Below are 46,659 nucleotides of genomic sequence, written 5' to 3' on the forward strand. Positions count from 1 at the left end.
ACCCCTTGATTATTATATAAATCTGAACTTGTTTTGTAATAATATATAGCATTTTTATAGTCTTTTTGTGCGTATGCAATTTGTCCTAAATAAAAATTACATTGTGCAGGTTTATGTTTTGCATTTGCTAATTCTTCAAAAATTTTTGCGGAATTTTCATAATCTTTACTATTATATAAACTTATAGCATTTGCCATTTTTTGAGCTGGAGTTTCATTTTTAGCTGCAACCTCATTTGCTACTACTTGCTGAGTTGTAGATTTTACAGCTTTATTCTCGCCCAAGCTACTAACTAAATTTGTTAATTCACTTAAAGCCTTTTTTAACTGATTAATGCTGTTTTTTTGATTTTTTAATTCTTGTTTTATTTCAGAAATATCTTTATCATAAATATCAAGTTTTTCTTTTGAAAACTTTTCTACTTCTAATAATTTACCTTCAAAATTATAAGTTTTGTTATTCAAATCATCAACTACACTTTGAATACCTTCAATTCTTTCTAAAGCCTTATTTGTTTTAAAATCAACACCAGTATAATCTTTACTAAGAGTTTCAACCTTTTTTTTGTTCTCTAATAAAACTTTTTCATTTTCTGTTAGCCCATAAGGCTCTTTAATATTTATATTACCTGCATTAAAGGCTGAAGTTTCTGCGTAAATAATAGGGGCTAAAGCCCCTATAAAAAGTATTTGTTTTAGCATAAATTAAAACTGAACTTTTGTTTCTGCTCTACGATTTTGAGCATCGCATTCTTTTGTTTTATCATTACATACTGGGTTGTTTTCGCCATAGCTTTTAATTGTAATTCTTGAGCTGCTAACTCCTTGAGATTCTAAACCATCTTTAACAGCTTTAGCTCTTTTTAAACCTAAAGCTTGGTTATATTCTTCACTACCCCACTCGTCGCAGTTACCTTCAACAACAATATTTAAATCTTTACCATCTTGATTTAATAAACTTGCGTTATTTGATACTACGCCATACATATCTGAACGAATATCGTATTTATCAAAGTCAAAATATACTTTACCTAAAGAATTATTAATTCTTTCTAGTTTAGTATTAATATCTTCCTTAACATCTACATTCATATCTGGAGCAACCTCCACTTTTTTTGGAGCCTCAACTGTAGCCTTTTGACTACAACCAACAACTAAAGCTGCTAAAGCAACTGCATAAGCTAATTTTTTCATTTTTTTCCTTTCATAAAAAGTAATTGAAATTATAATTTCCAAAACTAAAAATTTATTTAATTACCAATCCAAAGTTGAAATTTTACCAACTTTTAGTGGGAAATGATACACTTTATTCTCATCAAGTCTTAAAATTCCTAAAGAACTTTGCATTCCTAATAATTTTATAAACATAATTGTCTTACCATCGCTACTAAAATTAGGGAAAATATTTCTACCATTTAATGTCAATTGTCTTACATATTGCGAATCAGTTGCCATAACATATAAGTTAAAATCTCCTGATTTTTCACGACTTGAATAAACTATATAATTATTATAAACACTAAAGGCAGAATTGTTTTTACCATGATAAACTAATTGAGTTGCATTAGTTTTATCAAGACCTTGTAAATATAAATTAGGATAAGAACTTCTATCGCTAACAAAAGCAAAACTATCACTACCTACAAATCTTGCACTAACATCTATTCCTTTATACATAGTAAGTCTTTTTGTATTTTTAGTATTTAAATCTAATAAAAATATTTCTGGTTGATCTTCTGTTGTTTTAGTAATTAATGCTTTAGTTCCATCTTTGCTAATATCACTAAGTGCTAACATACCAGAACCTTGAGTAATTAAAGTTTTTTGATTATTCAATAAATTATATTTATATATACTCAAAATATCTTTATTATAATCTGTATAATAAAATTCATTTTGATTGCTATTTGCCCATTTTGCAAATAAATTTAACCCACCTTGCATAATAATTTTTTGATAATTTAAAGTGTAATCTGCAATAAGAATTTGACTTTGCTTAGCAGCTATTTTTCTAGTAATTAAAATCTTTTTATTCATCCAGTCTAAATCTGCTAATTTTAAGTCCTTAAACATTTGTGAAATTGCTTTGTGAGATAAAAACACATAAGCACTTTTTGGATAAGTAAAAGTATTGTTATACTTAATTTCATTATTCATACCCTTAAGAGTTATGCTTAACTCATAATTATTTCCTACAGGATTTAAATTATAATTTAATTCATAATTTGCATTATTTTCATTAGTAATTTCAAATTTAGAACTTACTAAAACATCATTTTTAATTACCTTATCAAAATCAAAATTAACCAAACTACTTGTAGTTATTCTAATCTTAGGCAACACCTCTTGCTCGCTAACCACATCCATAATAATATCAGCAGTTAAGCATACTAAACTAAAACATAATAAAAATATCTTTTTCATTTTATCTCCTTGATACTTAATATAACCGAAAGCCTTAAACTACCACTATAATCTTGTTGATTTGGTGGAATTCCTAAATTTTTGTTTTGTTGATTAATAGTTTGTATAAAAATTCTTGCCTTTTGTCTTAAAGCAGAGCTTTCATTAAAACCATTATCTTTGATTTTTATTATACCATTTTTTGATATTGTAAAAGCTACTTCAAAAATTTCCTTATCATTAATATCTGAACTATTAGCAGTTACTAAACTCCAAACATTTTTCAAATACGCATTCACTCTACCAAAATATTCATCATAAATTCCAGAAACCTTAGCCGATGTTTGTGTAGTCTCTGAATTATTATTTGACTTAATTGTTGTATTAGCTAATTGTGATTGTATTTTTTTTAAAGCATCTAATTGTGATTGATTTAATTTATTTTCTTCTTGCTTAGTTTCCTTTTTTGGATTTTTTCTTTCACTTTTGCTAACTTTTAAATCCCCAAACAAACTACTTAAATCACTATCACTATCTTTACTATCAGTTTGTTGTTCTACTTTTTCATTTTGTTCAATTACTTTATTTTGATTATCTTTTGTAGCATTATCATTGCTTGTATTTTCTGGACTTTTATTTATTTTTTTTGCTACTTCTTTAGTATAGTCTTGTTTAACCTCGGCTGGAGTTTCAACATTATCTTCTACGAACAATATATCCACTTCACTATTGCCATATTTAATAACTTCTTCATTTTTAGCAAAAATATTTATTAGCAAAATAAATATTAATATAGTAAGCACATATATTAAACAAGATAATAAAAAAGCTTTTGATTTACTCATTTTGTTTGAAGTGAAATTTTTACAAATCCTGCTTTTGAAAAAGTTGATAATACTTGCATTAGCTTATCGTAACTTATATCTTTATCTCCAGATATATAAACTATTTTATCTTTATCAAATTGATTTTTAATTAAACTAAAATTATCAAAAAAAGCAATATAAGGATATTTTTTCTTATTTAAAACTACTTCATCTTTTGTAATGCTTACGAAAATATCATCTTTTTTTGCTTTGCTAACACTTGATTTTGAGCCATTTGGTAAATTAATATTTTCATCATATTTTAAATTAGGAATTACTAGCATTAAAATTACCAATAACACTAACATAACATCAACTAAAGGAGTTATGTTTAACTCTGGGTCTTCGTGTAAAAAATCATTTTTCATCGCTAATAATCTTTATTTGACTCTCTAAAATATTTAAACATTCAAATACTTTTCGTTTCACAATTAAATGAAATGTATAAGCTAAAATAGCAGAAATAATCCCACTAGCAGTAGCTATTAAAGCATGACCAATTGGAGAAGCGATTTGAGTAATATCACCATTTCCATTTAAAGATATTAAAGTAAAGTATATTGAAACAACGGTTCCAAACAATCCTATAAAAGGCGAAGTAGTAGCAATAATACTAAGCCAAGTAAGGCCTTCGCTAAGATTTTTAGAAGCTTCATTATAATAAATCTCTAATTTTTTCATAGAACCTTCACAAGGTTTAAAATAAGCCTCAAAAGATAAATCTTGATTTTTTAATAACCTATCTAAAGTTCTTAATTCTTCTTGATAAAATTTAGAAATATTGCTTAAGCGATATAAAAAAATCGCTAAAGCAATAATAGAATAAAAACCTAAAATCCCAACTGCTAATAAAGTAGCTAAGTCAAAATCCGAAATCAAATTCATTTAGAATCCAGTCTTCCTAAAGTTGCGGCAAGGGTTGCTGAATTTGCACCTGCTGATTTTAATAATTCTTTAGCTTCTTCTAACTTTTTTTTGCTTATTGAATTATCATTACCACCTAGATAAACAGCACCTTGAGCTAAAATAACAACACTATTTTCATCAACTTTTACATGGCCTGAATCAATAGCTATAAGCTCCTTTGAACCATCATAATTTTCCACACTAATTACACCAGCTTGAAGCAAAGAAATTACAGAAGCGTGGTTTGGCAAAACACCAAACTCACCTTCACTTCCTGGCACTAACACTGATTTAACTTCTGAATTAAAGATTTCTCCGTGTGGAGTAACTATTTCTAAAGTTAATTTATCCATATTAAGCCTTTAATTTTTCTGCTTTCTTAATAGCCTCTTCAATATTTCCTACCATATAAAATGCGTTTTCAGGTAAGTCATCATATTTACCTTCTAATATACCTTTAAATCCAGCTATAGTTTCTTCAAGGCTAATGTATTTTCCAGGACTACCTGTGAAAACTTCAGCTACGAAGAATGGTTGTGATAGGAATTTCTCAATTTTTCTAGCTCTTTCAACAACTAATTTATCTTCTTCGCTAAGTTCATCCATACCTAAAATAGCTATGATATCTTGTAAATCTTTATATTTTTGAAGCACACTTTGAACTCCACGAGCTACCTTATAATGCTCTTCACCAATAATTTGCGGGTCAAGCATTCTTGAAGTTGAATCAAGTGGATCAACCGCAGGATAAATTCCTTTTTCAGCAATACTTCTATTTAAAACCGTTGTAGCATCTAGGTGAGCAAAAACGGTTGCAGGCGCTGGGTCTGTTAAGTCATCAGCAGGAACATAAACAGCTTGAACTGAAGTAATTGAACCTTTTTTAGTTGATGTAATTCTTTCTTGGAATTTACCCATTTCACTTGCTAAAGTTGGCTGATAACCAACAGCTGAAGGAATACGACCAAGTAAAGCTGACATTTCTGAACCTGATTGAGAAAATCTAAAGATATTATCAATAAACATTAAAACATCAAGTCCCATTTCATCTCTAAAATATTCAGCCATTGTAAGACCTGTTAAAGCAATACGATTTCTTGCCCCTGGTGGTTCATTCATTTGACCATAGCATAAAGCAACTTTATCTAAAACATTGCTTTCTTTCATTTCATTATAAAGGTCATTTCCTTCACGAGTTCTCTCACCAACACCAGCAAATACTGAATAACCACTATGTTTAAACGCAACATTGTGAATTAATTCCATAATAATAACTGTTTTACCAACACCAGCACCACCAAATAATCCTACTTTACCACCTTTTGCATAAGGAGCAAGTAAATCAACTACTTTAATACCAGTTTCAAATATTTCACTTTTTGTGCTTTGGTCTTCAAATTTAGGTGGTTCTCTATGAATAGCCCATTTTGTTTCATAATTTTCTGGAGCACCTTCATCAATTAAATCTCCAACCACATTGAAAATTCTTCCTAAAACTTTTTCCCCAACAGGAACACTAATTGGAGCACCTAAGCTAACAGCTTTAGTTCCTCTTACTAAACCATCAGTCATATCCATAGCAATAGTTCTTACACGGCCATCACCTAAATGTGCTGCTACTTCTAATATTAAACGAATTTGCTTACCTTCAACCTCATAATTTACTTCAATAGCTTCATTGATTTGTGGTAAATAATCGCTAAATTCAACATCTACAACAGGTCCTAATACCTGAGATATAAATCCTTGCATATATTCTCCTATTCTTTCATTGATTCAACACCACTGATAATTTCAATTAATTCAGTAGTTATGCTTTCTTGTCTTGCTTTATTATAAGCTAAATTAAGTTCTTTAACCCTTGCTTTAGCATTATTAGTTGCGTTATCCATTGCTTGCATTCTAGCACTATGTTCAGCTGCTAAACTATCTATCAATGAATAAAACATACTATATTCTATATATCTTTTTAATAATTCTTCTAAAACTTCCTTTTCTTCAGGTTCAATTTCTAATAAAGAATTTGAATTAGTAATTTCAGAATTACTTGAATCTACAGGTAATAAATTACACACTGATAATTCTTGAGAAATCATATTTTTATAGCCATTATGAACTAATATTATCTTATCAGTTAATGCTTTTTCATAATCACTAATAGCTAAATTAATAATTTCTCTAGCTTTTTCATAATCAGGTGAAGAACTAACGCCTGTATATTTATCTAGTATTTCAATTTTTTGAAAATTAAAAAACTCAATACCAACTTTTCCTATAGCTCTTAATCTAGTTTTAATACCTTTTTCTTTATTTTCTTTAATAATTTTACTAACTTCTTTTAAAGTTTTTATATTAAAACCACCGCACAAACCTTTGTCCGAAGTAATAAATACAACATCCACAATCTTAATCTCATGCTTACCAAAAAATCTACTATCTTTAGCCATATCAAATTGATTTAGCTTAAACGAAATTTCTTGCATAACCTCTTGCAATTTACTTGCATATACTTTAGACTTCTTAGCAAGCTCTTCTGCTTTTTTTAATTTAGCAGTAGACACTAATTTCATAGCATTAGTAGTCTTTTGAGTATTATGAACGCTCTTTATTTTTCTTTTTATCTCTTTTAAATTCGCCATTACAAAACCTACGCTTGTGTTGCTTTAAACTCATTTAATAAATTTTTAATTTTATCTTCTAAATCACTATCTAAAGCTTTTTTAACTCTAATTTGCTCAAAAATCTCAGGAGACTTTGTTTCAATATAAGCATATAAATCATTTTCAAATTTAGTAATCTTATCTACAGCAATATCATCTAAAAATCCTCTAGTACCTGCATAAATTAGAACTATTTGCTTTTCAATAGCTAATGGGCTATATGGAGGTTGTTTTAATACTTCAACCATTCTTTGACCACGCTCTAATTGTTTTCTTGAACTCTCATCTAAATCACTTGCAAATTGTGCAAATGCTTGCAATTCACGATATTGCGCAAGGTCTAATCTTAATGTTCCTGATACTTGTTTTGTAGCTTTAATTTGAGCAGAACCACCTACCCTAGATACTGATAAACCTACGTTAATAGCAGGACGAATACCTGAGTTAAATAAATCTGTTTCTAAGAATATTTGTCCATCTGTAATTGAAATAACATTAGTTGGAATATATGCTGAAACATCTCCTGCTTGAGTTTCAATAATAGGTAAAGCTGTTAACGAACCTGCACCTAAAGCATCACTTAATTTTGAAGCTCTTTCTAATAATCTTGAGTGTAGATAGAATACATCGCCTGGATAAGCTTCACGACCTGGAGGACGGCGTAAAATCAAGCTCATTTCACGATAAGCTACTGCGTGCTTACTTAAATCATCATATACTATTAAGGCATGTTTGCTATTGTCTCTAAAGTACTCACCCATTGTAACGCCTGTATAAGGAGCAAGGTATTGAAGAGCCGCTGAATCACTCGCAGTTGCACTTACTACTATTGTATAATCCATAGCTCCGTGCTCTTCAAGTTTTTTAACAACTTGCGCAACAGTGCTTTGTTTTTGTCCAATAGCTACATAAATACATACAACATTTTGACCTTTTTGATTAATTATGGTATCTACTGCTACGGTTGTTTTACCTGTTTGTCTATCTCCAATGATTAATTCTCTTTGACCGCGACCAATTGGAACAAGGGCATCAATTGCTTTAATACCTGTTTGTAATGGCTCATGAACGCTTTTTCTAGCCATAATACCTTTAGCTTTTTCTTCAACAAATGCAGTTTTTGTAGTATTTATAACACCTTTTGCGTCGATTGGCTCTCCTAAAGCATTAACAACACGACCAATTAATTCTTCACCAACTGGAACTTTTAATAATTGTTTTAATCTTTTAACAGAGCTACCTTCTTTAATATTTGAAAAACTTCCTAAAACTACAACACCAACACTATTTTCTTCAAGGTTTAATGCCATACCTTTTTCGCCATTTTCAAATTCAACCATTTCTCCTGCCATAACATTTTTTAATCCAAAAACATTAGCAACACCATCAGCTATTGAAATAACTTTACCAGTTTCTTCAATTTCTAAATTTAAATTAAAATTCTCAATTCTTTCTTTAATAATTGAGCTAATTTCATTTGCGTTAAAACTCACTGTTACTCCTCTTAAATTGCTTTCATTATATGCTGTTTGATTTTATCTTTTAATGAAGTTTCTGATACTATTATTTCATATCCTAAGTCTTCAATATAAATCTTTATTTCATTTTTATCATGAATTATATTTTTTAGTTTTATTTCTTTTTTAAAATAATTTGATAATTCTTTTTCGTGCTTTAATATATCATTATCACTAATTTTTTCTTTAGAATAAATATCAGCATAATAAATATTATTTTCTAAAGCTAATTTTTTAACTAATCCATCATAAACAACTGGAACTTTATCAAGTTTATTATTTACTCCTAATACCTTTAAAAAATTAATAATTTCTTTTTTATTTGTATTAGATAAACTCACTAAAAACTCTATCTTTTTATCTAAGCTAATGCCAACTGCATTTATTATCACTAATGTTTTTTTATCTTTAAAGGCTTCTTTTAAAATCTCAAAACAAGATATAAATTCTTCCCTATCTTTTCTTTGCATTATTATATTTACATACTTTTCCATTAGCTAACTTTCCTTGAAACAATATCTAATAAATCAGATTGTTTTAAATTAACATTAGTATTTAAAAGCTCTTCTATAAGTTCTTTGACAACTTCTTCTTTAGCCTTTTTCTCTTCAAATATTTTTTGCTCTTCATAAGATTTTTTCATATTTTCTATCTCATTATTAGCATCTTTTAAAATATTTTCATTTAATTTTATAGCTTGTTCTTTAGCTAATTCTATTAGCTTATCAGCCTCGTTATTAGCTATCTCTATTTTTTTAATTGCTTCTTCTTTATTTTTTTTAGCCTCATCTAAGCTTTTTTCTATTGATACTAATCTATTTTTAATATTATCAATTCTATCACAATATATCTTTTTAATTGTTTTAGCAAGTAATAAATACATCATAACAGCAAAAATTACAAAATTTATAGTTCTATAGAAAATATCTGTATCACTAGCCAACAAATAAGTAGGTAATAAAATCCATATTAATCTGTTCATAAAGCAACCTTAAATTTTTTCTATACTTGCTCTTAAAGCATTTTCACACTGAAACAAATCAGCTTTCAACTCATTTTTAAACTGAATTTTTTTTGCTTCAAGTTCAGTTAAAAATTTCTGATAGTCTAAATCAAGACTAGCCTTTTTTTCTGCTATAGCTTTGCTTGCTTGCTCTTTTGCTACGGCAACTTGCTCGCTTTTGATGGCTTGAGCTTTAGCTCTTGCATCAGCATAAATCTTAGCAATTAATGTTTCATTATTACTAGCGTCTGTGTTATTTTGCTGAATTCTAGCTTCATCTTCTTTTATACCATCATCTCTATTTTTCATAAAGGTTAGTAATGGTTTGTATAAGATGTAATCTAAAATCCAAAGCAATATTAAAAACAACATAGCTGTTAATAACATCATTTTAAGATCTAAGTCATCAAACATACATTCTCCTTATTTTGATAAAACTTTATATTAACATAAAAAAATCAAATAATATTTAAATTATAAGTTTTTTATAGCATTTTCAACAAAATTTTTAGTATTTTCTTGATTTAAATTAAATATAAGTTTGCCATTTTGTATTTTAAAATCTATTTTAAATTCTTTTAATTTTTTTAACAAACTATCATCAATTATGTTATTTGTATTTTTACCCTTGAGTTTATTTGCTAGTTTTTCACAATCTCTAACATTTAATTTTTGACCAATAATTGTATTTACTAAAATCTTTTCATCTTCTTTTTGACCTGCTATTACTTTAGCATGACCTGCACTTAATTTGCCATCAATAATTAATTTTTGAGTATCTTCACTAAGAGTAAGTAATCTTAAAGTATTTGCTATATTTGCTCTACTTTTTTGAATACTATGCGCTAATTCTTCTTGAGTAATTTTTCTAACTCTCATTAACTCTTTATAAGCTAAAGCAAGTTCAATAGGATTTAAATCTTCTCTTTGAATATTTTCAAGTAAAGCTAATTCTCGTGTTTTACTTGAATCTATATTTGCAATAATTGCTTTAATTTTTGTTTCACCTAAAGCTTTAATAGCCCTTAATCTTCTCTCGCCAGCAATTAAAAAATATTTAGTTACTTTTTCTAAATTTTCTCCATTTTCCATTGCCTTTTCACAAAGCTCATCAGCATCTATTACAACAATTGGTTGTAATAATCCATGATTTTTAATGGAATTAGCAAGTTCATTTATACTATCTTCATTAAAACTTTTTCTTGGCTGATATGGATTTGGAGTTATATCATCTATACTAATATCTCTTATAGTATCTAAATCACTTCTAAAAACTCCACTTAACTCATCATCATAAGCTAAAGATATATCATCTAAAATACTACTAAAATCTGAACCTAAAGATTTTTTTGCCATTTTCTATCCTATTAAAGAATGTGCTAAGCTTTGATAAGCAACACAACCTGGAGATTTTATGTCATACAATATTATAGGTTTTCCAAAACTTGGACTTTCTGCTAGTTTTACATTTCTTGGAATTATTACTATCTCTCCATCTTTTCTAAATAACTTGCCACTTAAATGCTTTTTAAGTTCGGCAACCGTATCTTTTGAAAGATTATTCTGTGGGCTATACATAGTAGGTAAAATTCCCCTTATTCTTAACTTCGGATTTATTGCTTCTCTTATATTATGAATCGTCCTTAAAATATGTGCCAAACCTTCTAATGCTAAATATTCACATTGAATCGGGATTATTACATCAGTGCTTGCTGCAAGTGCATTAATTGTGATATTTCCTAATGCAGGTGGCGAATCTATTATTATATAATCATATCTATTTACAACATCTTTTAAAGCTTTTCTTAAAATTTGTTTATTATTTACACCTGTTCCTAATTCTTGCTCAAAATTAGTAAGAACAATATTTGATGGAGCAAGGTCTAGTTTATTCAAACTTGTCTTTAAAATAATCTCATCTAATGTTTTTTTACCACTTAATACATGATATATATTAAATTCAAAATCACTTCTTTTAAATCCGTATCCTGTGGTAGCATTACCTTGTGGATCCATATCTATTAGTAAAACACTTTTTTCAGCTACCGCAAGAGAAGCTGCTAAATTCACTGCCGTTGTTGTTTTACCTACCCCACCCTTTTGATTAGCTATTGTTATAATTTCACTCATCTTAAACTATATATCCTTTTGTTATCTACTAAAATAGAACCATCTTCATATAATTTTACATCATTTAATGAATAAGTATTATCATCATTTTTAAAATAAAACGATCTACTTAATTCAAAATCACTCTTATAATAATCAAAAATTTCTTTCCAAGAAATATTAAGATTTATTCTATCAAAAAAAGTTTTAAGTAATGTTGAATATGAAATATCTATATCTAAAATATTAGCATCTACTGGTGCTGTAGTTATATTTATACCAATACCACAAACTAATTTATCTTTTATTTTTGCAGTGATTAGCCCTCCAATTTTTTTATTATCTAAATAAAAATCATTAGGCCATTTTATAAAAACTTTTGAACCAAATTCTTTTAAGACTATTTTCATTATCATAGAATAATATATACTAGCTGATTGAATAGGTAAATCATCTGGTAAATTATCATTAAAAAAAGATAAATATAAATTATTTTTTATATCTAAATTAAATTTATTATATTCATCAAAAAATATAAAATCTATATCTTTAAAATACTGATTATGAATCTTAGAATTTATATTGCCAAATGAATCGGTATTATCGCTAATCCAATTTCTATTACAAGAGCCAATTCCGTTAGTTTGTTTAAGCGTAGCCAATGCAAATGCGTGTTCTTTAAAACCATTTCTAATAGCATTTATAAGCTCAACTTGAGTTGAACTTATACAATTACAAAAAGCTAGATTATACAATGCTATCTCCTTGTTTTAACCTTTTACCATTTACATATACATTAGCATCTAAAGACTTTTTACCTGCATCTTGCAATTTATAAACTTTTAAGCTGCCTTTTTTACAAGTTAAAATTAAATAATTTTTACCTATTTCTTTTATAAGCCCTTCTTTATTATCACTTTCACATTCATTCAATTCAAGTTCATTTAACTTTAAACCATTTTCTAAAAATATATTAGGCCAATCATAAAATGCTAAATATTTTTGATATATTTCTTTAGCATTATTTAGCTCAATTAAACCATCTTGTTTTTTGATAATTTTTGTATGAGTTGCCTTTGAATCATCTTGTTTAATAGGTTGAAAATAATTTGGATTTTCTAAAAATTCCAAAAGCATTTTTGCTGATAATTTAGACATTTTGTCAAATACTTGTGGAGAATTTAAATCCTTAATATTTAATTCTTGTTGATATAAAATATCTCCAGTATCAAGACCTATATCCATATTCATAAGTGTAACTCCACTTACAATATCACCATTTAAAATAGCACTTTGTATAGGTGAAGCTCCTCTATAATAAGGAAGTAAACTAGCGTGAGTATTAATACAAGGTGCTATGTCTAAAATCTCTTTTGGCAGTATTTTTCCATAAGCTGCAACTATTATAAAATCTGGTTTTTTATTGCTAATTAAATTTCTAATCTCTTCATTATTTCTTAAGCTTTTTGGTTGTGCTAATTCTAAGTTTAGTTTTAACGCAATCTCTTTTACCGGACTTGGAGTTAATATTTTTTTTCTTCCAACTTCTTTATCTGTTTGGGTTAAAACTAGACTTACATTATGAAATTTACTAAGCTCTTCTAAAATAAATGCCGAAAATTCGGGCGTGCCCATAAATACTATATTTTTTTTCATGATATACCTAAAAATTAAGATATGTTATTCAAATAACATTTTTGATAAAGATAATTTTAACTCTTTAATACCATCATTAGTAACTGAAGATATTTTTGTAACAAAAACTAAATTATCATATCTTTTTAAATACTCATTTAAAAGTTCTAATTCTTGAATTAAATTCTCTTTAGCCACATCACATCTTGTGATTGCAACTGCAAATTTAAAATCATTCAAGCCATAAGCTTCAAGTTCTTTGTATAAATTAATAAATTGTTCTTTAATGCTCATTTCTTTAAAACTATCTAGCATAAATAATAAGCATTTTGACCTTGATATGTGTTTTAAGAACTCATATCCTAAACCTTTTCCTTCACTAGCACCTTCTATAATTCCTGGTATATCAGCCATTACAAACGAGTAATCATTAATATCTACAACACCTAATTTTGGAGTAAGAGTTGTAAATTCATAATCAGCAATTTCTGGCTTAGCATTACTTACTATACTAATTAAAGTAGATTTTCCGACATTAGGATATCCAACTAATCCAACATCAGCAATTAATTTTAATTCAAGTCTTACTTCTAGACTTTCTCCTTTTTTACCAGGTTGAGCGTATGTAGGTCTTTGATTAACAGAACTTTTAAAATGTCTATTTCCAAGGCCACCTAAACCACCATTTAGTAAGACTATTTGCTCTCCTAAACTCGTAAAGTCATGTAAGATTTCATTGGTATTAATATCAATAATTTGAGTACCTATTGGAACTTTTATTTCTAAATTCTCGCCTTTTTTACCACTTTTATTTCTAGGTAATCCACAATCACCATTACTAGCCTTTAAATGTGTTTTGCCTTTAAAATGCGCTAAAGTATGAAGATTATTATCACAAATAACCACTACATCGCCACCACGACCGCCATCGCCGCCATCAGGACCACCTAGTGGTACATGTTTTTCACGGCGAAATGAGCTAGCACCCGCTCCGCCGTTACCAGAGCTCAGCCTAATTTTTATACTATCAACAAACATTACCTAAGCTCCTTTTAATTTAAATTATACTGCAGGATATACAGAAACTTTTTTGCGGTTTTTGTCTTTTCTTTCAAATTTAACAAAACCATCAACTAAAGCAAAAATAGTATGATCTCTTCCCATACCAACATTTGCTCCTGCGTGAGTTGCTGTTCCTCTTTGGCGAATAATAATATTTCCAGCTCTTACAAATTCTCCACCAAATTTTTTAACACCTAAACGTCTACCTATAGAATCTCTATTATTTTGAGTTGAACCTTGACCTTTCTTGTGTGCCATTGTATTTCTCCTTACGCTTTAATTTCTTTTACTACTACGCGAGTAAATTGTCTTCTAAAACCTCTTTTTAATTTAGAGTCTTTTCTTCTTCTTTTCTTAAAAATTACAACTTTTTTATCTTTTCCTTCGTTGATAACTTCAAGAACAACTTTCGCTCCACTAACAAAAGGGGTACCGATTTTTAATTCTTTATCGTTAACAGCTAAAACATCTGTAACTTCTACGATAGACTTTTTCTCTGCTTCAAAGCGATCTAACTTTAATTCGTCGCCAACACTTACTTTGTACTGCTTACCGCTATGTTTAAAAATAGCATACATGATTCATCCTTTGTAATTTAGTAAGTCCCATCAAGCACTTTAAATATTAGAAATTTAAAGATTTAAATAAGCTTAAATGAGTTGTAAAAAGCGAATACTATCAAAAAATCATTAATTTTTATTTAAAAATTTATTTTTTTTGCTACACTAATGCTATTTTTAGTTTAAAAGGAAACAAAAACATGAGTTTTGAAGGAAGAGACGAACTAGTTAATTCTAGTATTAATTATTTTGAAAAATATACACACAAATTTATTAATAACATACAAGCTTATTATAGAAGCGAAGGCAAAATTTTATCAAAAAATTGTGAAGATGCTTACGAAGAATTATTTTCTATGTTACTAACAAAAGATTTTAGTATAGAAAGAGGTAAGGAATTAGCCAAGACAAAAGACTTTGATAGAGCTTGCTTTTTTGAATTTTTATTAAAAACTTATATAGATTTTTCTAAGCATATTATGAATAATGGATTAAACAACAAATTAGTTGTTAATCTTGCCTTTGCATTGGAAAGATATGGTTCAATTTTTTGCACAATTTGTCACGATTCTACGACTGCACAAAGTTCAATTAATGTATTTTCGGCAAGTAGTTCTGGTGGATTTTTTATACACGAGAATTTTATAGATACATTTAAAAAAATGTATTCTGTAGGAGAAAAATTAGAATTTTTAAATCTTTATAATGGTGTTCCTGTTAGAACTTACGGAGAAATTTTACAAGTTGAAGATGCGAGTATAGTTGTAAAAGTTGATTTAATGCAAATTTTAGCTATGAAAGAAGAAGATTGTGCTTATATAGTTCAAAATCAATATTTACAAAAAAATATTAAAGCAAATATTTTATCTGTTAATATTGTAAATTGCACGGTAACTTTAAATAATTTTGAAAGCCAACCATATATGCACGCATTAAAAAGAGCATATCCTAGAGTGCATCCTAATGAATTTACTAAAATAGCACTAACTCATGAAGATGGAAGGGTTGCTAATGGAAAATTATTTGATATTTCAGAAGGTGGAATTGGTGTTGTTTCTAATGAAGATGTAGGATTTAAAAGAGGTGATATTTTATCATCTTATATTTGTTTACATATGCCTCATTCAAATGAAGCAGTTGAGTTTAATTTAAAATTTAAATTAGTTGTTTTAATTGTATATCAAAATGCTTACAGATATTGTTTAGAGATTTTACCAGACCAAGAAGATGCTAAAAAAATCCAAGAATTTGCAAGCAGAAGAGTAGAAGAAACTTTAGTAGAGCTTAAAAATCAATTAAGCCTATATAAAAGAGATTAAGATATGAATTTTATTACATTCATAATTGACTTATTTACAAATAATAATTTAATTTGTATGCTAATAGCCTATTTAATAGGCTCAATTCCTTTTGGATTAATATATGCTAAAAAATTTGCAAATGTTGATATTAAATCTCAAGGTTCAAAAAGCATAGGAGCTACAAATGTATTAAGAGTTGTAAAACAAGTTAATCCAAAATTGGCTAAAAAATTAGCAATAGCTACTATGTTAAGTGATTTTTTAAAAGCTATGCTTCCAATTTGTATTGCTATGTTTTTAGATATAAGTGAGGCAACAATTTGGGCTATGGCAGTTCTTAGTGTTATAGGACATTGTTATAGCATATTTTTAAGCTTTAATGGCGGTAAAGGCGTAGCTAGTGGGGCTGGAGCTTTAATACTATTAGTTCCTTATTCTGTAATTATAGGTCTTATTTTTTGGCTAATAATCGGAAAAGTATTTAAAATATCTAGCTTAGCATCATTAATAGGATTTAGTATTGGAGTAATTAGTGCAGAATTTTTATACCCTAATATTAGTATTAATTCTCACGCACCAATATATTTAATATTGTTTTTTGTGTTCTATAAACATATACCAAATATTATTAGATTGATTTTTAAAGACGAATGCAAAGTCATATAAAAATAAAAACAAAATTTAAATGCATAATAGGCTTATTGGAATTTGAAAGATTAGAAAAGCAAACAATAAGCCTAAAAATAAATGCAAAAGCTGATAGTTTTTTAGACTATGCTAAAGTAACTAAATTATCAAAAAAATATTTAAAATCAAAAAAATTCTTTACCTTAGAAAAAGCTAATAAAAAACTAGCAAAAAAAATAAAAATCAAATTTCCACAACTAAAAAAAATAAAAATTGAGATTATTAAATTAGAGATTATGAAAAACACAAAACTTAGTGCTAAATACAAAAAAAAATATTAAAATAACTTTAAAAAAACTTGAATATTTGCTTAAATTGTGTTAGCATAACCTTAATTTTACTTTAAGGAAAAAAAATGCGTATTTTAGTAGTGGAAGATGAAATATCTTTAAACAAGACACTAGCCGAAGGTTTAACTGAATATGGCTATCAAATAGATGCGTGCGAAAATTGTAAAGATGCTGAATATTATATCGGTATTAGAAACTACGATTTAGTATTGACAGATTGGATGCTTCCTGATGGTGATGGCACTGACTTAATACATGTTGTAAAACATAAATCTTCAAGAACTTCAATCATAATTTTATCTGCAAAAGATGATAAAGAAAGTGAAATAAGCGCTTTAAAAGCAGGTGCTGATGATTACATTAAAAAACCTTTTGATTTTAATGTATTATTAGCTAGAATTGAAGCAAGACTTAGATTTGGTGGGTCAAATACAATTAAAATTGATAATTTAGAAATAGACCCAGATGAAGAAAAAATTACTTATAAAGGTAAAGAAATTGAATTAAAAGGTAAACCTTTTGAAGTATTAACCCATCTTGCAAGACACTCTGATCAAATAGTATCAAAAGAACAATTATTAGATGCAATTTGGGAAGAACCTGAACTTGTAACTCCTAATGTAATTGAAGTTGCAATCAATCAAATTAGGCAAAAAATGGATAAGCCTTTAGGTATCTCAACTATTGAAACAATAAGAAGAAGAGGCTATAGATTTTGCTTTCCCAAAAAAGCATAAGAAATAAATTTTTCTTGCAACTAGCATCTACTATTACGGTGCTAGTTGTTATTTTTTCAGTTCTGTCGTATCAAATTCTAAAAATTAATATAATGCAAAATGAATTTGATAATTTAATCAAAAATGCTATTAGTATTATTGAAGTGAATAATAGTTCAAACTTTATTATTTTTAAAGACTATAAAATAATTCATTTAGATAAAAAAACTATGAAACCAAACTTTCAAATAATCAATGAAAACGATAAAAAAGTCTTGATTTTAACATATCCTTACAATGAATTTGGGGATTATATAATATTAAAAAAAGATATAAGTCAATCAAGTAAAATTCTTGATACTATTTTTATATCTTTATTTTTAATAATTATTATTGCTATTAGTTTGATTATTTTTTATTCATTATTCTTATCAAGAATATTATCAATGCACCTAAAAGAATTAAGCGTTAAAGTTAGTAGGTTTGATGATAACTTTACAAATAGATTAGATTATAAAAACTATCCATTAGAGTTTAAAGAAATCATAAGTAGTATTAATCACTTAATTACTAGAATTCAAAACTATAATATGTCTCAAAAAGAACTATTTATAGGAATTGCTCACGAATTAAAAACTCCTTTAGCAGTTATAAAAGCTAAAAACGATGTAACGCTAATTAAATCAAGAGATAGTGAATATTATATTCAAACCATTAAAAACTCTAACGATAGCATAGATAATATCAATAAAATCATAAATGAAATTCTTAAAATTGGTAGATTAGAAGGTGCGCAATTTGAAGAGCCAAATGAAATAGACTTAATTGATTTTATTAGACAAGAAAGCAAAAATTTTAGCCTATTAGGCTCAAAAACAGGACAAAAAATAGAACTTAATCTAAACCCAAATGAATTAAAAATAAAAATACAAAAAACCTTATTCTCACAAATTTTACAAAATTTTATTCAAAACGCATTTAAATTTTCTCAACCAAATACAACAATAACAATTACAACTTTCATCAATAATATGACTTTTTATCTACATGTAGATGATATGGGTTGTGGAATTAGTGAAGATAAAGATTATTTTGCACCATTTAAAAGATTTGGAGATAAAGAAGGCGTTGGATTAGGACTTTATTTATCAAAATCAGCTGCAACCGCACTAAAAGCTGAAGTATCATTAGAAAATAGAAAAGATATGCAAGGAACAAGGGCTATTTTTTCTATGAAAATCAAAAAAAATTAAGAGAAGAAATATGGCAAAAAAAACTGCAATTATTGATTTAGGTTCAAACGGAATTAGGATGGCAATATATGAAAAAACTTCAAGATATGGTTTTTATATATTAAACGAACAAAAAGTTAAATTTCGTTTAGCACAAGGTGCTTATGAACAAGATAATGTATTGGTAGAAAAACAAATCAAAAAAGCTTACGAAATAATAAAATATTTTAAAACTCAAGCGCTTAATTTTAAGTGTAATAAAATATTTTGCATAGGAACATCAGCTCTAAGAGATGCAAAAAATAAATCTGATTTAATTAACCTATTAAAAAAAGATTTAAAACTCAATATCAAAACTTTAAGTGGAATGGAAGAAGCATATTTAAGTGGTTTTGGAGCTATTAATTTACTACCTAAATTAGATGACAAATCAATTTGTTTAGATATTGGTGGTGGTAGTGCTGAATTGTGTTTGTGTGAAAATACAAAAGTAGTTAAAACTTTCTCGCTTGACCTTGGAACGGTGAGATTAAAAGACTTATTTAAAGACAAATTTAATAAATTAGAAAAATATATAGATAATTATTTAGAGCAAATCCCTGATGATTTTAAAGCTTCTATCTTAATTACAATAGGTGGCTCATTAAGAGCTATTAGCAATGCTATTATGGAAAAAAATAATTATCCTTTAAGTCAGGTTCATGCTTTTTCTTATCAAGTAGATGAAGAAAGTGAATTTATAGAAAAAATTATCAATTGCAAAAATTCAGAACTTAGCTCGCTAGGAATTAAAAAAGAAAGACACGATACCATTAAAATGGGTGCTTTAGTCTTTTATAAAATAATTAAAAAATTAAAAATCAAGCAAATAATTACAAGTGGTGCTGGAGTTAGAGAAGGAATATTTTTAAAAGACTTATTTAAACACCACAAAGGGTTTCCAGCCAATTTTAATCCGAGCTTAAAAAGTCTTGAAGATAGACTAATTAAATACAAATCAGGCTCACTGGTTAGTAATGTTACAAGATTATTTAATACTTTAAATGAAATTCATTATGTTGATAAAAAATATCTAAAACACTTAACATATGCAGCAAAATTAATTGAGACAGGTTTATTACTTAGCTATTATTCAAACCACAAACATAGTGCTTATTGTGTTTTAAGTGGTCTAAATTTTTGTATAAAACACGAAGATAAAGCACTAATAGCAACTATAATAGAACAACACGGCAAAAAAATAAATTATGAGAATTTAAAATTAAAAAAATTATTGCCAGATGAAAATACTATATCTTGGCTTAATTTTATTCTAGCATTTTGTAATTCTTTAAATAAGGCTAAAGAAAACGAAATTTGTGATTTTTCTTATAAAAATAAAACTTTATATATAACAAAAAATACAAATAATTTCATTATGCAAGAAGCTATTAAAAAGATTAGCAAGCCAAAAAGTTTTAATGTATATATAAACAATGAAGAGATTTAACTCTTCACTAATTATTTAATAGAATTAATAGTCTTTAAAATATAATTTTTTGAGATTTCAAGTTTTTCTTTTTCATCTTTATTTAAGTCTAATTCAAGAACTTTTTTAATACCACCCTTACCTACTACAACCAATCTTGAATAAGCTAAATTATCTTGAGTAAAACTAATAGGTGTGATTAAATTCTCATCATCTTTAATAGCTTTAATAATTCTTGCAATTACACTTCCTATTCCAAATTCTGTTTTACCTTTTACTTTAAAAATCTCTCCGCCCTTAAAGCGAACTCTGTTTTCAATCTCATCTAAATTAAGGTTAAACTCATTAATATTTTTACCGCCCACAAAGGCATTGCTCTTATAAAAAAACTGCGTATCTCCGTGCTCTGCTAGCATAAAAGCATTTATATTTTTATAAGAAATTCCTAATTTATTAGTAATTTCAATCTTAAGCCTTGCACTATCAAGCGTTGTGCCTGTGCCAATTACTTTAAAAGTATCTAAGCCACTTAATTTTTGAGCGTAATAAACAATGCTATCATTTGGATTTGTAGCTATTAAATATATACCATTAAAGCCCTTTAAGGCATTAATAATTTCTTTTAAAGGTTCATAATTAGCCTTAAGTTCAAGCGTTCTATCAGGCTCAATGCAAGTTGTATATGCCAAGACAATAAGATCACATTTTACTAATTCTTCTACCTTGCTAACAGCAAAAATTTTAGAATTTGAATTGGTATTTTCAAGACTATCTTCTAAATCAATCTTACTTGCGTTTGCTAAGCCATCTTTAATATCGTACAAATAAAGCTCGTTTGCTATATTTTGACTACTTAGCATAAAACTTGCAGCCGAACCAACGGCTCCAAGTCCAATAATTCCTATTTTCATTTTAATAAACTCTTAAATAATTCAACGCTATCAAGCTGCTCCCAAGGATAACTTGCAACTCCAACTTGCCCATAAGTTGCAACATCAGCATAAGAAAATCCAGCTTTACTAGGCTCATCTAATCTAAATTTTTCTTTAATCCATCTAGGAGTTAATGCGAAATTTCTTTCAACAAATGCACTTAAAATATTATCATCAACACTTGCATTTGTCCCCATACAATCAACATTTACGCTAATTGGTTTTGCAATTCCTATTGCATAGCTAATTTGCACTATACATTTTTTAGCTAAGCCACTTGCAACTATATTTTTTGCTACATATCTAGCTGCATAAAGCCCACTTCTATCAACTTTTGTGTAATCTTTTGAGCTTTGTGCACCTCCTCCTATTGGGCTATATCCACCAAAACTATCCACTATTAATTTTCTTCCTGTTAAGCCACTATCGTGAAGGCTTGAGTGGTTTACATATCTTCCTGTTGGATTAATATAAATAATGCAATCATCTTTATTAAATAGCTCTTTTGGTAAGCCCGAATTACAAATTAAATTCATAATTTTTGAGCGAACTTCATCAAGACTTAAACTACTTACGCTAGGAGCTGAAACTACTATTGTATGGATTTTTTTAGGCTTACAATTTTCATAATTTTCCTTGCTCTCATAATCAATTGTAACTTGAGTTTTAATATCTACTCCAAATTCGTGTGGATTATTTAGAGCATATTCATATACTTTATTACAAATCATTCTCGCATAAAAAATCGCAGCAGGCATAAATTCAGGTGCTTCGCTACTTGCAAAGCCAAACATCATACCTTGATCACCTGCTCCTATTTCTCCACTTTCTTGATCTACGCCTTGATTAATATCATTACTTTGCTCGTTTAATAACACTTGCACTTTAACATCACTTGGGTATAAGCATTCAGCCTTGCTAAAATGAGAATTTTCTTTATAACCTATTTTAATTAAAGCGTTTTTAACTACTTCTTCATATTCACTTTCACTAACCTTTAAATTAGATTTAATCTCTCCACCAATTATTACATTCTTTCCAGCGACAAAAACCTCACTAGCAACGCGAGCGTTTTTATCATAATTTATATGCAAATCAACAATGCTATCAGCAATGATATCAGCACATTTATCAGGGTGTCCTGCACTTACTACTTCACTTGTAAATAAATACATTTATTATCCTTTAATAATTAAATTTTGCCTAATTTTAGCCTTTATAGTTAATGTTTTGTAAGAGAGATTTGCTATATTTTTGCCTTTTTAAGGAGATATTATGAGCGTCTTAAGTTCAATGATTAAAAGATATAAAAGTACTAATTTAATTATAAAAATTATGATTGGTATTGTTGTAGGTGTTTTTGTTGGAATTTGTATTCCTAGTTTTACTGATTATACTTCTTTATTAGGAGATTTTTTTATAGGTGCTCTAAAAGCAATTGCTCCGATATTAGTATTTATTTTAGTTCTTAGTGCAATCTCTACTAGAGAATATGGAAATGGAACTAAAAAAATAAAACAAGTAATAATTTTGTATTTAATAGGAACTTTCTTAGCTTCTGTTTGTGGTGTTGTTGCTAGCTTTTTATTTCCTACAAAACTTATATTAGAAATACCAAATAATATTGATTTAACCCCGCCAAGTAGTGTTGCTATGGTATTTAAAGATTTATTATTTAAAATGATAGAAAATCCAGTAAGTGCATTAGCTAATGGAAATTATATTGGAATTTTAACTTGGGCTATAGCTGCTGGAATTGCACTTAAAACTTGCTCAAAAGAAGTAAAAAAAGTATTTATAGATATTAATGAAGGCACTATTAAAATTGTTGCTTTCATAGTTCGTCTAGCTCCTATTGGTATTTTTGGTCTAGTAAGCACAAGTGTTGCTAAAACTGGTGTAGAAACTTTAGCTGATTATGTTTTATTACTATTAGTATTAGTTGGGACTATGCTATTTGTAACATTTGTAATCAATCCATTAATAGTATTTGTAGTTACTAAGAAAAATCCTTATCCATTAGTTTGGGTTTGTATAAAACACTCTGCAATTTATGCGTTTTTTACAAGAAGTTCAGCTGCAAATATTCCTGTAAATATGGCACTATGTTCAAAAATTAATGTTGATAAAGAATTATATGGAGTATCAATTCCACTAGGTGCTACAATTAATATGGCTGGAGCTGCTGTTACTATTTCTGTTTTAGCACTTGCTGCAGTTCATACATTAGGACTTAATATTACTTTTACAAACGCTATACTACTTAGCTTTTTAGCTGCATTTGCTGCTTGTGGAGCTAGTGGGGTTGCTGGTGGCTCACTTTTACTTGTTCCTTTAGCGTGTTCGTTATTTGGGATAAATGATGATATTGCTATGCAAGTAGTTGGGGTTGGCTTTATAATTGGAGTTATTCAAGATAGCGTTGAAACTGCTTTAAATAGCTCTACTGATGTGCTATTTTCTGCAATTTGTTCTGATACTAAAATAGATTTAAGTAGGGTATAAAATGGAATGGGATTTAAGCATAATTTATAAAAATAAAGAAGAATTATATAAAATTTTAAAAGATTTAGAAAATCAAGCAAACGATTTTGCTTTAAAATACGAAAATAATTTAAAAAATGAAAAAGAATTTGAAAATATCATTTCAAAATTAGAAAGCATTTATAATGAGTTAAGCCGTGCTGGAGCTTATGCGTATTTACATTTTGCAAAAGATAGTGCAAATGGAGCATTTTTACAAGAAATAAGCACAATTTGCACTAATATTGAAAGTAAATTAGTGTTTTTTGAAATTGAGTTTTGCGAATTAGAAAACGCACAAGAAATTGCAAATAATTGTAAAAAATATTCATATATGCTAAATAATTGGCTAAAAGCTAAAAAATATCAATTAAGCAAAAGCAACGAGCAAGTATTTATGAAAATGAATATAAATGGTAAAGAAGCATTTTCAAGATTATTTGATGAATACTTAAGTAATATTACCTTTAAACTTGATTTAAAAAAAATCAGCGAAGAAGAACTATTAAGCAAGCTTTATAGCCCTGATAGAGCTTTAAGAAAAAGAGCAGCCGATGCACTTACAAAAGGACTTAAGAAAAATATAAAAACTCTATGCTTTATTTTTAATATGATTAAGAATAATCACTTAAGTGAATGCGAGCTAAGGGGCTATGAAAATCCTATGCAAGCAAGGAATTTGAGTAATCAAATTGAAGATGAAAGTGTAAAAAGCCTAATAAAAGCAGCCGAAAATAATTATCATTTAGTAGAAAATTATTACAATAAAAAGCGTGAAATTCTAGGTATTAAAGAATTAAAAGACTATGATAGATACGCTCCACTTTATGATGATATTAGCAATGATTGGGATTTTGAGAAATCTTGCAAAGTTGTAAAAGATACTTTTAATAAATTTAGCCCAAAATTTGCTGAACTTATGCAAAAAGCACTTGATAATAAAGCTCTTGATGTATATCCTGCTAAAAATAAGCGTAGTGGAGCATTTAGCTATGGCATAAATCCTCAACCTTTTGTAATGCTTAATCATACAAATAATAGAAGAGATTTATTCACTTTAGCACACGAATTAGGGCATTTAATCCATCAAAGTCTAGCAGGAGAAAATCTAGGGTATTTTAATGCAAATACTCCGCTAACTACAGCTGAAACTGCTAGTGTTTTTGCTGAAATGCTAGTTTATGACGCTATTAAAGATACGCTTAGCCCTAAAGATAAAAAAGCACTTTTAGCAAGTAAAATTGAAGATATATTCGCAACATTTTTTAGACAAATTAATTTTACAAATTACGAAATCGCTCTACATAATCACGAAGGTGAATTAAGTGTTGATGAGTTTTGCGACTTATGGCTAGCTGAAGGACAAAAAATGTTTGGTAATAGCGTAAAACTACGCAAAAAATACAAATATTGGTTTAGCTATATCCCACATTTTATTCATTCGCCGTTTTACTGCTACGCGTATTCTTACGCACAATTATTAGTTTTAGCATTATTTGGGCTTTATAAGAGTGGGAAATGTGCTAATTTCGTAGAGCTTTATACAGAATTTTTAGCAAGTGGCGGAAGTCGCTCTCCGGCTGAATTGGTAGGACTTTTTGGACTTGATTTAAATAGTGATGAGTTTTGGCAATTAGGAATTAATGAAATTGCTAAAATGGTTAAGGAATTTTGCGAATGAATTATTTAGATAGACTAAATCCTGCTCAAAAACAAGCCGCTACATTTGTAGATGGAAGTTTATTAATCTTAGCTGGTGCTGGAACTGGCAAAACCCAAACAATGATTAGCAGATTAGTCTATTTAATAAGTGAAGTTGGAATTAGCCCTGAATCAATTTTAAGCCTTACATTTACAAATAAAGCCGCAGCTTCAATGAAAGAAAGAGCTATAAAAATGCTAAATGAAATAGGCTATAGTAATAATTTACCAATTTTAAGCACATTTCATAGCTTTGGAATGGAGTTTTTAAGTGAATATATAGAATTATTAGATGGAAGAAGAAGGAAAAATTATAGACTCATTGATACTGATGATAAAAAGGCTATGATTAAAGAATTTGTTTTAGAAAAAATTAGAAAAACTGATATAAATTTTTTAAGTAAGGATAAAAAAGATAAAGAAATCTTAAAAGATGAAAAAGAGTTTTTAAGAAATAAAACCAACGAAGCTATGGCTTATATAGATAGGGTTAAAAATACCTTAGAATTTGAATTAGAAAATGAAAATCACGAAATATATTTAGATTATGAAAAAGCTTTAGAATACAATAATTTAATAGATTTTGATGATTTAATAATTCTGCCACACGATATTTTAAAAAATAATCCAACAACAGCTACAAAAATTAGCAATCAATATTCATACATAATGGTAGATGAGTATCAAGATACTAATTTAGCTCAATTAAAATTATTAAAATTATTATGTAAAGCTCATCAAAATATCGTTGTAGTTGGAGATGATGATCAAAGTATTTACTCATTTCGCCACGCAAGAATACAAAATATATTAGGATTTTCTGATGATTTTCAAGACGCAAAAATCATTAAATTAGAAGAAAATTATAGAAGCACAAAAACCATATTAAATCACGCAAATAGCTTAATAGCAAACAATAAAACAAGATATGGAAAAGAACTATTTACAAATAATGAATTTGATATAGATATTACTAAATTAGAAAATTATTATGAAGTAATTTACGAGATTAAAAGTCTTATAGAAAAAGGCGTAAAGCACAATGAAATCTGTGTTTTATATAGAATGAATATGAGCGGAAATTTCATTGAGCCTAGATTAATTAGCGAGAATATACCTTATAAAGTTATTGGTTCTGTTCCGTTTTTTGAAAGAGCGGAAATTAAATTACTCATAAATTATCTAAGACTTTATGTGGATTTTAACGATAACTTGGCCTTTAAAAAAATCATCAATATGCCTAAAAGAAAATTTGGTGAAAAAGCCTTAGAAAAATTAGAGAATTTATCTAAAAAACCATCTTTATTTGAAAGTTTAAAAGATAATTTAGATAGTTTTAAAAATATTGAAATTAAAGAATTTATAGAGCTTTATACTACAACTCAAGATAAATTCGCTTTATTTTTAAATAAATTAGCTTCTCTTGAAGTTCATAATTTATTTGATAATCCAAAATCAAGAGCTGAAAACTGCTCGGTATTTTTTGATATTATCAAAAGAGAATGCGGCTTTAATGCTGATATTACTAAACTTACTAATTTTTTAAATAAAATCATCTTACAAGAACAAATAATAAAAGAAAATAATAACGCAATTAATCTTATGACCATTCACGCTAGTAAAGGATTAGAATTTGAATATGTATTTTTAATTGATTGTGATGGTGGCAAAATGCCTTGCACTTTTATGGGTATTTTTGATATTGAAGAAGAGCGAAGATTAGCTTATGTGGCGATGACAAGGGCAAAACATAAATTCTATTTACAATATGATTATACAAATCCAAGTATTTTTGTAAATGAAATTATGTATAAAAATACTAGCAATACTACTATAAATAATTCTACTAATGAATTTAAAGTAGGAAATGCAGTAAATCATAAATTATTTGGTAGTGGAAAAATACTTGCCATTGAAGGCAATTTAATTAGCGTAAATTTTCAAGGAAAAATTAGAAAGCTTAATAAAGACTTTCTAAGTTTAGCTTAAATAATATTAGTATTTAAACTAATATTATTTATAAATCTCTTTAAAATTCTTATAAAAATTAGCAAAAGTTTTATTAGCTATATTTTCTCTAATCTCACTCATTAAATTTAAATAATAATGCAAATTATGAAGACTTGCTAAGCGAAAAAATGTAATCTCTCCAGCTTTAAACAAATGATGAACATAAGAACGGCTGTAGTTTCTGCAAGTATAACAAGAGCAGTTTTTATCAATTGGCTCATTATCATCTTTCATAAAACTAGCCTTTATATTTATTTTACCAAAACTTGTAAATAATGTGCCATTTCTAGCATTTCTAGTAGGCATAACGCAATCAAACATATCAACCCCACGAGCGACATTTTCTACCAAATCAAGCGGAGTTCCAACTCCCATTAAATATCTTGGGCGATTTTGTGGCATTTGTGGGGCTAGTTTTTCTACCGTTTCATACATTAATTCATTTGGCTCTCCAACGCTTAGCCCACCAATTGCAAGTCCATCAAAATAATATTCATTTTCAGCATCTAAAATACCTTTTAAACACTCACTTCTTAGCGTATGATTAGTCCCACCTTGAACGATAGCAAAGATATTTTGCTCTCTTTTTAATTCATTTGTATAAAGCTTTTTAAACTCGCTTTTATAAAGCTCTTTTGAATATTTTTGAAGCAAGGTAATTTCATCTGTATTTTGAAATTCTTTTTTCATCTCAAGCGAGAGTTTAGCCCAATAAATAGTGCGTTTAAGACTTGCTTTAATCCTTTCTTCACTAGCAGGTAAAGCACATAAATCATCTAAAACCATACAAATATCACTATTTAATAAATACTCCGTTTTTAAAACACTTGCAGGTGTAAAATGATGTAAGCTCCCATCAATGTGGCTTTTAAAGGTAATTCCATCATCACTATGTTTTGTATTTTTACTTAGTGAAAAGGCTTGAAATCCACCACTATCAGTTAGAAAGCTTCCATTAAATTTAGTAAAATTATGTAGCCCGCCGTGTCTAGCTATCAAATCAGCACCTGGTCTTAAATAAGTATGATAAGTATTTGCTAGAATTATTTTTGCTCCTAGACTTTGCATATCAGTTGCATCTAGGGCTTTTACGCAGCCTTGAGTTCCTACTGGCATAAAACAAGGAGTATTAAATTCCCCGTGAGCTGTGCTTACTTTACCAAGCCTAGCATTATTATCTGTTGAATATAAATCAAATTTCATTATAATTTTCCTTTATAAAATGGAGTTGTTATGAAAAAAATATTAGTTTTAGCTAAGGTTTGTGTTGCAAATCACTTCTTAAAAGAACTTGCAAAGTTTAAGGATAGCACAAAAGAATATATAATCGTTTGCCAAGATGATATTAATTTTAAGCATAGTTTTACTCATATTAAAATTGACCCTACAAATGCTGCAAGACTTAAAAATTATGTAAATAATAATCTTGAACTTGTATATTTATTATTTGATAATGATTTAGATACAAGGCTTGCTTATGATGCTATAAGATTTATTGATAAAAGAGTAAGAATTGTAGTGTTATCAAACAATAAAGAATACGAAAATGATAGCTTTTGCACTCTTATTAATCAAGAAGAAATGACTACAAATCATTTGATAGATATTTTGCCAAATATGCCAATGATAGCAAGAGATATTGGGCTTGGAATTGGCGAGATTATGCAAGTATTTGTTCCTGTTGGCTCAATTTATGCAAACAAACATATAAATGCAATTGCGCAAGAATTTTATAAAATTGCATTAATTTATAGAGATAATGAAATAATTTTACCAAAACCTGACACTCAAATTCTAGCAAATGATGAGCTAGTTTTAGTAGGTGATCCAAATATTTTAAATCTAATGTTTTCAAGGATTAAAGGTCAGGTAGGACAATTTCCTAGCCCTTATGGAGATAGCATTTGCGTTGTAATTGATATGAAAATTGATGAAAATATAGACAATTTAATCAATACAGCACTTTTATTACACGCTAAATCTAATAGTTCAAGACTAATTTTTTATGTAGTAAATCCTACAATAAATAAAGACCTAGAAAAATTAAAGAAATTAAAAAGAAAGACAATAATAGTCCATATTAAATATGAAGATATATCGGTAAATAATGTAGTTTTAGAGTTTTGTAATATGTATTCTGGACTATTTATTACAAGTAAAGAAATTTTTAAAAAAAATATAGCAACTTTTTATGATAGTTCTATGCCTGTTTTAAAAATAGGAACAATAGATTTTGCAAAGCTAAATACTATAGCTTGCATAGGTTCAGGCTCTCTTAGAGTGGAGAATTTAACATCTACTTTATTAGATATTTCTTTAATACTTAATTTAAATGCAAAAATGATGTATTTTGATAATGCAAATCCTGTAAGTGATGATTTAATAGAGCATATAAATATGCAATCACAATTTTTTAATAAGAATTTAGAATTAGTAGAATACAAAAGCAAAAACCCATTATTAGAGCTAAAATTTAATCCATACATAATACATTGTTTAGGATTTGAAAAGCATATAATCAAAACGAATACTTTAAAATATTTATCTAATGATTTTTCAAAACTTTACGAAATACTAGATGATAATTATCAATTATTCATACCAATAGTTTAAAACTTCTAGGAATTTAAATCATTTTAAATTCCTAAAAATTAATCACAAATTTTTATTAATTTTTTTCATATATTTTTCTTCAAAAATTTTTATCATAAATTTAATTTTTTTTGTATAATATTTTTTTATTTTTTTAAAGGAGAAAAAATGAGTGCAAAATCTTATGTAAATGAAACACTTGAATTAATCAAAACTTATTCATCTAGACAACCTATATTCTTACAATGTGCAACTGAAGTTTTAAAATCAGTTACACCATTACTAGAAAGCAACAAGCAATACGAACAACACGCAGTATTACAAAGACTAGTAATGCCAGAAAGAACAATTATTTTTAGAGTTGTATATATTGATGATAGCGGTAAAGCTCAAACACATTTTGGCTACAGAGTTCAATTTTCTAGTGCTCTTGGACCTTATAAAGGTGGTTTAAGATTTCACCCTACGGTAAATCTTGACATTTTAAAATTCTTAGCATTTGAGCAAATCTTTAAAAACTCTTTAACAGGACTTTATATAGGTGGCGGTAAAGGTGGGGCTAATTTTGACCCTAAAGGCAAAAGCGATGCTGAAATAATGAGATTTTGCCAAGCATTTATGAGCGAACTTAGCAAACACATAGGCTATTCAACCGATGTTCCTGCTGGAGATATTGGCGTTGGTGCTAGAGAGCTTGGATATATGTTTGGAGCTTATAAAAAAATTACTTCTAAATTTGATGGAACTTTAACAGGTAAAAAAATTAGCTGGGGTGGTTCATTAGTTAGAAAAGAAGCTACAGGATATGGAACGGTTTATTTCTCAAAAGAATTGCTAAAAGAAAAAGGCGAAGGCTTTGAAGGAAAAACTTGCGTAGTTTCAGGTAGTGGAAATGTGGCTATTTATACTATTGAAAAACTTTATGAATACGGAGCAAAAGTTGTTGCAGTAAGCGATAGCGATGGCTATGTTTATGATAAAGATGGAATTGACTTAGACCTTTTAAAAGAAATTAAAGAAAACTTAAGACTTCGTGTAAGTGATTATGCTAACCGCAAAAAAGGTGCAGTTTTTGTATCTAAAGTAAATTATGAAAAAGGAACAAATGGAATTTGGAGTATTCCTTGTGATTATGCTTTCCCTTGTGCAACACAAAACGAACTTAGCTTAATAGATGCAAAAAACTTATATAAAAATGGCTGTAAATTAATCGCTGAAGGTGCTAATATGCCTTGCACACTTGATGCACAAAAATTTATTTTAGAAAACAAAATATATTATGCACCAGCAAAAGCAGCAAATGCTGGTGGTGTAGCTACAAGTGCGCTTGAAATGCAACAAAATGCAAATATGACTTCTTGGACATTTAACGAAGTTGATGAAAAATTACATAAGATTATGAAAGATATTTACGCTAGAACTGCAAATACTGCTAAAGAATTTGGATTTGAACACAATTTATTAGCAGGAGCAAATATTGCAGGCTTTAAAAAAGTTGCAGATGCTATGATAGACCAAGGCTATATTTAAGCCGAAAAGCCCTATTTTTAGGGCTTTTTTTACAAACTTAATATTAACTTTCTTTTATTATTATTCTTTCTTCAAAATCAAAAAATCAGGTTAAATATGAAAAAAATTATATATGTAAGTGCTATTAGTTCTTTGATTTATGCAAATACAATAAGTGATATTGAATTTAAAGGCTTATATCACTTGTCAAAAGAACAAGCCTTAAAGGCTGTGGATTTAAAAATTAATGATGAAGTTAATATATATAAGATAAATGATGCGGTTAAAAACCTTTTTTCTTATGGATATTTTGATGATATTTATGTTGATGAAAATAATGGAAAGCTAATATTTAATGTTGTAGAAAAACAATTCATTGCAAAGGTAAATATCAAAGGAACTTCAAGTAATGATAAAAAGCAAATAGAATCGTTTTTAAGTATTAAAAAAGGCGAAGCTTATAATGATAGAAAAATAGAAGAAGCAAAAGAAAAAATAATTCTATACTACCAATCTCGTGGATTTTATGATAGTGTAGTTGAAGTTGATACTCAAGAGCTTGAGAATAATGCTGTTGTATTAAATTTCAACATAAATAGAGGCGAAATCATAACAATTAAAAAAGTTAATTTAATAGGTGCTAAAAAATTAGACTATAGTGATTTTGACCCTGTAATAGCAAATAAAGAAAAAGAACTATTGGGTTGGTTTTGGGGATTTAATGATGGTAAATTATACTCAACCGAACTACCAAACGACCCTGCTAGAATTAAAGATGAATATATGAAAAAAGGCTATCTTGATGCTAATGTATCAAATCCTTATTTAGAAGCTAATATGCAAACTTACAAAGCAGAATTAACCTATTATATAAGCGAAGGCAAACGCTATAAAATAGAAGAAATCACAATAGAAAACCCACTAGAAAATGAAGTGAAATTTAACTTAAGTGATTTAAGAAGTAAAAAAGGAAAATATATTAATTCAGAAAAAATTCGTTCTGATATAGAATTAATTAAAACCAAATTCCAAGATAAAGGATATGCTTTAGCAGAGGTTTATCCTGATATTGCTAAAAATGATGCTGATGGAGTTGTAAGAATTTATTTTAGAGTTAATCTAGGAAATAAATACAATATTGGTAAAGTAATAATTAAAGGCAATGATAAATCTTTAGATAAAGTAGTAAGAAGAGAATTATTCTTAACCGAAGGAATGCAATTTAACAAAACAGATTTAAATGATAGCATTATAGCACTTAGAAAGACTGGTTATTTTGAAGAAGTAAATATCACTCCAAAACCAAGCTTTACGGGAGATATTGATTTATTAGTAGATGTAAAAGAAAAATCAACGGGCTCAATTACTGGTGGTATTGGTTATAGCACATCTGATGGATTCTTAATTAACGCATCTGTTAGCGATAGGAATATCTTAGGTAGCGGAATGTATGGTGGGATTAATTTAGAAAAATCAGATAAAGATGTAACTGGCAAAATCTTTTTAAACAATCCTAGGATATTTGATTCTAAATACTCAACAGGCTTTGATATATATAGCTACAAAAGAGATTGGGATACTTACGAAGAATACAATAATGGTTTAGAACTTAGCATTGGTAGAGAATTAGCTAGATTTTGGGGAATTGGAGCTATTTATAATTACGAGCAAAGTGATTTAAGAAAAGCAACTATTGAAATGATTGCAAGTGGTGAAAAATTAGGCAAATCAAGAAAATCAGCTATAACTCCATATTTATATTTTGATAATACTGATGATTTTTACTTACCAAGAAGTGGTATTTATAGTAGAGCAGCATTTACTTATGCAGGGCTTGGTGGAGACCAAAAATATAAAAAATTTGCCTTTGATTTTAAATATTATAAAGGTTTAAAAGAAGATTTTGACACCGATTTAATTTTTAGATTTAGAACATCATTTAATAAATTATTTAATTATAAAGATACACCAATTAACTCAAGGTTATATCTTGGTGGTTTAAGAAGTGTTAGAGGATATGAAAGTGATAGCATAACTCCAAGGGGTATTGGATATTATGATACAAATACTCACACTAAAGTAGATAAATTAGGAAACGGAGTAATTGCTTATCCTTACGATAAAGGTGGAGCAATTTCACTTAATTCTAGTGTAGAAATCAATTTCCCATTAATTAATAAATTAAAACTTCGTGGTTCAATTTTTTATGATTATGGTATGATAGGTGAAAAAAAATTAAATGAGATTAAAAGACAAAGTGCAGGAATTAGTCTTGATTGGAGCACACCAATGGGACCATTAGTGTTTGTATTCTCAAAACCTATTGATAAAAAATCAGGGGATAAAACAAATACATTTGAATTTAGCATAGGAAGTCAATTTTAGGAGATAAGAATGAGTTTTGCAGATATTTTTAAAATTAGAAGAACACAATCAAAGCCAAATGAAGCACCAAATCACTGGGTAAAATGTGATAATTGTCATGCTTTAATGTATTATAAAGAAGTTGCAAGTTGCTTTAATGTATGCCCTAAGTGTGGCTTACATATGAAAATAAGCCCTAATGAAAGAATAGAAATGCTAGTTGATGAAGGAAGTTTTATTGAATATGATAAAACTTTAAGAGCTAATGACCCATTAAAATTCGTAGATTCAAAAAGCTATAAAAAACGCTTAAACGAAAGCGAAGAAAAAACAGGCAGAACAAGTGCGGTAATTTCAGGAGAATGCAAAATCGGTGGAATTGGCGTTCAATTATGTGTGTTTGACTTTTCTTTTATGGGTGGTTCGCTAGGAAGTGTTGAAGGCGAAAAAATCGTTCGTGCAGTTCAACGCGCTATGCAAAAAAAAGAAGGACTTATAATAATTAGCGCAAGTGGTGGTGCTAGAATGCAAGAGAGCACATATTCACTTATGCAAATGGCTAAAACATCAGCTGCATTAAAATTACTTGCTAGAGAAAGACTTCCTTACATATCAATTTTAACTAACCCTACTTTTGGTGGAGTATCAGCGTCTTTTGCTTGGCTTGGAGATATTGTAATTGCTGAACCTATGGCACAAATTGGCTTTGCTGGTGCTAGAGTTATTAAGCAAACTATAGGAGCTGATTTACCTGAAGGATTTCAAAGTGCTGAGTTTTTATTAGAGCATGGACTTATTGATTCTATTGTTCCAAGAGCTAATCAGCGTGAATTTTTAAGTGATTTTTTACGATATTTTAAATGAATATAAATATTTATTTTATTCAAAAAAAATTAGAAAAATTAAGCGAATTTGAAAATAGATTTATAAAATTAATAAATCAATTTTCAAAACTTAATCTAAATAATGTATTTTCAAAACAAATCGCAAAAGCACAAGATTTGGGCTCAAATGAAGCTAGAATAGAATATGCAAAAGCTTATATGCCCTATAAAAAAACTTTTAGCATAGCTTTAAGTGAAAGGGGCAAGAGCATTGATAGTATTGAGTTTGCTAAGTTATTGCAAGATAAAAATGAGATTAATTTTTTTGTAGGTGGAGCTTTTGGATTTAATGATGAGTTTTTAAATGAATGTGATTATGTATTGAGTTTTTCAAAACTTACATTTTCACACGAAATTGCAAGGATTGTATTGTTAGAACAAATTTATAGGGGTTTTTGTATAAATTCAAATCACCCTTATCATAAGTAAAGGATTGTTATGAAAATTAGAAATTTTTTAATTTATTCTATTTTATATTTAATGTTAATTGGACTTATTATTGTTGTATTTTTTAATGATTTATTTAACTCTACAAGAGTAATTAATTTAGGAATTTTCAAGTTTCAAAAAACATTTGAATTTGATAGCTTTACTTGGGTTTGTATGCCACTTGTTATATATGTTATATTTGCATTACTTTATTTTTATTTTTCATTTATTTCTTTTCATTTTTCAACAAAAAGACTTATTAAAGATGGTAAAAAATTTGAAATGTTTTTAGAAGATTTAGTTCTAGATAGAAAAAATATTTACAAGTTTAAAACAAAAGAAATTCAAGACGCTAGTGAATTAGTAAAATCACTTTATTACAATCAAGCAGGAACAAGTGCTGATAAATTAAATAATGCAATAGCTATAAAAGCAATGGTTGAAAATGGAGAAATCTGTGATTTAAAACCATTTAAACTATCTAAAGACAATACAATTTATTTAAAAAACGAAGCAAATAAAGCTAAAAATGATTTAAATTACGCTTATAACTTACTAAAAAATCAAGAAGAAATTCAAGATGAAATCAGTCTAAGTGCTTACAATAATCTAATTTTAAACGGCATTTATGCAAATATTAAAACACTAAAAATTCAAAAAAGCAAAGAAGATATTAAAATCCTTTTAAATAGATTTGCTAATGATGATTTAAGTCTTAGCAATGCTGAATTAGAAGTTTTAATTTTTAATGATAATTTTGAAGAAGGAGAATATTTAGATTTTGCAAAAGAATTATTTGCAAAAATTGAGCCAAATAGCCTAAAAGCAATCTTTTTAAAACTAAAAAATGAAAAAGATAACGCATTTAGAGCGTATTTATATATACTTGCAAAACTTGCGCTATTTGATGAATTAATAGAAGAAATTTATGGTAGCGAAGCTGATTTAGAAGATTTTAAATTAATTGTATTTTTAAAAGAACAAGGTAAAACTTACGATGTTGATAAACTTATTTGCTAATTCTAAGCCCTTATTTCTAGCACCAATGGCAGGTCTTAGCGATCTTGCCTTTAGAAGACTTGTTAAAAGATTTGATTGTGATGTAACAATTAGCGAAATGATTAGTTCAAACGCTCTTGTTTATGAGAGTGAAAAATCTTTAACTATGTTAGAAAAAGATAAAAGCGAAAGACCTTTCATAGCTCAAATTGCAGGCTCAAATAAAGAAATTATAAAAAAAGCAGTTGAGATTATAAATAAAGAAGAAAACATTCACGGGATTGATTTTAATTGTGGCTGTCCTGTAAATAAAGTTATTAAGCAAAATGCAGGTTCAGCACTACTTAAAGACTTAGATAATCTAAAATCACTCCTAGATATTATAAAAACCAATAATAAAGTAGGCACAACAAGTGTTAAAATAAGACTTGGTTTTAATGAGTGCGAAATAGAAAAAATAATAAATGCTTTAAACGAATTAGAACTAGATTTTATAAGTATTCACGGAAGAACTAGAGCAGGAATGTATAGTGCTAAGGTAGATTATAACGCTATAAAACTAGCAAAATCTTTAGCAAAAACCAAAATAATTGCAAACGGCGATATATCTTATGAAAATCATCAAATGGTATTAGAACAAACCAATGCTGATGGGCTTATGATAGGAAGAAATGCTGTTGGAAATCCTTGGATTTTCTCTCAAATTAAGGGTAAATTTAATGAAATTAATAAAAGCGAAATTATACTTACGCATTTTGAATTTATGTGTGATTTATACAAAGATTATGCTTGTTCGTTGTTTAGAAAACACTTGCACGAATATTCAAAAGGCTTAGCAAATGCGAGTGAATTTAGAAATGAAGTAAATAAAATTAATGAACCTAAAATTATGCTAAATACGATAAAAGAGTTTTTTGATGCTACAAATTATTAAAAACCTTGATTTAGTTGAATATTTAGATGAATTATTTGCTTTATTTGCTAGAAATAAACCTTTATTTATTGAAGGGGATACTAATTTACACCTAGCAAGAATTAATGAATTATGCGAATATGAATTAAAAGAATTAAAAAGCGTAAAAGATTTAAGCAAAGCACTAAATCATCTTAGCAAAAAAGGCATTTTACACCTTGATGAGATAGAAGAATTTGTAAAGATTTTAAATTATTTTAAATACTTATTTCAAATTCCGTTTTCAAATTCTTTTAAAAAATACCTTGAAAAAATCATAATTCCTAATGAAATTGAAAATATATTAAAATATTTTAAAGATGATGTATTTGATGAAGAAAAAGATGAGCTTTTACAAAGTATAAAAATCAAAATCAAAGAATTAAACCAAAGCATAAATCAAAATCTAAGAAGCCTATTAAACTCAAAATCACTTGAAAGCTATTTAATAGATACTCAAATACATTTTATATCAAATACTGAATGCTTATTAGTTAGGGGCGGATTTGCTAAAGTGCTTGATGCTAGTATTGTTGCAAGAAGTAGTGGTGGTGGATTTTATGTAGAACCTAGCAGTATTTTAAACTACAAACAAGGCATAAAAAGATTAGAAAATGAAGCCGATGCTAAAAGATTTGAATACGCAAAACAATTTAGTGAAATTTTATCTAAGCATTTATTATTTTTAAAGTTTATAAATAAAGAATTTGATTTAATAGATAGCTATATTGCAAGGGTTAATTTTGCTAAAAAGAAGGATTTAAACTTCATAACTCCAAGTAATGATGATAAAATTATCTTAAGTGAGTTTTGCCACCCCGCTTTAAATAATCCAAAACCTGTTAGCGTAGAGTTTAAAGAGCAAGTTTTATTAATAACAGGTGTAAATGCGGGTGGAAAATCAATGCTACTTAAAAGCATTTTAGCTGCTAGTTTTATGACAAAATATCTAGTTCCTATGAGAATTAATGCAAACAAATCTCACATAAGTACTTTTAAAGAATATATAAGCATTATTGAAGACCCGCAAATGGCTAAAAATGATATTTCTACTTTTGCAGGAAGAATGTTAGCATTTGCTAAAATGAATGGTAAGAAAAATTTCTTATTAGGGGTTGATGAGATTGAGCTAGGAACTGATTTTGAAGAAGCGAGTTCATTATTTTTTACCCTAATTTGTGAGCTGAAAAAACACGGAAAACTAATAATCACAACCCATCACAAACGCTTAGCAATGTTACTTGCTAAAGAAGATAAAGTAGAATTATTAGCAGCTTTATATGATATTAAAAATGAGCGTCCTAAATATGAGTTTTTAGCGGGAATTGTAGGCAAATCATACGCATACGAAACAGCTTTAAGATATGGAATAAGTGCTAGTTTGGTTGAACTTGCTAGAAAAAGCTCTAGCGAAGCTGAGCAAAATATAAATGAAATGCTAAATAAAAACCTAGAACTTGATGCAAAACTTAAGATGCTAATTGCAAACAACGAAAAAAAAGAAAATAAATTAAACAATCTCTTAGAAAGCCTAAAAGATAAAGAAAATAAATTAATTGAAGAATACAAAAAACGCAAAAATGAACTAGAAAATGAATATTTTAAAGCAATAAATGCGGCTAAAAAAACTCTTGATTTTTCTGATTTAAAAGATAAACAAAGACAAATTAATGCAGCAAATGTATTAAAGCAGCAAATAAAACCAGAAAGCGTTAAAAGAGAAGAATTTAAAATAGGAGATTTTGTAAAATACGAAAAAATTAAAGGCAAAATCATAGCTTTAAATAAAAATATAGCAACCGTGCAAACTGATATGCTACAATTAAAACTTGATATTTCAATGTTAAAAAGAAGTGGCGAAACTCCTAAATCAAATTCTAGCAAAGTAACTTATGAAAAAAGTGTAAGTAATGCTAGCACTAAATTAGATTTGCATGGATTAAGAAGCGAAGAAGCTATTGAATTATTAGATAAATTTATTTCAGACGCACTAATAATTGGATTTGATGAGATTATCGTATATCACGGCATTGGAACAGGTCGCTTAGCTTATGCTGTGAAAGAATATTTAAAAACTAATAGGAGTATAAAAAGCTTTTGTGATGCACCTGCAAACGCTGGTGGATTTGGGGCTAAAATTATAAGATTGTAGGTTGAAAAATGGAAAACAAGGATTTTAAAAAAATAAAAAATATTTTATATTTATTAATTGGTGTTTTTGTTCTACTTAATTTTTATCTTTTTATGGATTCTAGAAATTATGTTAGATTATTTACAGAAAGCTATTTTCATTCATTAATAAATAAAGAAGAATTAAAATCTTCTCAAATGTTAAGCGAATTTATCATTCAAGACAATAAAATTATCTTAAAAAATGATAATAGCCCAAAATTAAGTGAATTAGAGATTAAAGAACTAGCAAAAAATGATAATTTTTACGAAGCTATAAAAGTAGATAAAAATCAATTTAATATAAGATATTACGAATTAATTAATGGAATTTATTATGGGTTTAATAACCAATTTTATCTTACAAATTCTAGATTTTACCAATTTTACATACCTGTGCTTTTAAATATTTGTTTTTTCATTTTAATCTATATTCTATATAAACAAAAAAATCATATCTCAGCACAATATCAAAGAAGTATTAGCACATACACTAAAAGAATAGAAAAACTTGAAATTGAAGCAAGTATAGACCCGCTAACTCAACTAAAAAATAAAAGAAGTTTAGAAAAATCAATCGTTCTTATGAAAAATCCAAAATTATTATTAGTTGATATTGATGAGTTTAAAAAAATTAATGATTATTTTGACGCTAATACGGCTGATGACTTATTAAAACATATTGCCTTAATTATGAGCGATTTTGCTGATGAAAACCACTTAGAAGTCTATAAGCTTGATGGGGATTTGTTTGCACTTTTAGAAGATAGTATTGAAGATGAACAACGATATGAAGAATTAGTAACAGAGCTTATGCAAGAGCTTAAAAATAAAGATTTAACAATAGAGTATAATCACCAAATAGCTAGCATAGTTTTAACGCTTACAATGGGACTTTGTTTAGAAAATGAAAACACCCTTAAAAAAGCATTTATTGCACTAAAAAGAGCAAAAAGAGATAATAAGAATTTCGTTTGTTATTCTAAATTTATAGATGAAGAAAAAGAATATTTCCATCAACTAAGCACAGCAAAATCAATTCAAAGTGCAATAGCAAAAGATGAAATATTACCTTTTTTCCAACCTATTTTTGATAAAGATAAAAATATTACTAAATTTGAATCTTTAGTAAGAATTGTCAAAAAAACTCCTGAAGGAACTGATGTAATAACTCCAGGTGCTTTTTTAGCAGTTTCAATTAAAATGAAACAATACGAAATTATTGAAAATTTTGTGATAGAAAAAGTTGTTCAAACTCTAGTTGAAAATCAAGACATTGTTTTATGTGTAAATCTTGGCGGAAGAGATATGATTGATAGTGCTAAAAATAATAAATTTATAAATCTTTTAAGAAGAACAGGGGTTGCTAATCGCTTAATTATTGAAGTATTAGAAGATGAAAATATTTCACAAAATGAAAAAATAAAAGACTTTTTAAAAAGAATAAAAGAATTAGGCTGCAAAATAGCAATAGATGATTTTGGTAGTGGATTTAGTAATTTTTCATATTTATTAGAATTAATGCCTGATTATATTAAAATAGATGGAAGTATTATAGAAAAAATTACAAAAGATGAAAAAAGCGAAAAAATAGTCAAAACTATAGTTTTATTCTCAAAATCTCTAGGCATTAAAACCGTTGCAGAATTTGTAAGCACAGAGGAGATATTTAAAAAATGTATTGAAATTGGTGTTGATGAATTTCAAGGATTTTATTTAGGAAAACCAAGTCCAACTTTTACACAAGAAGAAATTGATTTAGACTTTTATCATTTAAAGGAAAAAAATGCTTAAAAAATTATTTATAGACCTTTTAAAAGAAGCTAGTGTTACTCCTGATGCTAAGAATTGTTATAAAATTACAAGTGAGTTTTTATCTAATTTTGATAATGAAATCCTAGCTATAAATAATACTACAAATCAAATCTTAAGCAAAGAATTTAACAAAGTTGGTTTGCATATTTGTTTTTGCGGACATATTGATGTAGTTCCTAGTGGAAATGGCTGGGAAAGTGAGCCATTTTTACCAACTATAAAAGATGATTTAATAATAGCGCGTGGCACTCAAGATATGAAAAGTGGCGTTGCAGCATTTTTATATGCAATTAAAGAATTTAGCAAAAACAATATTAAAAATATAAGAAAAATCAGCATTGTTTTAACAAGCGATGAAGAAGGCGATGGTAAAGATGGAGTTATCAAGGTTTTAGAAGAATTAGACAAAAGAAATGATTTGCCTAATATGTGCATAGTTGCCGAGCCAACTTGCGAAAAAAACTTCGGTGATAGCATAAAAGTTGGTCGTAGGGGTAGCATTCACGCAAACATAAAAATATTAGGAACTCAAGGTCATGCAGCCTATCCATCAAAATGCAAAAATCCCGTTCATTTAGGGGCTTCGTTTTTAGCTAAAATTTCAGGATTTGATTTAGATAAAGGCAATGAGTTTTTTGAACCAAGTAAAATAGTAATTACTAATTTAAGTGCAGGAATTGGTGCATCAAATGTAACTCCTAGTGAGTTTAAAATTATGCTAAATGTTAGAAATTCTCCACTTACAAGTAAGCAAGATTTAGAAGATTTTTTAAGAGAAAATTTAAAGAATTTAGATTATGAATTAGAAATCAAACAAAGTTCAGAGCCGTTTTATACAGACGCTAATTCAATACTTGTAAAAACTCTTAAAAAAGCCTTAGAAAATCAAGGTATTTTCAATACTAGCTTAAACGCAAAAGGCGGCACTAGTGATGCTAGATTATTTGCAAAATACGGCGTTTTAGTCTGTGAATTAGGCGTGGTAAATGATAAAATCCACGCAGCAAATGAAAGTGTGCCTTTTAGTGAAGTTGTAGCTTTAAGCAATACATTTTTAGAGTTTTTAAACTTAATGGAGGCAAATAATGTTAATTAATAGCGAAATTGAACTTATTAAAAAAGAATTAAATGATGATTTAGGTAGGGGAGATTTATTCTCACAACTTGAAAATAATGAAATAATAAAAGCAAATCTTAAGGCTAAAAGTGATGGAGTTTTTGCGGGAGAGCCTTATTTTAAAGAGATTTGTAAAATGCAAAATATTGAATATGAATTATTTATAAAAGATGGACAGAGCTTTAAAAAAGGCGATATTTTAGCAAAATTTAAAACCTTAAAAACTACTTTATTAATGAGTGAGCGAACCATACTTAATTTTATTCAACACGCATCAGGGATTGCTACAAAAGTTGCTTCAATGAAAGCTTTAATAAAAGATTATAATGTAGCTTTACTTGATACTAGAAAGACAAGACCTGGATTAAGAGTGTTTGAAAAATACGCAATTCGTTGTGGTGGTGGGCAAAATCATCGTTTAGGCTTAGATGATTGTATAATGCTAAAAGATACTCATTTGCTTGGAGTAAAGGATTTAAAATCTTTTATAAAAGAGCTAAAAAGCAAAATCCCATATTACACTCCAATTGAAATTGAGTGCGATACAATTGAACAAGTAAAGGCTGCTTTAGAAGCTAATGTAAATGCAATTTTACTTGATAATATGAGCCCTAGTGAGTGTGCTAATATAGTAAAATTAAGAGATAGTTTGGGCATTAAAGTTATCTTAGAAGCTAGTGGGGATATTAACGAAAACACCATAGTTGAATATGCTAAAAGCGGAGTTGATGTAGTAAGTTCAGGCTCAAATATTTATAAGGCTACTTGGGTTGATTTTTCTATAAGACTTGGTGAGTAATTATGGCTGATGATGCAGAAAAGACAGAAGAACCCACAGATAAAAAGATAGAAGATGCCAGAAAAGAAGGAAATGTCGCTAAAAGTCAAGACGTAGCAGCACTTATAACTCTTTGCGTTGGTTTTGGCTTTGCTTTATTTTGGGTTTATTTTTTGCACGAAAGAATTACGGCTTTATACATTTATTATCAGAGTTTAATAGGTAGTGAAATTGATAATAAATTGCTTTATAAAATAGGTATCAAAACTCTACTTGAACTTGCTTTAATGATCTTACCACTTGCTATTGCAATTGCTATTGCTGGAATTATTGCAAATGTTATGCAAATAGGCTTTAATTTCACACTCAAACCCATAATGCCTAATTTTGGCAAAATCAATCCAATCAAGGGCATTAAAAATATAATTTCAATGAAAAAGCTAATAGAATTAGTAAAAATCATTCTAAAAGTTAGCGTTATTTTTGGCATTGTTGGGTATTTTATATATAGCTTTTTGCCAGGACTTAGCCATTTAGCAATTTTGCCACTCATTAAGCAAATGGAGTGGTTAAGAGATAAAATCATAATCCTTTTTGCAGCTGTTATATGCTCATTTTTAGTATTTGGAATACTTGATATTTTTATAGTTCGTTTTCAGTATTTTAAAGGGCTTAGAATGAGTAAGCAAGAGATTAAAGATGAATACAAACAAATGGAAGGAGATCCGCAAGTAAAGGCAAAAATCAGGCAAATTCAAATGCAAGCAGCAAGAAATCGTATGATGCAAGATGTCCCTAATGCTGATGTGGTAATTACCAACCCAACTCATTACTCAATCGCAATTGCTTATGATAAGACAAAGCATAAAGCCCCTGTGGTATTAGCAAAAGGAGTTGATAATATCGCCTTTAAAATCCGTGAAATAGCACAAAAACACGATATTCCAATATATGAGCAAAGAGAATTAGCAAGATCACTTTATAAGATTTGTGAAGTAGGAGATGAAATCCCTGTAGAATTATATAAGGCAACGGCTGAAGTCTTAGGCGTAATTGCTAGAATGGGTAGAAGATAATTTAAATTCTTTTTAAGCACAATACAAAATATAAGCACCAAAAATCTTCATAAAATCAAAAAACAATATCGCCAAATATAATTTTGAAAAATACTTTTAAATAGTTTTAATAGCTATTTAATAGTCATTTCAACGCTCCAATAAAAATTATCTACTCCAATAGCTTCAACAATACCACTTCTTTTCATAATTTCTTTAATATCAGGTGAAACACCTGCAATAAATACGGGAATTTTTCGCTTTTTAATGGCTTCTATTACTTCAAGAAAGGCACTTGCTCCTGAAATATCCATATAAGTTGTCCCGCGCATAGAAAATATAATCGCTGTTTTATAATTTATTCTGCTAGTTAATTCTAAAATTTTATCCGTATTAGAAAATATAATAGCTCCCATTATATAAATTACTTCAGCTTGTTTTATATGTTGTGGTAAAGGAGAATTTAAATCAGTAAATTTCTCACTATCAAAATAATCAAATTTAATTTTTAAGTTTGAAATCTGAACCATTAAAAGCATTAAAGATAAAATCACGCCTATTAAAATTGCAATTGTTAAATCAAAAATAATAGTTGCTAACATAGTTGCAAAAAACTGAACTAAAGCACCTTTAAATCTATTTTTAAAAAAATATTTAATAGTATGCCACTCATTCATTCTAAATGCAGTTACAAATAAAATTCCAGCTAACGCACTAAGTGGAATTAAACTCATAATCGGTGCTAAAACAAGCATAGATACTAATAAAATTATAGAATGAAATATACCAGTAAGCCTAGTAACAGCACCAGACTTAATAGCCACGCTAGTTCTAGCAATAGCAGCAGTCGCAGGAACTCCACCGCAAAAAGGAACTAAAATATTGCCTAAGCCTTGAGCTATTAATTCTCTATCGCATTTAAGTCTAACACCAACCATTCTACCACCACTTGCACCACATAACAAGCTCTCTATCATACCCAATAAAGCAATACTTATTGCAGGAGTTATCAATTCTTTTAAGTGCAAAATATCAAAATCACTAAAAGCAAACCTATCATCTAAGATTATGTTAGTAGGAATTACCCCTATTCTTTGAATATCTAATGAAAAAATTATACTTATTAATGTAGCGACTATCAATGCAATTAATGAAGCAGGAGCATATTTTTGATATTTTTTAGGATAAGCTAACATAAAAACTACTACGAAAATACATATAAAAACTGAAATATAATTAATATCTAAATCCATTTTAAAATAATTTATTGTTTTTTCTAAAGTTGTAATTCCACTAGCTTTAACACCTAATAAATTATCAATTTGACCTAAGGCAATAATAACAGCAATTCCTGAAGTAAAACCTGTAATTACAGGCATAGGAATAAATGCAATCACTCTACCAAAATGAAATAATCCTGCAAAAATTAATAATAATCCAGCCATCAAAGTAGCCACAAAAACACCTGTTAGTCCATATTGAGTAGTTATGGCAATTAAAATAGCAGCCATTGCACCGGTTGGACCTGATATTTGATAATAAGCTCCACCAAATAACGATATTACAAACCCAGCTAAAATAGCAGTAATAAGTCCTGAAGCTGCACTTGCCCCACTACTAACACCAAATGCAAGCGCTAAAGGCAGAGCAACAGCAGCAACCGTAGCACCAGCCATTAAATCTTGTAATAATTTCATCTTGTTATATTCGGTAAATTCTAGTCTTAAATCTTGAAAATAGCTTTTCATCAAAACATTCCTTAGGTATATTTTGTTAATCATATCAATGATTGTTTTAAAACTAGCTTTTATACTAAATCGTAATTTCTAATTATTCTATTAATACTATGTATAAATACTATAACCCCCCCCCCAAACCACTCTAAACAACACAAGCAATACTTTAAACTAAAAACTAAAAAGCAATTAAAATCTCATTCTAAAAACAACCTTCACTATCTACTAAAAACAATTAAAAACACACACCATAATAAAATAATCTTAAACATAATCACTAAACATAAAAAGCTATTTTTATTAAAAGAATTTAAAACTTATAAACACTTTATAAAAACATTAATTATATTAACTCTTAAAAATACAACTAATATTTTATTTAATAGTAAAAACATAATTATCACTTATAATTTAAATTACTTATTACTATAAGAGTTATTTTAAAAAGATAATATATATGCTACCAAATATCACACCACTTCAATAAGTATTATAATTTATATAAAAATAGCTTTAAACATAACTACAAGCTAAATAAGTAAAAATAAATATTCTTAAATAAATTTAAATATCATTAAAAAATAAATATTATTTATAAGCTTCAATCTAAAATAAATACACAAGTAAAACCTAAAATCATACTAAAATTACATATATTAAAAAGATTTAAAAAACAACTT

Annotated in this window: 45 protein-coding genes (1 of these 45 cut by a window edge); 21 read left to right on the top strand and 24 right to left on the bottom strand. The window is 28.0% G+C overall.

What is annotated here, in order from left to right; genetic code table 11:
• The 20 genes in view from AVBRAN9334_RS04145 to rplU are tightly spaced (at most 60 nt apart) and all read right to left on the bottom strand, a layout consistent with a single transcriptional unit that may run on beyond the window.
• Positions 1-701, bottom strand: partial view of a tetratricopeptide repeat protein gene (locus AVBRAN9334_RS04145; RefSeq protein ID WP_214117364.1) — the 5' portion only. It extends 142 nt beyond the left edge of the window; 701 of the gene's 843 nt are visible here — the first part of the coding sequence; it begins with the start codon at positions 699-701; its stop codon lies beyond the left edge, outside the window.
• A 3-nt stretch (positions 702-704) separates the two neighbouring features.
• On the bottom strand, positions 705-1,193 hold the full coding sequence (locus AVBRAN9334_RS04150) for an OmpA family protein (RefSeq protein WP_214117365.1): 489 nt from the start codon (positions 1,191-1,193) through the stop codon (positions 705-707).
• A 60-nt stretch (positions 1,194-1,253) separates the two neighbouring features.
• The gene (locus AVBRAN9334_RS04155) at positions 1,254-2,423 is read right to left on the bottom strand and encodes a PD40 domain-containing protein (protein ID WP_214117366.1); all 1,170 of its coding nucleotides are present in this window, start codon (positions 2,421-2,423) and stop codon (positions 1,254-1,256) included.
• On the bottom strand, positions 2,420-3,247 hold the full coding sequence (locus AVBRAN9334_RS04160; RefSeq protein ID WP_214117367.1) for a hypothetical protein: 828 nt from the start codon (positions 3,245-3,247) through the stop codon (positions 2,420-2,422). Before AVBRAN9334_RS04160 ends, AVBRAN9334_RS04155 begins: the two co-directional genes overlap by 4 nt.
• Positions 3,244-3,636, bottom strand: coding sequence for a biopolymer transporter ExbD (locus tag AVBRAN9334_RS04165; protein ID WP_214117368.1), 393 nt, complete (start codon positions 3,634-3,636; stop codon positions 3,244-3,246). The genes AVBRAN9334_RS04160 and AVBRAN9334_RS04165 overlap by 4 nt, the downstream gene beginning before the upstream one ends.
• Entirely contained in the window at positions 3,626-4,153 is a 528-nt protein-coding gene (locus AVBRAN9334_RS04170) for a MotA/TolQ/ExbB proton channel family protein (protein WP_214117369.1), read from the bottom strand. Before AVBRAN9334_RS04170 ends, AVBRAN9334_RS04165 begins: the two co-directional genes overlap by 11 nt.
• The gene (gene atpC, locus AVBRAN9334_RS04175; RefSeq protein ID WP_214117370.1) at positions 4,150-4,527 is read right to left on the bottom strand and encodes an ATP synthase F1 subunit epsilon; all 378 of its coding nucleotides are present in this window, start codon (positions 4,525-4,527) and stop codon (positions 4,150-4,152) included. Before atpC ends, AVBRAN9334_RS04170 begins: the two co-directional genes overlap by 4 nt.
• A 1-nt stretch (position 4,528) precedes the next feature.
• Complete coding sequence (gene atpD / locus AVBRAN9334_RS04180; RefSeq protein ID WP_214117371.1) at positions 4,529-5,926, bottom strand: F0F1 ATP synthase subunit beta; 1,398 nt, start codon at positions 5,924-5,926, stop codon at positions 4,529-4,531.
• An 8-nt stretch (positions 5,927-5,934) separates the two neighbouring features.
• Positions 5,935-6,813, bottom strand: a complete 879-nt coding sequence (gene atpG, locus AVBRAN9334_RS04185) for an ATP synthase F1 subunit gamma (RefSeq protein WP_214117372.1) — start codon at positions 6,811-6,813, stop codon at positions 5,935-5,937.
• 8 nt (positions 6,814-6,821) lie between these two features.
• A complete protein-coding gene (gene atpA / locus AVBRAN9334_RS04190) occupies positions 6,822-8,327 on the bottom strand; it encodes a F0F1 ATP synthase subunit alpha (RefSeq protein WP_214117373.1) in 1,506 nt (501 codons plus the stop codon).
• Between the two features lie 11 nt (positions 8,328-8,338).
• Positions 8,339-8,845: a F0F1 ATP synthase subunit delta gene (locus AVBRAN9334_RS04195; RefSeq protein WP_214117374.1), complete on the bottom strand. Its 507-nt coding sequence runs from the start codon at positions 8,843-8,845 to the stop codon at positions 8,339-8,341.
• Positions 8,845-9,333: a F0F1 ATP synthase subunit B family protein gene (locus AVBRAN9334_RS04200; RefSeq protein WP_336607104.1), complete on the bottom strand. Its 489-nt coding sequence runs from the start codon at positions 9,331-9,333 to the stop codon at positions 8,845-8,847. The genes AVBRAN9334_RS04195 and AVBRAN9334_RS04200 overlap by 1 nt, the downstream gene beginning before the upstream one ends.
• Before the next feature lie 9 nt (positions 9,334-9,342).
• Positions 9,343-9,768: a F0F1 ATP synthase subunit B family protein gene (locus AVBRAN9334_RS04205; RefSeq protein ID WP_214117376.1), complete on the bottom strand. Its 426-nt coding sequence runs from the start codon at positions 9,766-9,768 to the stop codon at positions 9,343-9,345.
• A gap of 60 nt (positions 9,769-9,828) precedes the next feature.
• On the bottom strand, positions 9,829-10,710 hold the full coding sequence (locus tag AVBRAN9334_RS04210) for a ParB/RepB/Spo0J family partition protein (protein WP_214117377.1): 882 nt from the start codon (positions 10,708-10,710) through the stop codon (positions 9,829-9,831).
• Between the two features lie 3 nt (positions 10,711-10,713).
• Positions 10,714-11,484 (bottom strand): ParA family protein, encoded by a 771-nt coding sequence (locus AVBRAN9334_RS04215; protein ID WP_214117378.1) that lies wholly within the window; start codon positions 11,482-11,484, stop codon positions 10,714-10,716.
• The gene (locus AVBRAN9334_RS04220) at positions 11,481-12,218 is read right to left on the bottom strand and encodes a biotin--[acetyl-CoA-carboxylase] ligase (RefSeq protein WP_336607105.1); all 738 of its coding nucleotides are present in this window, start codon (positions 12,216-12,218) and stop codon (positions 11,481-11,483) included. Before AVBRAN9334_RS04220 ends, AVBRAN9334_RS04215 begins: the two co-directional genes overlap by 4 nt.
• Positions 12,211-13,119: a methionyl-tRNA formyltransferase gene (gene fmt / locus AVBRAN9334_RS04225; RefSeq protein ID WP_214117380.1), complete on the bottom strand. Its 909-nt coding sequence runs from the start codon at positions 13,117-13,119 to the stop codon at positions 12,211-12,213. Before fmt ends, AVBRAN9334_RS04220 begins: the two co-directional genes overlap by 8 nt.
• Positions 13,120-13,143: 24 nt before the next feature.
• The gene (obgE, locus tag AVBRAN9334_RS04230; RefSeq protein WP_214149696.1) at positions 13,144-14,136 is read right to left on the bottom strand and encodes a GTPase ObgE; all 993 of its coding nucleotides are present in this window, start codon (positions 14,134-14,136) and stop codon (positions 13,144-13,146) included.
• Between the two features lie 24 nt (positions 14,137-14,160).
• Entirely contained in the window at positions 14,161-14,418 is a 258-nt protein-coding gene (rpmA, locus tag AVBRAN9334_RS04235) for a 50S ribosomal protein L27 (RefSeq protein ID WP_214117382.1), read from the bottom strand.
• 11 nt (positions 14,419-14,429) lie between these two features.
• The gene (rplU, locus tag AVBRAN9334_RS04240) at positions 14,430-14,738 is read right to left on the bottom strand and encodes a 50S ribosomal protein L21 (RefSeq protein ID WP_214117383.1); all 309 of its coding nucleotides are present in this window, start codon (positions 14,736-14,738) and stop codon (positions 14,430-14,432) included.
• 182 nt (positions 14,739-14,920) lie between these two features.
• Here rplU and AVBRAN9334_RS04245 point away from each other — a divergent pair, with 182 nt between their 5' ends.
• The 6 genes from AVBRAN9334_RS04245 (at position 14,921) to AVBRAN9334_RS04270 (ending at position 20,435) form a co-directional block, all read left to right on the top strand.
• The gene (locus AVBRAN9334_RS04245) at positions 14,921-16,039 is read left to right on the top strand and encodes a PilZ domain-containing protein (protein WP_214120243.1); all 1,119 of its coding nucleotides are present in this window, start codon (positions 14,921-14,923) and stop codon (positions 16,037-16,039) included.
• A gap of 3 nt (positions 16,040-16,042) precedes the next feature.
• Positions 16,043-16,687, top strand: a complete 645-nt coding sequence (gene plsY / locus AVBRAN9334_RS04250) for a glycerol-3-phosphate 1-O-acyltransferase PlsY (RefSeq protein WP_214120244.1) — start codon at positions 16,043-16,045, stop codon at positions 16,685-16,687.
• Positions 16,672-16,989 carry a dihydroneopterin aldolase gene (locus AVBRAN9334_RS04255; RefSeq protein WP_214117386.1) on the top strand — a complete coding sequence of 106 codons (318 nt, stop codon included), beginning with the start codon at positions 16,672-16,674 and terminating at the stop codon, positions 16,987-16,989. Before plsY ends, AVBRAN9334_RS04255 begins: the two co-directional genes overlap by 16 nt.
• A 74-nt stretch (positions 16,990-17,063) precedes the next feature.
• On the top strand, positions 17,064-17,735 hold the full coding sequence (gene hsrA, locus AVBRAN9334_RS04260) for a response regulator transcription factor (RefSeq protein WP_214117387.1): 672 nt from the start codon (positions 17,064-17,066) through the stop codon (positions 17,733-17,735).
• Positions 17,736-17,749: 14 nt separating this feature from the next.
• Positions 17,750-18,967 carry a sensor histidine kinase gene (locus tag AVBRAN9334_RS04265; RefSeq protein ID WP_336607106.1) on the top strand — a complete coding sequence of 406 codons (1,218 nt, stop codon included), beginning with the start codon at positions 17,750-17,752 and terminating at the stop codon, positions 18,965-18,967.
• Between the two features lie 10 nt (positions 18,968-18,977).
• The gene (locus AVBRAN9334_RS04270) at positions 18,978-20,435 is read left to right on the top strand and encodes a Ppx/GppA phosphatase family protein (protein WP_336607107.1); all 1,458 of its coding nucleotides are present in this window, start codon (positions 18,978-18,980) and stop codon (positions 20,433-20,435) included.
• Between the two features lie 11 nt (positions 20,436-20,446).
• On the opposite strand, the gene AVBRAN9334_RS04275 is transcribed toward AVBRAN9334_RS04270, so the two are convergent.
• Both AVBRAN9334_RS04275 and metK read right to left on the bottom strand, forming a co-directional pair.
• Positions 20,447-21,325, bottom strand: a complete 879-nt coding sequence (locus AVBRAN9334_RS04275; RefSeq protein WP_336607108.1) for a lactate/malate family dehydrogenase — start codon at positions 21,323-21,325, stop codon at positions 20,447-20,449.
• The gene (metK, locus tag AVBRAN9334_RS04280) at positions 21,322-22,521 is read right to left on the bottom strand and encodes a methionine adenosyltransferase (protein WP_336607109.1); all 1,200 of its coding nucleotides are present in this window, start codon (positions 22,519-22,521) and stop codon (positions 21,322-21,324) included. Before metK ends, AVBRAN9334_RS04275 begins: the two co-directional genes overlap by 4 nt.
• A 100-nt stretch (positions 22,522-22,621) precedes the next feature.
• Between metK and sstT the strand changes: the two genes are divergently transcribed.
• From sstT to AVBRAN9334_RS04295, 3 genes are read left to right on the top strand one after another with little or no spacing between them, the layout of a single operon-like run.
• A complete protein-coding gene (sstT, locus tag AVBRAN9334_RS04285; RefSeq protein WP_214117392.1) occupies positions 22,622-23,851 on the top strand; it encodes a serine/threonine transporter SstT in 1,230 nt (409 codons plus the stop codon).
• Position 23,852: 1 nt separating this feature from the next.
• Positions 23,853-25,550 (top strand): M3 family oligoendopeptidase, encoded by a 1,698-nt coding sequence (locus tag AVBRAN9334_RS04290; protein ID WP_336607110.1) that lies wholly within the window; start codon positions 23,853-23,855, stop codon positions 25,548-25,550.
• Entirely contained in the window at positions 25,547-27,559 is a 2,013-nt protein-coding gene (locus tag AVBRAN9334_RS04295; protein WP_336607111.1) for an ATP-dependent helicase, read from the top strand. Before AVBRAN9334_RS04290 ends, AVBRAN9334_RS04295 begins: the two co-directional genes overlap by 4 nt.
• A gap of 24 nt (positions 27,560-27,583) precedes the next feature.
• Here the strand turns inward: AVBRAN9334_RS04295 and AVBRAN9334_RS04300 are convergent, their stop codons facing one another.
• Complete coding sequence (locus AVBRAN9334_RS04300) at positions 27,584-28,783, bottom strand: tRNA guanosine(34) transglycosylase Tgt (protein ID WP_336607112.1); 1,200 nt, start codon at positions 28,781-28,783, stop codon at positions 27,584-27,586.
• A 30-nt stretch (positions 28,784-28,813) separates the two neighbouring features.
• Here AVBRAN9334_RS04300 and AVBRAN9334_RS04305 point away from each other — a divergent pair, with 30 nt between their 5' ends.
• From AVBRAN9334_RS04305 to flhB, 12 genes are all read left to right on the top strand, one after another.
• Positions 28,814-30,193: a TrkA C-terminal domain-containing protein gene (locus AVBRAN9334_RS04305; RefSeq protein WP_214117396.1), complete on the top strand. Its 1,380-nt coding sequence runs from the start codon at positions 28,814-28,816 to the stop codon at positions 30,191-30,193.
• Positions 30,194-30,340: 147 nt separating this feature from the next.
• Positions 30,341-31,702 (top strand): NADP-specific glutamate dehydrogenase, encoded by a 1,362-nt coding sequence (gene gdhA, locus AVBRAN9334_RS04310; RefSeq protein ID WP_214117397.1) that lies wholly within the window; start codon positions 30,341-30,343, stop codon positions 31,700-31,702.
• A 96-nt stretch (positions 31,703-31,798) separates the two neighbouring features.
• Positions 31,799-34,066 carry an outer membrane protein assembly factor BamA gene (gene bamA, locus AVBRAN9334_RS04315; RefSeq protein WP_336607113.1) on the top strand — a complete coding sequence of 756 codons (2,268 nt, stop codon included), beginning with the start codon at positions 31,799-31,801 and terminating at the stop codon, positions 34,064-34,066.
• 9 nt (positions 34,067-34,075) lie between these two features.
• The gene (gene accD / locus AVBRAN9334_RS04320) at positions 34,076-34,909 is read left to right on the top strand and encodes an acetyl-CoA carboxylase, carboxyltransferase subunit beta (protein ID WP_214117399.1); all 834 of its coding nucleotides are present in this window, start codon (positions 34,076-34,078) and stop codon (positions 34,907-34,909) included.
• The gene (locus AVBRAN9334_RS04325) at positions 34,906-35,358 is read left to right on the top strand and encodes a 23S rRNA (pseudouridine(1915)-N(3))-methyltransferase RlmH (RefSeq protein WP_214117400.1); all 453 of its coding nucleotides are present in this window, start codon (positions 34,906-34,908) and stop codon (positions 35,356-35,358) included. The genes accD and AVBRAN9334_RS04325 overlap by 4 nt, the downstream gene beginning before the upstream one ends.
• A gap of 9 nt (positions 35,359-35,367) precedes the next feature.
• The gene (locus AVBRAN9334_RS04330) at positions 35,368-36,378 is read left to right on the top strand and encodes a hypothetical protein (RefSeq protein WP_336607114.1); all 1,011 of its coding nucleotides are present in this window, start codon (positions 35,368-35,370) and stop codon (positions 36,376-36,378) included.
• Positions 36,356-37,291, top strand: a complete 936-nt coding sequence (locus tag AVBRAN9334_RS04335) for a tRNA dihydrouridine synthase (protein WP_214117402.1) — start codon at positions 36,356-36,358, stop codon at positions 37,289-37,291. The genes AVBRAN9334_RS04330 and AVBRAN9334_RS04335 overlap by 23 nt, the downstream gene beginning before the upstream one ends.
• Positions 37,275-39,461 (top strand): endonuclease MutS2, encoded by a 2,187-nt coding sequence (locus AVBRAN9334_RS04340; protein ID WP_239803005.1) that lies wholly within the window; start codon positions 37,275-37,277, stop codon positions 39,459-39,461. The genes AVBRAN9334_RS04335 and AVBRAN9334_RS04340 overlap by 17 nt, the downstream gene beginning before the upstream one ends.
• 8 nt (positions 39,462-39,469) lie before the next feature.
• Positions 39,470-41,272 carry an EAL domain-containing protein gene (locus AVBRAN9334_RS04345; protein WP_336607115.1) on the top strand — a complete coding sequence of 601 codons (1,803 nt, stop codon included), beginning with the start codon at positions 39,470-39,472 and terminating at the stop codon, positions 41,270-41,272.
• Complete coding sequence (gene dapE / locus AVBRAN9334_RS04350) at positions 41,265-42,389, top strand: succinyl-diaminopimelate desuccinylase (RefSeq protein ID WP_214117405.1); 1,125 nt, start codon at positions 41,265-41,267, stop codon at positions 42,387-42,389. Before AVBRAN9334_RS04345 ends, dapE begins: the two co-directional genes overlap by 8 nt.
• Positions 42,379-43,209, top strand: a complete 831-nt coding sequence (gene nadC, locus AVBRAN9334_RS04355) for a carboxylating nicotinate-nucleotide diphosphorylase (protein ID WP_239803008.1) — start codon at positions 42,379-42,381, stop codon at positions 43,207-43,209. Before dapE ends, nadC begins: the two co-directional genes overlap by 11 nt.
• Positions 43,209-44,264: a flagellar biosynthesis protein FlhB gene (flhB, locus tag AVBRAN9334_RS04360; protein ID WP_336607117.1), complete on the top strand. Its 1,056-nt coding sequence runs from the start codon at positions 43,209-43,211 to the stop codon at positions 44,262-44,264. The genes nadC and flhB overlap by 1 nt, the downstream gene beginning before the upstream one ends.
• 113 nt (positions 44,265-44,377) lie before the next feature.
• Here the strand turns inward: flhB and AVBRAN9334_RS04365 are convergent, their stop codons facing one another.
• Positions 44,378-45,991: a SulP family inorganic anion transporter gene (locus AVBRAN9334_RS04365; RefSeq protein ID WP_214117407.1), complete on the bottom strand. Its 1,614-nt coding sequence runs from the start codon at positions 45,989-45,991 to the stop codon at positions 44,378-44,380.
• Positions 45,992-46,659 lie beyond the last annotated feature (668 nt).

The sequence above is a fragment of the Campylobacter sp. RM9334 genome, assembly GCF_020138145.1.
Classification (GTDB): domain Bacteria; phylum Campylobacterota; class Campylobacteria; order Campylobacterales; family Campylobacteraceae; genus Campylobacter_E.

What these genes read in the sequence shown, in the direction of transcription:
- AVBRAN9334_RS04150 (WP_214117365.1), bottom strand. Translation starts at nt 1,193, where the DNA reads ATGAAAAAATTAGCTTATGCAGTTGCTTTAGCAGCTTTAGTTGTTGGT.
- AVBRAN9334_RS04155 (WP_214117366.1), bottom strand. Translation starts at nt 2,423, where the DNA reads ATGAAAAAGATATTTTTATTATGTTTTAGTTTAGTATGCTTAACTGCT.
- AVBRAN9334_RS04160 (WP_214117367.1), bottom strand. Translation starts at nt 3,247, where the DNA reads ATGAGTAAATCAAAAGCTTTTTTATTATCTTGTTTAATATATGTGCTT.
- AVBRAN9334_RS04165 (WP_214117368.1), bottom strand. Translation starts at nt 3,636, where the DNA reads ATGAAAAATGATTTTTTACACGAAGACCCAGAGTTAAACATAACTCCT.
- AVBRAN9334_RS04170 (WP_214117369.1), bottom strand. Translation starts at nt 4,153, where the DNA reads ATGAATTTGATTTCGGATTTTGACTTAGCTACTTTATTAGCAGTTGGG.
- atpC (WP_214117370.1), bottom strand. Translation starts at nt 4,527, where the DNA reads ATGGATAAATTAACTTTAGAAATAGTTACTCCACACGGAGAAATCTTT.
- atpD (WP_214117371.1), bottom strand. Translation starts at nt 5,926, where the DNA reads ATGCAAGGATTTATATCTCAGGTATTAGGACCTGTTGTAGATGTTGAA.
- atpG (WP_214117372.1), bottom strand. Translation starts at nt 6,813, where the DNA reads ATGGCGAATTTAAAAGAGATAAAAAGAAAAATAAAGAGCGTTCATAAT.
- AVBRAN9334_RS04195 (WP_214117374.1), bottom strand. Translation starts at nt 8,845, where the DNA reads ATGGAAAAGTATGTAAATATAATAATGCAAAGAAAAGATAGGGAAGAA.
- AVBRAN9334_RS04200 (WP_336607104.1), bottom strand. Translation starts at nt 9,333, where the DNA reads ATGAACAGATTAATATGGATTTTATTACCTACTTATTTGTTGGCTAGT.
- AVBRAN9334_RS04205 (WP_214117376.1), bottom strand. Translation starts at nt 9,768, where the DNA reads ATGTTTGATGACTTAGATCTTAAAATGATGTTATTAACAGCTATGTTG.
- AVBRAN9334_RS04210 (WP_214117377.1), bottom strand. Translation starts at nt 10,710, where the DNA reads ATGGCAAAAAAATCTTTAGGTTCAGATTTTAGTAGTATTTTAGATGAT.
- AVBRAN9334_RS04215 (WP_214117378.1), bottom strand. Translation starts at nt 11,484, where the DNA reads ATGAGTGAAATTATAACAATAGCTAATCAAAAGGGTGGGGTAGGTAAA.
- fmt (WP_214117380.1), bottom strand. Translation starts at nt 13,119, where the DNA reads ATGAAAAAAAATATAGTATTTATGGGCACGCCCGAATTTTCGGCATTT.
- obgE (WP_214149696.1), bottom strand. Translation starts at nt 14,136, where the DNA reads ATGTTTGTTGATAGTATAAAAATTAGGCTGAGCTCTGGTAACGGCGGA.
- rpmA (WP_214117382.1), bottom strand. Translation starts at nt 14,418, where the DNA reads ATGGCACACAAGAAAGGTCAAGGTTCAACTCAAAATAATAGAGATTCT.
- rplU (WP_214117383.1), bottom strand. Translation starts at nt 14,738, where the DNA reads ATGTATGCTATTTTTAAACATAGCGGTAAGCAGTACAAAGTAAGTGTT.
- AVBRAN9334_RS04245 (WP_214120243.1), top strand. Translation starts at nt 14,921, where the DNA reads ATGAGTTTTGAAGGAAGAGACGAACTAGTTAATTCTAGTATTAATTAT.
- plsY (WP_214120244.1), top strand. Translation starts at nt 16,043, where the DNA reads ATGAATTTTATTACATTCATAATTGACTTATTTACAAATAATAATTTA.
- AVBRAN9334_RS04255 (WP_214117386.1), top strand. Translation starts at nt 16,672, where the DNA reads ATGCAAAGTCATATAAAAATAAAAACAAAATTTAAATGCATAATAGGC.
- hsrA (WP_214117387.1), top strand. Translation starts at nt 17,064, where the DNA reads ATGCGTATTTTAGTAGTGGAAGATGAAATATCTTTAAACAAGACACTA.
- AVBRAN9334_RS04270 (WP_336607107.1), top strand. Translation starts at nt 18,978, where the DNA reads ATGGCAAAAAAAACTGCAATTATTGATTTAGGTTCAAACGGAATTAGG.
- AVBRAN9334_RS04275 (WP_336607108.1), bottom strand. Translation starts at nt 21,325, where the DNA reads ATGAAAATAGGAATTATTGGACTTGGAGCCGTTGGTTCGGCTGCAAGT.
- metK (WP_336607109.1), bottom strand. Translation starts at nt 22,521, where the DNA reads ATGTATTTATTTACAAGTGAAGTAGTAAGTGCAGGACACCCTGATAAA.
- sstT (WP_214117392.1), top strand. Translation starts at nt 22,622, where the DNA reads ATGAGCGTCTTAAGTTCAATGATTAAAAGATATAAAAGTACTAATTTA.
- AVBRAN9334_RS04290 (WP_336607110.1), top strand. Translation starts at nt 23,853, where the DNA reads ATGGAATGGGATTTAAGCATAATTTATAAAAATAAAGAAGAATTATAT.
- AVBRAN9334_RS04295 (WP_336607111.1), top strand. Translation starts at nt 25,547, where the DNA reads ATGAATTATTTAGATAGACTAAATCCTGCTCAAAAACAAGCCGCTACA.
- AVBRAN9334_RS04300 (WP_336607112.1), bottom strand. Translation starts at nt 28,783, where the DNA reads ATGAAATTTGATTTATATTCAACAGATAATAATGCTAGGCTTGGTAAA.
- AVBRAN9334_RS04305 (WP_214117396.1), top strand. Translation starts at nt 28,814, where the DNA reads ATGAAAAAAATATTAGTTTTAGCTAAGGTTTGTGTTGCAAATCACTTC.
- gdhA (WP_214117397.1), top strand. Translation starts at nt 30,341, where the DNA reads ATGAGTGCAAAATCTTATGTAAATGAAACACTTGAATTAATCAAAACT.
- bamA (WP_336607113.1), top strand. Translation starts at nt 31,799, where the DNA reads ATGAAAAAAATTATATATGTAAGTGCTATTAGTTCTTTGATTTATGCA.
- accD (WP_214117399.1), top strand. Translation starts at nt 34,076, where the DNA reads ATGAGTTTTGCAGATATTTTTAAAATTAGAAGAACACAATCAAAGCCA.
- AVBRAN9334_RS04325 (WP_214117400.1), top strand. Translation starts at nt 34,906, where the DNA reads ATGAATATAAATATTTATTTTATTCAAAAAAAATTAGAAAAATTAAGC.
- AVBRAN9334_RS04330 (WP_336607114.1), top strand. Translation starts at nt 35,368, where the DNA reads ATGAAAATTAGAAATTTTTTAATTTATTCTATTTTATATTTAATGTTA.
- AVBRAN9334_RS04335 (WP_214117402.1), top strand. Translation starts at nt 36,356, where the DNA reads ATGTTGATAAACTTATTTGCTAATTCTAAGCCCTTATTTCTAGCACCA.
- AVBRAN9334_RS04340 (WP_239803005.1), top strand. Translation starts at nt 37,275, where the DNA reads ATGCTACAAATTATTAAAAACCTTGATTTAGTTGAATATTTAGATGAA.
- AVBRAN9334_RS04345 (WP_336607115.1), top strand. Translation starts at nt 39,470, where the DNA reads ATGGAAAACAAGGATTTTAAAAAAATAAAAAATATTTTATATTTATTA.
- dapE (WP_214117405.1), top strand. Translation starts at nt 41,265, where the DNA reads ATGCTTAAAAAATTATTTATAGACCTTTTAAAAGAAGCTAGTGTTACT.
- nadC (WP_239803008.1), top strand. Translation starts at nt 42,379, where the DNA reads ATGTTAATTAATAGCGAAATTGAACTTATTAAAAAAGAATTAAATGAT.
- AVBRAN9334_RS04365 (WP_214117407.1), bottom strand. Translation starts at nt 45,991, where the DNA reads ATGAAAAGCTATTTTCAAGATTTAAGACTAGAATTTACCGAATATAAC.